The following is a 55,515-nucleotide window of genomic DNA, read 5'->3' as shown; positions in this document are numbered from 1 at the left end:
GCGCACCATCCGTCCGCCGCAGGTGTTCTCCACCGCGCGCTACCAGTTCTGAGAGGAGCACCATGCTCACCCGCCCCACCCCCTTCGCCGCGTTCCGGCCGCCGTCGGAGGAGCGCTGGATCGAGACCGCGACGGCGCTCGCCGACTCCTTCCGCGCGACCGTCGCCGCCGACGACGCCTCCGGTGAGCTCCCGATCGGGAATCTCCGCGCGATCTCGGAGAGCGGTCTCGACGTCGCCTTCCTCCCCGTCGAGCACGGAGGGGAGGCCCTGTCGTACTCCGCTCTCGTCGACGTGGTGCGCGTGTTCGCGGCCGCGCATCCGGCCGTCGCCGCCGTGTGGCTCATGCACATCGGGGCGGCCCATGCGCTCGTCACGATGTCGGCGCCGGCCGAGGCCGAGCACTTCGCCGAGGCGCTCCGTGCGGGCGCTCGATTCTCGAACGCTCTGTCGGAGCCCGCGGGCGGCAACCACTTCCTCTCGTCGCAGCAGGACGTCGACGGGGTGCAGGGCGGCTGGTCGCTCACGGGCTCCAAGCTCTTCGTGTCGGGGGTCGAGGCGGCCGATCACCTCTTGCTCAACGTGCGGATCGACGGACAGCCCGCGTTCTTCGGCATCGACCGTGACGACACCATGTCGCTCCCGCCGATCGAGCAGACCATCGGCATGCGGGCCACCCGCAGTCGCACGATCGTCTTCGACGGCACCCTCCTGCCGGCGGAACGCCGCTGCGGCCCGCCGCCGGTCGGCTACGCGAGCCTCATCACGATCGGCTTCTCCGCGCTCTCGATCGGCATCGCGGAGTCGGCGATCGATGCGCTCGTGGCCTCGGCGACGCGGCAGAAGCACCCGGCCGCTCTGCGCCTCGCCGACGCCCCGTGGGTGAAGTCGGAGACCGCGATGGTCTGGGCGGAGCTCTCGGCCGCGAGGCTCGTGGCTGAGCAGACCGGATGGCTCGCCGACCGGCGCGATCCGGTGGCGATGGCCCTGGCCACAGAGGGCAAGATGCTCACCAACGAGGTCGCCAAGAAGGCCGCGGCGACCGCCCTCAAGGTGGGCGGCGGCGGGGCCTACCTCGCCAGGTCGCCCATCCAGCGCATCTTCCGCGATGCGCAGGCGGGCGCCCTCATGGCCTACTCCGTGCCGTTCAGCCAGGAGCTCGTGGGCGAGTGGGTGCTCGCCGAGCCGAGCACCCCCGCCACCGGCGACCCGGCCACCGGAGGCCCGGCCACCGGAGGCTAGGCCCCGAGCGCCGCGTCGACGATCTTCTTGGCCTCGGCCTGCACCTCGGCGAGGTGCTCGGGGCCCACGAAGCTCTCGGCGTAGATCTTGTAGACGTCCTCCGTGCCGGAGGGCCGGGCGGCGAACCAGGCGCGTTCGGTCACGACCTTCACGCCGCCGACGGCCGCATCGTTCCCCGGAGCGTGCGAGAGCTTCGCGATGATCGGATCCCCGGCGAGCGTCTCGGCCGCGATGGCCGACCCGTCGAGCTTCGCGAGCACCGCCTTCTGCGCCTTCGAGGCGGGGGCGTCGATCCGCTCGTAGACCGGCGAACCGAACTCCTCGGTGAGCTCGGCATAGAGCTGCGAGGGCGTCTTGCCGGTCACGGCCAGGATCTCCGAGGCGAGGAGTGCCAGCAGGATGCCGTCCTTGTCGGTCGTCCACACGGTGCCGTCGAAGCGCAGGAACGACGCGCCGGCCGACTCCTCGCCGCCGAAGCCGACGGAGCCGTCGACGAGCCCGGGCACGAACCACTTGAAGCCCACCGGCACCTCCCAGAGGGTGCGACCGATGGCGGAGGCGACGCGGTCGATCATCGACGACGACACGAGGGTCTTGCCGATCGCCGCCTCCGGCGACCAGCCCTCGCGGCGCGAGTACAGGTACTGGATCGCGACGGCCAGGTAGTGGTTCGGGTTCATGATGCCGGCGTCCGGGGTGACCACGCCGTGCCGGTCGGCATCCGCGTCGTTGCCGGTGGAGATGTCGAAGTCGTGCCGGCGCTCCACGAGCGACGCCATGGCGTAGGGGCTCGAGCAGTCCATCCGGATCTTGCCGTCCCAGTCGAGCGTCATGAACGCCCAGCGCGGGTCGACGCTCTCGTTGACGACCTCCATGTTGAGCCCGTACCGGTCGCGGATGAGCTCCCAGTACTCCACGCTCGCCCCGCCCAGCGGGTCGGCACCGATGTGGATGCCGGACTTCTGGATGGCGTCGAGGTCGATGACGTTCACGAGGTCGGCCACGTAGTGCTCGCGGAAGTCGTAGCGGTCGCTCGGCACGCCCTCGCCGCGGCCCACGCGCTTCACGTCGGCGAGGCCGCCCGCGATGAGCTCGTTGGCGCGGTTCGCGATCCAGCCCGTCGCATCCGAGTCGGCCGGCCCGCCGTGGGGCGGGTTGTACTTGAAGCCGCCGTCGGCGGGCGGGTTGTGAGAGGGGGTCACGACGATGCCGTCGGCCTGGTCGGGGTGCCCGGCGCGGTTGTAGGCGAGGATGGCGTGCGAGACCGCGGGCGTGGGCGTCCAGCTGTCGCGCGCATCCGACCACACGGTCACGCCGTTGGCGTTCAGCACCTCGAGCGCGGTGTCCTCGGCGGGCTTGGAGAGCCCGTGGGTGTCGCGGCCGATGAAGAGCGGGCCGGTGATGCCCTGCGCGGCCCGGTACTCCACGATGGCCTGCGTGACGGCGGCGATGTGGTCCTCGTTGAACGCGGTGTTGAAGGAGGAGCCGCGGTGGCCGCTCGTGCCGAAGATCACCTTCTGCTCGGGATCCTCGACATCGGGGTGCAGGTCGTAATAGGCCGCCACCAGGGCGTCGACGTCGATCAGGTCTTCGGGAAGGGCGACTGTGCCTGCGCGCTCATGCATGCCCCAAGTCTGGCACCTTCTGCCCGCCATCGATCGGCACCGGATGGCGGCGTGCGACTCGATAGGCTCGGACCATGTCGGAGACCTACAGCTACCTGGGCCCCTCGGGCACGTTCACCGAGGCGGCGCTCGCCCAGGTGCCGGAGGCGGCGGGCAAGCCCTGGCGCTCGGTCAACAACGTGGGCGAGGCGCTCGACGACGTGGTGTCCGGCCGGAGCGTCGCCGCCATGATCGCCATCGAGAACTCCATCGAGGGCGGCGTCTCGGCCACTCAGGACGCCCTCGCGAGCATCCCGAACCTGCGCATCGTGGGGGAGTACCTCGTGCACGTGCAGTTCGTGCTCGTGGCGCGGCCAGGCACGAGGCTCGAGGATGTGCGGGTGGTCAACGCGCATCCGGTCGCCTATGCGCAGACCCGCACCTGGCTCGACACGCACCTGCCCACCCACGGGCACATCCCGGCCACCTCGAACGTGGCGGCGGCGCTCAACCTCTTCGAGAACGACCTCGCGGATGCGGCGGTGGCGCCCCCGCAGATCGTGCAGCACCACGACTTCGAGGTGCTCGCCTCGGGCATCGCCGACAACGCGCACGCCGTGACGCGCTTCGTGCTCGTCTCCCGGGGCGGCGCGATGCCCGGGCCCACGGGCGCCGACAAGACGAGCATCATCGCCGAGCTGCCGGAGGACCGCTCCGGTGCGCTGCTGGAGCTGCTCGAGCAGTTCTCCACCCGGGGCGTCAACCTCTCGCTGCTGCAGTCGCGGCCTATCGGCGACGCGCTCGGGCGGTACCGCTTCGTGATCGACGCCGACGGCCACATCACCGACGAGCGGGTGGCGGATGCGCTGCTCGGCGTGCGGCGGTTCAGCCCGAAGATCGTCTTCCTCGGCTCGTATCCGCGCGCCGACAAGGCCCAGGTGCAGTATGTGCCGCGCTACGACAACGAGGTCTTCATCGAGGCGCGCGACTGGCTCCGCGGCCTCATCACGGGCGAGCCAGAGGCCTGACCGCGGGTCAGCGCGGGCGGTGGGCGAGGTGGGCGATCGCGTTCGCCGGGATGGAGACCCAGTCGGGGCGGTTGCGCACCTCGTAGCTGACCTCGTAGAGGGCCTTGTCGAGCTCGAACGCGTCGAGCAGCACGCGCTGGGCGCGGAGGTCGATGCCCGAGCGTGAGGAGTAACCGTCGATGAACGCCTCGCGCGCCTCGTGCGCCCACGCGCGCACGGCGTCGGCGCCTTGCGCGGCCGCCAGCGTGCCGGCCACGTAGTCGAACGAGCGCAGCATGCCCGCCACGTCGCGAAGAGGCGCATCCGGTTCGCTGCGCTCGGCGAGGGGCCGGAGCGGCTCGCCCTCGAAGTCGAGCAGCACCCAGCCACGGCCGGGGACACCGAGCACCTGGCCGAGGTGGTAGTCGCCGTGGATGCGCTGGAAGGTGGGCCACTCGGCCTCCGCGGCTGCGGCGAACACACGCTCGATGGCGTCCCGCTCCGACTCGAGCGCCGGGTACTCGGCCACCGCCTGGGCGGCGCGCGAGCGCATGCTGGCGAGGATGGTGCCGATCTCGGCCTGGCCGGCGGGCTGCACCGGGAACAGGCGTGCGAGCTCGGAGTGCACCTGGGCCGTGGCCTCGCCGAGGGCGGTGGCGAGCGGCTGGAACGACTCGCCCGTCTCGGCGCAGCGGAGCGCGACGCGCCAGGCGTCTTCGACCTCGGGGATGAACTCCTGGGCGAACGCGAGGTGCCCGGCGGCTCGGCCACCGATGCCCGTGGGGCTGGTCGTGTCGCTGACGCGCGGATCGTTCCAGGCGCCCGTGACGAAGCCGATCGAGCGCGGCACGAGCCGTGAGCCGGCGTCGCTGAGCGCCGACTGCACCACGACATCCGGATTCGGACCGTCGCTCAGCGTGCGGAAGACCTTGCAGATCACGGGCGGGGCGGGCTTGCCGTTGGGGTGCACGAGGTCGAAGACGATCGAGGTGTTCGACTGCTCACCGCGCAGCACGTGCGAGTCGGTCACCCGCACGTCGGAGTTGGTGAGGGCGTGATGGCCTTCGACCTCGGTGTCGTCGAAGGCGTCGCCCGGCTCCGTCTCGTCGTCGAGCATGAGGCTGAGCAGGGCCCGCGTGAAGGCGGGGTCGTGCGGGGCGTCGTAGACCCAGACATGGGATCCGTCGTGCTCGACGTGCTCGATGAGCGCGCGGTCGCCGCCGAGCAGGCTCGACCCGCGGAACGACAGCGGCACCTGGTAGAGCACGGGCTCGGCCGCCGACTCGTCGAGGATGAGGTGCGTCTCGAGGCTCACCTGGTGGCGGTGGTCGACGAGCGACCACATGCCGATCCGGGTGAGGACGGGGGTCTCGGCGGAGGAGGCGAACCAGCGCTGCTGCCGGATCCACTCCGCCAGCGCCGGGCGGACCTCCCGGGTCGGGGGGAAGCTCACCATGGCTGGGCTCATGTCTCGGACCCTACGCCGTGGGCGCACGATGTGCCAGCGTTTCGCGCCTGGGCATGTGCCCGGAGTAACCGCCCCGCTACTCCGACTCGCGCTCCTCGCGGGCGGCGGCCTTGCCGGCCTTGACGTCCTTCACGCGGCGGTTCTCCTCGCGCACGGCGGCCTGGGTGGCGCGCTCGGTCACGAGCCACTCCGGCGGCGACTGCAGCAGTGCCGTGATCTCGTCGGTCGTGAGCGCCTCGGTCACACCACCACGGGCGAGGCCCGAGATGGAGACGCCGAGCTTGCGGGCCACCACGTCGCGCGGATGCGGCCCCTGCAGGCGCAGCTCGACGAGCCACTCCGGCGGCGACTGCAGCAGCTCGTTGAGCGCGCCGCGGGTGACGGGCTGCTCCTGGAACTCGGCGGGAGCTGCGGGCAGGTAGATTCCGAGCTTCTTCGCGGCCGTCGCCGGCTTCATGGTCTGCGGTGTCTTCTCGGGGCTCATTCCCCCAGAGTAGCCGGGCGGCGCGGGTATCCTTGGGCGCATGCCCCTTCGCGTCGCGTTCGCCCCCGGGGTCACGCCCTCGAAGTGGTTCGGCGTGTGGAACGAGCGGATGCCGGAGACCCCGCTCGGCATCCTCCCCCTCGAGTCCTACCCCACCGCCACCGCCGATGCGCTGGCGCTGCTCGAGACGGATGCGGCCGACGTGGCGCTCGTGCGGCTCCCGGTGCCGGCCGACGGCTACCGCGCCATCCCGCTCTACACCGAGCTGCCGGTCGTGGTGCTGCCGAAGGAGCACGAGCTCGGCCTGCTCGAGCAGGTCACGGCCGCCGACATCGCCGAGATCGCGGAGCAGGAGGTGGCGGCGGGGCGGCCGCCGCTGCAGCGGCTCGAGATCGCGGCGGGCCCCACGGGCGGTGCGGATGCCACGGAGCTCGTGGCCGCGGGCGTCGGCTACCTCGTGGTGCCGAAGTCGGTGGCACGGCTGCACTCGCGACGCGACGTGGTGGCGCGCGACTTCGCGGGGTCGCAGGGGTCGGGAGACGAGGTGCGGGTCGCCCTCGTCTGGCGCGCCGACGTGCAGAGCCCCGAGGTGCTCGAGGCGGAGCCCGAGCGCTGGCGCCTGATCGACGAGTTCGTCGGTGTCGTGCGCGGCCGCACGGCCAACAGCACGCGAGGTGCGGAGACGGTCGAGGCCATCGAGGCGGCCAAGAAGCTCAAGCCCACGGCGGTCGCCAAGGCCAAGGCGGCCGAGGCTCGTGCGGCCAAGGCGAAGTCGTCGGGCACTCGCGGCAAGAAGAAGCCCGCCGCCCCGGGCCGCACCCGTCCCCGCCGCGCGCGCTGAGCATCCGCCCGCCCTACCCCGGCCCGTGACTTGACACTAGTTGCGCGAACAAGGCGTGACTTGGCACATCTTGTGTCAAGTCACGCCGGATGAGCGCACCTACTGTCAAGTCGCTCGCGGCACGCGCACGAGCAGGGCGCCCGGGTCGACGCGGCAGTGCACGGCGCGAGCGGTGCCCCACGCGTCGCCGTCGAGCTGGATCTCCTCCGTCACGTCGAGGGTCAGCTCGAAGTCGCGCCCGGTGGAGTACGACACCGAGCGCACGTCGTTGTTGAGGTCGATCAGCCTGCGCCCGGCCGCCGACCGCCGCAGCACCCCGTTCTCGAACGCGAGCTTGTTCCACACCTTCAGCCACCCGAGCGGACCCTCCGGCCGCAGCGCCACGATGTCGAGCACCCCGTCGTCGGGCCGGGCATCCGGGATCAGCAGCAGCCCGCCGGGCAGGAGCCCGCAGTTGCCCACGATCACGGTGTGCGCGCTCGTCGACCTCCACGGCCCGCCGTCGAGCCGGAACCTGAGCTTCACGGGCTTCAGCACGGGCAGCGCCCGCCCGATGCCGTCGACGTAGGCGAGCCAGCCCACCCTCTTCTTGAGCTTGACGTTCGTCTTCGCGATCATCTGCGCATCCAGCCCGAGCCCCGCCATCACGAGGAACGCGTGCTCCTCCACGCTCCCGTCGCCCCGCTTGGCCGTGACCAGCCCGAGGTCGATCGCGCGATCCGAACCCGTGAACGCGACCGTGACCGCGAGCTCGACGTCCGAGAGGTTGACCGCGAGGTTGCGGGCGAGGAGGTTGCCCGTGCCCACGGGCAGCAGCCCGAGCGGCACCCCCGTGCCGCGCAGACCCTCGGCCACCGCGCGCACCGTGCCGTCTCCGCCCGCGGCCATCACGACCGAGGCTCCCTGCGTGAGCGCCTCGCGCGTCACCAGCTGCCCCGAGTCGTCGACGGTCGATTCGAACCACATCGTCTCGCCCCAGCCGGCCGCCTTCTCGGCGGCGGCCACGAGCCCGCGGAGCTTCGTCGCGTCGACCTTGACGGGGTTCACCACGATGGCGGCGCGGAGCGACCCCCGTGCCCCCGTGCCCCCGCCGTCCGTCGTCACGCGTTCACCGTAGCGGCTCAGCCCGGCAAACCCCGCGAAGCTAGGATGGATGCCGTGATCGATCCAGTGCTCCTGCGGGACAAGCCCGATGTCGTCCGCGAATCGCAAGCCGCCCGCGGGGCGTCCGTCGACCTCGTCGACGCGGCCCTCGCCGCCGACACCGAGCGCCGCGCCGCCATCCTCGAGTTCGAGAACCTCCGCGCCGAGCAGAACGCCTTCGGCAAGCAGGTCGCCGCCGCCTCCAAGGAGGAGAAGAAGGCGCTCGTGGCCCAGGCGCAGGAGCTCGCGGCCCGGGTCAAGGCCGCCAGCCAGCGGGCGACGGATGCGGAGGGCCTGTTCACCGAGACCGCCCGCAAGATCCAGAACATCGTCGTCGACGGTGTGCCGGCGGGTGGCGAGGAGAACTTCGTGACCCTCCGCGAGGTCGGCACCAAGCCGAGCTTCGACTTCACGCCCCGCGACCACGTCGAGCTCGGCGAGTCGCTGAAGATGTTCGACCTCGCGCGCGGTGCGAAGGTCTCGGGCGCCCGCTTCTACTTCCTCACCGGCATGGGCGCGCGGCTCGAGCTCGCGCTCATGAACCTCGCGCTGGACCGCGCGCTCGCCGCGGGCTTCACTCCGCTGATCACCCCCACCCTCGTGCGACCCGAGACGATGGACGGCACGGGCTTCCTCGGCGAACACGCCGACGAGGTCTACTACCTCCCGGCCGACGACCTCTTCCTCACCGGCACGAGCGAGGTGGCGCTCGCCGGATTCCACATGGGCGAGATCCTCGATGTGCCCGACGGCGGCCTCCGCTACGCCGGATGGTCGACCTGCTACCGGCGGGAGGCCGGCTCGCACGGCAAGGACACCCGCGGCATCCTGCGCGTGCACCAGTTCAACAAGCTCGAGATGTTCAGCTACGTGCTGCCCGAGAACGCCGAGACCGAGCACGAGGCGCTGCTGTCGTACCAGGAGGGAATGCTCACCGACCTCGGCCTGTCGTACCGCGTGATCGACGTGGCGGCCGGCGACCTCGGATCGAGTGCCGCGCGCAAGTTCGACACCGAGGCCTGGGTGCCCTCGCAGGAGACCTACCGCGAGCTCACCTCGACCTCGAACTGCACCACCTACCAGGCGCGCCGGCTCGACACCCGCTACCGCACCGAGTCGGGCAAGACCGCTCCCGTGGCGACCCTCAACGGAACGCTCGCCACGACGCGATGGATCGTGGCGCTGCTCGAGACGCACCAGCAGGAGGACGGCACGGTCGTCATCCCCGAGGTGCTGCGCCCCTACCTCGGCGGCCTGTCGCTGATCGAGGCGCCGTGAGCGCTGTCGGCGGCGCTGCGGCACCGTGGCTCGTGGCGCTCGACATCGACGGCACGGTGCTGCACGAGGACGGCACGCTGAGCGGCATCGTCGGCGCCGAGGTGCGCCGGGTCGCCGCCGAGGGCAACGAGGTGATGCTCGCCACCGGCCGCTCGGTCGCGCACACCCTCCCCGTGCTGCAGCAGCTCGACATCGTGCCCGAGTACGTGGTCTGCGCGAACGGCGCGATCACGATGATCCGGGATGCCACGGCCCCGCTCGGCTACCGTCAGCACCACGTCGAGACCTTCGATCCGTCGGGTGTGCTCTCGCGCATCCGGACCCACCTGGCCGAGGCGGTCTACGCGGTCGAGGATGCGGACGGCCGCTTCCTCTACACGGAGTCGTTCCCCGACACGGTGCTCGGGGCGTCGAGCGAGCAGGTGCCGTTCGAGCAGCTGCTCGAGACGGAGGCGACGCGCGTGGTCGTGGTCTCGCCCGACCACGACATGGAGGACTTCCTCGCGATCGTGGAGCGGATGGGACTGCACCGCGTCTCGTACTCGATCGGCTGGACCGCGTGGCTCGATATCGCGCCGGACGGCGTCAACAAGGCCACGGGGCTCGAGCGCGTGCGCGAGGCGCTCGGCATCCCGCGCTCCCGCGTGATGGTGGTGGGCGACGGCCGCAACGACGTCGACATGTTCCGCTGGGCGGGCGCCGAGGGCGGCCGGGCCGTGGCCATGGCGCAGGCCCCGGAGGACGTGATCGCCGAAGCCACCGAGGTCACCGCCTCGGTGCACGACGACGGCGTGGCGGCGGTGCTCGCCACCCTCTGACCGGCCGGCCGCGCGACCGGCCGCCCCGCGCCGACGTGGTGCCGCTAAACTCGACACGATCGCCCCGGCGATCGGGAGGGCTGTCCGAGCGGCCGATGGAGCCAGTCTTGAAAACTGGTGGGGTGTAATAGCCCTCAAGAGTTCGAATCTCTTGCCCTCCGCACAAAAAGACCCGGTTAGCCCAATGTTTTGATTTCGGGCTACCGGGTCTTTCCTATGAATACTCTGCGTCTGGTGCCATTGAATTTGCTATAGAGCTTCTGGATCCGAGTGCTGATATCGCCAAAGCTGCGGCAGATGTTCGATGCCCGCCCCTGTCCATCAGTTGCTTTCCATGAAGATTCGAGAGCGTGCCGGGTGTGATGGTGTCCATTGGGTCTTACGAATTGCCATGGCTCGCAATCTGTATGGCTCTCGATCATTGACACGAGGCGTTCCACGAGGCTTGCCGGGATCGTAGGGTGCCGGGTCACGTGAGTCTTGGTTTTTGTAATCTGGATGCCTCCACGCACGTCGATTCCATGACGCTCAATGGTGAGCCTCCGTGTCTTACGGTCTAGGTCAGCCTTCTTTAGGGCTACAAGTTCACCCGGTAGCAGATGGGCGTAGTAAGCCGTGTCAAGTGCAAGCTTCAGGTGCTCCTGGTGGGCATCACGAATCTTCTCGAACGACTCCACAGACATGTACGGGCGCGTGGGGGATTGAGGAGTTGCGGCACCGCGAATTTGGCAGGGATTCTCAGCAATAAGTTCGTCTTCCTCAGCCTGGCGGAAGATGCCGTGGAGGATTGTGTACGTCTGCCGATGTTCTGTGTCAGAAGCTACCCGCGTAGCTCCACCCTTCAGCAGGTCGGTATCGAACCACTTCTTAATCCGGGGTGCCGTGATCTTGGAAAGCAGCGGGTCGCCTAGGTGCGGCTCTACAAAACTCTTGAACTTGTTCCGGTACAGCGAGAGGGTACCGAAGGCGTAACCTCCATGCTCGAAATAGTCTGCCGCGTACACGGATAGCGGGACTGCGCCCGATTTAGGGCCTGCGTAGGACCCTGAAGCCATCGAGGTCTGGACTTTGGCTATCGCGGCAGTTGCTTCTTTCCTCTTGGCGAACGTACCCAAGAGGCAATCTTGCCGTCAGGCTTGGTATATCGAGCTCGGTATCTGCCGCTCGATAGCACGCGCACGTTGCCCCAGTCGGCTCGCCCAGCTTTACCCGCCATGTCATCCCCGCCTCGCCAGTTTTTCTATGGCAAGGAGTTTGACCTAGTTGAAGGTTGGGGAGATTCCGGCACCCATGATGACGCTCACGACACCCAGCGCGGTCCCGACTAGGAACAAGGTGATAGCTACGATCAAGCCCGCCAAAGCGCGATTGTTCTTGAATCCGGCATCGTGGGATTGCGAGAGCGCAATGGCGCAGAGCACTACGGCTACGGGTGTGAAGAAGAATGCAAGAATCATCCCCACAGTGCCGAGCTTCTTGCCCGGAAAAGTCTGACCCGGCTCTGCGTAGACCGGTTTCCTGGTGACTGTCGTCATGATTACCCCCGCGCTCACAATATCGACGTGTCAGAGGGACCCGCTACTGTCTTGGCATGCGTCGATGGGTCCTTATACGCTCGGTGCACTCTGGCACGCACTCGATCCTGGAAGAGGTCGATGGTGACCTTCGAGTCACACCCTTCGTTGTGCGGGAATCGGCATCGGTAGGATTATTCTTCTTGAATCGCGAGACGGACTCAGATATTGATCTTGACCTGAGCCTGCTCGGCAACGCGGAGAGTCCTGAGGGAGCCATACGGCGCCTCTCACGGTGGCTCTAGTCACGGAACTGACAATGACGATTTTCGACGCCATCATCGGCATAGTTATGATCATTACTGGAATTCTTGCGATCATCTTCCGGGTGCCGTGGTCCCGCGCGCAAGCGAAGATTCGAGGGAGCCACTGGGACGGAACTCCGAGAGAAAAGAGTGGTGCCCAGTACGAGACACCGGGCAAGTTCGTAGGACTAGGCTGCGGGTTCATCGTCATTGGTTTGCTCTTCCTGCAAGCGGTATTTATATAAACCCCCATGGCTGAAGTCGAAGTTCGGAAGCTGCGTCTGGTAAAGCGCGGGGACCAAACAGAGCGCTGGGAAGTGCGCGTAGGGGGTGCTGTCGTCGGCACCATCACGATGCTGCGAATAGGTCACACATCACGGCCTTTTTATGATGCAGAGGCGACTGCGCCGGATGGGCAGATCGTCCCAGATCGGTGGCGGGATCTAGCCTGCCGGGTCGACCATCCTCATCAACTTTAAAACTGGTGAGGTGTCAAAGCCTTCGTGGGTTCGAATCCCACGCCCTCCCCCCAGGACGTGTAAAAAATTCCGCCAGAATTTTACACGTGGCACGGATGTGGCAATACTCTTTACACGTGACCTGGCAGCCAGATGTCCCGTACGACGTTCCTCCGGTTCCCCCTGCACTCGACGTCGAGTCCAGAACGGTGCTGAAGGCGGCTGTCGAGGCGCGCGCGGCCCTGGCGGGGTTGGAGCAGGCGTCGCTACGCATCCCGAACCCGAGCGTGCTGATCAACGCGATCCCCCTGCTCGAGGCCCAGGCGAGCTCCGAGATCGAGAACATCGTCACGACGACCGACGAGCTGTTCCGGGTCGCGCGCGACGAGTCGACCTCGGCGACGCCCGAGACGAAGGAGACGCTGCGCTACCGCCAGGCGCTGTTCCTGGGGTTCGAGCGGGTGAGGCGACGACCCCTCACGGCGGTGACGGCCGCCGAGATCTGTTCGGAGATCAAGGGCCGCGAGATGGAGGTGCGGAGCCAGCCCGGCACGTTCGTCGGCAACCCGGTCACGAACGAAGCGGTGTACACGCCTCCGGTGGGGGCCGATGTCATCCATCGCCTGCTGGCGCAATGGGAGCAGTTCATCCACGCCGATCACGGGCTCGATCCGCTCGTCGTGATGGCGATCGCCCATTACCAGTTCGAGGCGATCCACCCGTTCGAAGACGGCAACGGTCGCACCGGACGAATCCTGAACGTGCTGCTCCTCGTGGAAGCGGGGCTGCTCAGCCAGCCCATCCTCTACCTGTCGCGCTTCATCATCGAGAACAAGTCGGCCTACTACGAGCTGCTGCTGGCGGTCACGGCCGAGGGGGATTGGGAGTCCTGGATTCTCTTCGTCCTCGAGGGACTGCGCCGCACCGCTTTGTCGACGGTGCGCAAGATCGATGCCATCTCCGTGCTGGAGCACCGGGTCAGGGAGACCATCCGATCGGTGACGACGGCGGGCTCGAATTCCGATCTGCTGACCGTGCTCTTCGAGCAGCCCTACTGCCGGATCGCCACGGTCGTCGGCGCATGCGGTGTCTCGCGACCCACCGCGACCGCCTGGCTCAACGCACTCGTCGCGGCCGGGGTGCTGATCGACAGCCGCGTCGGTCGTGATCGGCTGTTCGTCAACGCGGCGTTCCTCGAGGTGCTCACCCGCGACGAGGGCGTGGGGCCCGCCCGCACGGGCGAGCCCAAGCTCTTCTGACGCGGATCAGGTGAGAAGCCCGTCCAGGCGGGCGTAGCCCTCCACGACGCCGTGCTCCATGCCGTTGGCGATCATGCCGTCACGGCCCTCGACAGAGGGGAAAGTGCTCCAGGCGGTGGTGCGCGTGCGATCGCCCGGCAGGGGCTCGAAGCGCAGCGACTCGAGCGAGACGTGATGAGGCAGGCCCTCCCATTCGAAGGTCTGGATGACGAGCTCGCCCGGCTCGACCGTGTGGAAGACGCCGTGGAATGCGTAGACGTTGCCCTCCTGGTCGGTGTTCAAGTAGCGCCAGCTCCCGCCCGGCACGAAGTCGTAGGTCTCGATCTCCATGCCGTAGCCGTCGGGGCCCAGCCACTTCGCTGCGAGCGACGGATCGGCCCAGGCGTTGTAGACGGCGGCGACCGGGGCGTCGAACTCCCGCACGATCTCGATGAAGGGCAGGCCTTCGGGGGCGGTGATGGTGGTGGGGTTGGTCATGATGACTCCTGGTCGTGGTCAGGCCCGGCGGCGAGTTCAGGATCGGGCCCGGCGGCGAGCAGCGCATCCAGTGTCCGGAATCGCTGCTCATGGATGAGGCGGTAGCGGTCGATCCACGCGGTGAGCGGTTCGAGGGCCGCCGGCGCGAGGTGCACGGGGCGCCGCTGGCCGTCGCGCGTGCGGGTCACGAGACCCGCCTCCTCGAGCACGCGGATGTGTCGGGAGACCGCCTGGAGGGTGATGGCGAACGGCTCGGCGAGCTCGTTCACGGTGGCCGAGCCCCGGCTGAGGCGCGCGACGATGCGGCGCCTCACGGGGTCGGCAAGGGCGAGGAAGGCGCGATCGAGCAGGGTGTCGTCGGCGTCTGCACGAACATCGCCCACCATCCCGCCTCCTTTATTCAATCATTTGGTTGAATATACGGCGGATGCTCGTGGGCGTCAAGAGATCGGTCTTGGGCAGCGCGGACAGCGCGGCCTGTTCGACCCCGAGGGTGAGGTAGACCGTGTGGAGCGCCGACACCACGCCCCCCGCGGCGCCGGAGAAATCGCCCAGCTCCGCGCTCGTGAGCGTGGGTGCGATGCGGATGGTCTGCTCGAGCCGCTCCTGGTAGCGGCCGAGATCGCCGACCAGCGACTTCGCGATGCCGCCGCCGAGCACGATCGTCTCCGGCTCGCTCGAGACGGCGATGGCGGTGAGCACGGTGACGAGCGCGCGGTCGAAGTCGGCCCGCAGCTGGGTGGTCGGGCTGTCGGCCGAGCCGCCTCCCTCGCCACCGCTCGCCTCGAACAACCGCGCCGGCGACTCCAGCGGCACCCCCGCCGCCGCGGCCCGCGCCATCAGCCCCGGCCCCGTCGTGAAGCTCTCCAGCCGCTCCCCGAGCGCCCCCACAGGGATCTGCCCGAACTCACCCACGAGACCGTGGCGACCGCGCAGGATCGCCCCGTCGATCGCGATCCCCACCCCGAGACCGGCTCCGAGGCTGAGCATCGCGGCGTAGGGGGTGTGCCGGGCGGCGCCGAAGCGCAGCTCGCCGAGGAGGGCCAGGTTGGCGTCGTTGTCGGCGAGCAGCGGGACTCCGAGTGCGAGCTCGCAGACCGCGAGGAACGCGGGATCCTCCACCTGCTTGAGGTTCGGCGCGTTCGACACCGAGCGCTCCACCTGGTCGACCGCTCCGGGAAGCCCGAGACTCACGGCGGCGACGGCGCTCCACCTGGCCCCCACCGCCGACTTCGCCTGCTGTGCGAGCCACAGGGCCAGCTCCGCCGCCCCGAGCTCCGAGGGCGTCGGGAGCTCGACCGCCACCACGGGGTTCGCGAGCAGGTCGCCGCCGATGATCCGGGTGCTCGACGCTCCGAGATCCACCCCGACCACGAGCGATCTCTCCGCCACGAGATCGAGCAGGATGGCTCGCCGCCCCCGCTTCTCCACGACGACCTCGGAGACCTCGCACACGATGCCGTCGGCGATGAGCTGATCGATCGCCCGCGTGACGGTGGCCGCCGAGATGCCCGTCGACTCCGCGATCTGCTTGCGGGTGGCGGGCCGCAGGCTCATCAGCTCGGTGAGCACGGCCGACCGGTTCAGCTCCCGGATGTCCTGGACCATGCTGCCCCCTCGATGCTCGCGTCGTCAGTATTTCAGTTCACGGTGAGATCTATCTCCAGGCGCCGTCATGACCGTCGAAACACAACCGTAACAACCGCGGCTTGACTTTGATTGCGTAATGAAATCAAAATGAATGCACGAGGTCGATGACGACGGCGCCCAGCTTCCACGGGCACTCCAGTCGGACCGCACGCTCACGTGGATAGGACACCCCAATGAAACGCACCACCTCGCACGGCGCCCGGCTGATGGTCATCGGCGCCGCAGCCGCTCTCGTTCTCTCCGGCTGCTCGGCCGGCACCGACTCCGGCGACGGCTCCGGATCCGGCGCCGACGGCGCTCCCTCGACGCCGGCCGCCGAGCCCAGCCTCGAGTTCGTCGGCCCCGGCGGGGAGACCCCCGGTGCCCTCTCCGAGCTGTCGCTCACCGACGAGGAGACCACCACGGTGAAGGACGGCAAGTACACCGCCGCCTTCGTCTGGCACACCTCCTCGGAGTTCGTCTCCGCGGTCGAGGACGGCGCGACGGCAGAGTTCGACGAGCTCGGCATCGAGGTCGTCGCGAGCACCCAGGCGAGCTTCGACTCCGCCACCCAGGCGAACAACCTGCAGACCGTGCTGGCCCTGAACCCCGACATCATCGTCACGACGGCCGTCGACGCCGTCTCGGCCGCCGCCACCTTCCAGCCCGCGGTCGACGCCGGCGTGAAGCTCGTGATCATGACGACCCCGCCGGCCGACTACACGGCGGGCGACCAGTACGTCTCGATCGTCACCGAGGATCTCGCCGCAGCGGGCAAGACCAACGCCGAGCTCCTCGGCGACGCGCTCGGCGGCAGCGGCAAGATCGCCTACATGTTCCATGACGCCGACTTCTGGTTCACCAACCAGCGCGACGAGTCCTTCAAGGCGTGGATGGCGTTCCTCTACCCCGACATCGAGATCGTGGCCGAGGAGGGCTTCGCCGACGAGGCCAAGACCCAGGAGATCGCCGCGGCCCTCATCGCCCGCAACCCCGACATCACCGGCATCTACGTGCCGTGGGCGACGGCCGCCCAGGGTGTGCTCTCCGCCCTCCGCGACGCGGGCCGCAGCGACGTCAAGGTCGTCACGAACGACCTCGACGCCACCCTCGCCGCCGACATGGTGGCCGACGGCCCCGTGATCGGCATGGTCGGCAACGGTGCGATCGGCATCGGCAAGGGTCTCGCGATCGCCGCGGCCTACGGCGTGCTCGACAAGGAGGCGCCCGAGCTCGTGGCCTCAGAGCCCATCGCGGTGACCAAGGCCAACCTCGATGAGGGCTGGATGCTCGACTACGGCACCGAAGCGCCCGCCAGCGTCACCGAGTAGTCCGGTATGACGAGCACCACCCAGCACAGCGGCCGTCGCGAAGGCGCCGGCCGCGGCGCGCCACCCGTGCGCGACCACGTGATCGGCGTCGATCTCGGCGGCACGAAGATCCGGGCCGGCATCGCGACGGCGACGGGCGATCTGCTCGCCGAGAAGCGGATCGAGACCAGTGCAGACGGTTCCGAGGCGGTCGAGCAGATCCACGCGCTCGCGGTCGAGCTCTGCGAGACCGCCGGCATCACCCTCGACCGCGTGCTCGCCACCGGCGTGGGCGGCGCGGGCGTTCCGGATGCCGAGGGCACGTCGTTCGACCTGGCGCCCAACCTCACGGCGCTCGGCGGCGTCCCGTTCAGCACGCGCCTCGCAACCCTGCTCGGCCACCCCGTCGTGATCGAGAACGACGTCAACGTGTCGGCCGTGGGCGAGCTGGTCGCGGGGCTCGGGCGGGGGCTCACGGACTTCGTGTTCATCTCGGTCGGCACCGGCATCGGCATGGGGGTCATCGCCAACGGCGTGCTCCTGCGCGGTGCGAGGGGTGCCGCGGGCGAGATCGGCTTCCTCCCTCTCGGAGCCGATCCGCTCGACCCCGCCAGCCACGTGCGCGGTGCGCTCGAGGAGGTGACCGCCGGAGATGCCGTCTCGGGGCGGTTCCTCCTCGCGCCCAACCCCAGCCCCCGCTCCAACGCAGGGGCCGGGATCTCCGCCGAGGAGGTCTTCGCCCTCGCCGCGTCAGGCGACGCCCAGGCCGTCGACGCGGTCGACGAGGAGGCCAGGTGGCTCGCCGCCGGCATCGCAGCCGTCACCGCCGTGCTCGACCCCGAACTCGTCATCCTCGGCGGCGGCATCGGCGCGAGGCCCGACCTCGTCCCTCGCGTCACCTCCTGGCTCGCCCGCTACGGCCAGCCGCACGTCCCCGTCCGCATCAGTCAGCTCGGCCCCCTCGCTCCCGTGATCGGGGCGGCCGAGATCGCTCGCCACGCCGCCGCGGCCGCGGCAGAGAGAGGTCTTTCCCGATGAGCACTCCCACCCAGACCGACCCGGGCCTCGTCGCCCGCCTCGGCACGGTGAAATGGAGCAACTACGTCGTCTACATCGGCTTCGTGCTGGTGTTCGTGTTCTTCGCGGTCACCCAGACGCAGTACTTCCTGAACGCCACCAACCTCACGAACATCGTCATCCAGGCCGCGCCGATCACGATCATGGCCATCGGCATGGTCTTCGTGCTGAGCACGGGCGAGATCGATCTCTCCATCGGCTCCACGGTGGCCCTCTCCGGGCTCACCGCCGGAGTCGTGCTGCAGGCGACCGACCAGTGGTGGCTCGCCGCCCTCTGCGGTCTCGCCATCGGCGCCGCGGTCGGCCTCGTCAACGGCATCTTCATCACCTGGGTGCGCCTGCCCTCGTTCCTCGTGACCCTCGCGACGATGGGGCTCGTGGCCGGACTCGCCCGCCAGCTCACCGATCTGCAGTCGGTGCCCGTGACCGACAAGGCCTTCGTCTGGATCTTCGGCGGCGGCAACCTCCTCGGCCTCCCGATCATGGTGTGGTGGACGGCGGCAGCGGTGCTCGTCGGCTGGCATCTCCTCCGCCAGCGCCGGTACGGTGCGCACGTGCTCGCCGTGGGCAACAGCGCCGCCGCCTCCCGGGTGAGCGGCATCAAGGTCAACCGGGTGCGGCTCATGGTGTTCGTGGGGAGCGCGATGACCGCGGCGCTGGCTGGGCTGCTCTACGCCGGGCGTCTGCAGGGTGCGAGGTACACGCTCGGCGAGACCGACCTCATGACCGTGATCGCTGCGTCGATCGTGGGCGGCACGAGCCTGTTCGGCGGCAAGGGCACCGTGATCGGAGCCCTCATCGGCAGCCTGCTCATGAGCATGATCAACAACGGCCTCATCCTGTCGGGCCTCAACGTCTCGCAGCAGATGATCGTGCGTGGTGCCATCATCCTCATCGCGGTGTCGTTCTCGCTCCGCGGCAAGAAGAACAGCTAGAAAGGGCGGCCCCGATGTTCCTCGACCTCCTCCGCCGGCGCAATCCCGCCTTCCTCGACGCGATCGCCGAGCTCCACCGCGAGGGCGCGCTCCCCGCCAACACCTATGCGATCGACCTCGACGCCGTGGGCCGCAACGCCACAGCCTTCGCTCGGGAGACGGGCAGGCTCGGCCTCACACCGTTCGCGATGACCAAGCAGCTCGGCCGCAATCCCGACGTGTCCCGGGTGCTCGCCGCATCCGGCATCACCCACGCCGTGGGCGTCGACCTGCAGTGCGCCCTCGCCGCCGCCTCGGGCGGCTTGCGGATCGGGCACCTCGGGCATCTCGTGCAGATCCCGCGCCACGAGGCCGACACGGCGGCTGCCCTCGAGCCCCTCTACTGGACGGTCTTCAACGAGACCAAAGCCAGGGAGGCGGGGGCGGCGGCGCTCCGCCGGGGCCGGGTGCAGGATGTCCTCCTCCGCGTGGTGCAGGAGGGCGACCGCTTCTACACGGGGCACGAGGGCGGCTTCCCGCTCGAGGGCATCGCGGCGGCGGCCGACCTCGTCGACACCATCCCCGGGGTGCGGTTCGCCGGCATCACGACCTTCCCCGCCACCCTCTTCGACGCCGAGCGCGGCACCGCGGCGGCCACACCCAACCGCTCGACCCTCACCGCTGCGGTCGAGCTGCTCGAGGCCGCCGGCCGCACCGGCATCGAGGTCAACGCCCCCGGCACGACCTCCATCTCGGTGCTGGAGGCGCTCGCCGAGGCCGGGGCCACCCAGGTGGAGCCGGGGCACGGGCTGACCGGAACCACTCCCGCGCACGCGGTCTCGGATCTGGAGGAGGAGCCGGCCATCGCGTACGTCACCGAGGTCTCGCACCTCTGGAACGATCGCGCCTACGTCTTCGGCGGCGGCCTCTACGTCGATCCGGTGCTGGGCGGGGTGGCCACCTCGGCCATCGTCGTGGCCACCGGCGACGGCGGACCCGCCGGGCGCACGACCGGCCGGATGACGGGATCCGTTGCCGACCTCGACGCCCTGCCGGTCGAGATGCCGGCGCCCGAGGCCATCGACTACTACGCGACGATCCCGCTGAACGGCCGCACCGACATCCGGGTCGGCGACACCGTGATCTTCGGATTCCGCCCGCAGGTGTTCGTGACCCGGGCGTCGACCGCCGCGGTGTCGGGCATCGGCACGGGCGAGCACCGGGTCGAGGGGGTGTGGGCCGCCGACGGCTCCGCTCCGCTCACCCTCCCCGCATCCTGATCGACCCCTGAGATTGGAACCCACCATGCCGAGCGAAACCGCTCTCCCCGGCCAGAAGGCGTCCGGGGCGCCCACCGAGACCCCCTTGCGTCTGGTCGGCATCCACAAGAACTTCGGCGGCGTCGTCGCCATCAAGACGTTCGACCTCGACGTGCAGGCGGGCGAGATCGTGGCCCTCGTCGGCGACAACGGCGCCGGCAAGTCGACCCTGATCAAGATCATCTCGGGCCTCTACCAGCCGAGCGACGGCGAGATCTGGCTCGACGGCCGCCCCGCGAACTTCCGGGACGCCTCGGATGCGCGGGCGAAGGGTGTGGAGGTCGTCTACCAGGACCTCGCACTCGTGGTCGATCAGCCCGTCTACATGAACATGTTCCTCGGCCGCGAGCTCACGACCGGCCCGTTCAAGATCCTCGACCGCAAGCGGATGGCGACCGAGACCCAGAAGCTCGTCGACTCGCTCGACGTGCGGATCCCCTCGGCCAAAGCCACGCTGAGCGACCTCTCGGGCGGTCAGCGCCAGGGCGTCGCGATCTGCCGGGCCACCCACTGGGCCTCGAGCCTCGTGCTGCTCGACGAGCCGACGGCCGCCCTCGGCGTGGCCGAGACGGCGAAGGTCGAGGAGCTCATCCTGAAGCTCAAGGCCAGGGGTGCGGCCATCCTGATCGTGAGCCACAACATGGATCAGGTGTTCCGCATCGCCGACCGCGTCTCGGTGCTGCGCCGCGGCACCCAGGTGGGCACGCGCGTGCTCGCCGACACCACCCACAACGAACTCGTCGCCATGATCACAGGACTCACCTCATGACCGAACTCTCGCCCGCCATCGCCGTCCCTCCTGCCGAGTCCGTCGCACCCGGCGCCCACCTGCGCGCCGAGATCGCGGAGCAGCCCGCGCGCTGGCGCGATCTCATCCCCTTCCAGCGAGAGGTCCTCGATGCCGCGGCCGAGCTCATCCGGAGCATCGAACCCGAGCTGATCGTGTTCGCGGCGAGGGGGTCGAGCGACCACGCCGCCCAGTACGGCCAGTACCTCGCGCACAATCTGCTGCGGACGCCCGCGATGCTCGCGACGCCCGCCACCGCGAGCGCGTTCGGCGTGACGCTGAAGTACCCGCGGTCGGTGATGCTCGCCGTCTCCCAGTCAGGCGAGTCGCCCGATCTGCTCGAGACCGTGCGGTCGGCGCAGGGAGCCGGAGTGGCCGTGATCGCGTTCACGAACGACGCTTCGAGCACGCTCGCGCGCCTCGGCGAGGTGCACGTGCCGCTCTCGGCGGGACCCGAGCTCTCGGTCGCCGCGACGAAAACCTACACGGCCGAGCTCCTCGCTCTGCACCTCGTGCTCTCGCGTGCCGCAGGATCCGACTGGAGCTCGCTCGAAGCCGCGGTCGAGGCCGTGGCGGCGGCCGGTGAGGGCACCATCCGCGCTGCGGCCGACGCGTCGCCCGCCCTCGCCGCCGACCTCCGCGACCAGCAGCGCATCCTCGTGGTGGGTCGCGGCTACTCGATGGCGACAGCCAAGGAGGGCGCGCTCAAGCTCATGGAGACCAACGCCATCGCGGCGTCGGGCTGGAGCGTGGCGGATGCGACGCACGGCCCGCTCGGTCAGGTCGTCGCCGGCACTCCCGTCATCGTGCTCGCGGCGAGCCCCGGAGGGCACGCCTCGGTGGCGACCTTCGCCGGGGCCGCCGCCGACCTCGGCGCCGAGCTCATGGTGGTGGGTGCCCAGGAGCTCGACGCCTCGACACCCGTGCGCTGGAGGATCGCGCTGCCGGGCCTCGACACGTCCGGGGTGCCGGATGAGCTCATCCCGCTGATCGAGATCCTCCCGCTGCAGCAGCTCGCCCTCGAGCTCGCCCTCGAGCGCGGGCTGAACCCGGATCAGCCTGCGGGCCTCAACAAGGTCACGAGGACGCACTAGGTTGACGGGCATGCCGAATCAGCAGGCCGCATCCGCCCCGCCCGTCGCATCCGCCCCTCAGGTGCAGACCGTGCTCGGCCCGGTGCCCGCCGACTCGCTCGGCCGCGTGATGATGCACGAGCACCTGCTGTCGCTCGTGCCCGGCCCCTGGCAGAGCGGTGGGGCGGCCGACGACCGGGTCGACCTCGCGGTGCGCGCGCTGTCGTCGCTTGCCGCTGTGGGCGTGGGCACGGTGGTCGACATCAGCCCCTACGGCGTCGTGGGGCGCGACGACGACGGCGAGAACGCCGTGCTGCTCCGCGCGATCGCCGAGCTCACGGGGCTCAACATCGTTTCGGGCACCGCCGTCTACCTCGAGGCGTACTCGCCCCGCTGGGCGCTCGAGGCCTCCCTCGACGAGCTCACGGCGCGGTTCGTGGCGGATGCGACGACGGGGATCGGCGAGACGGGCGTGGTGGCGGGGGTGCTGGGAGAGCAGGCGACGAGCCTCGGCGTGATCACCCCGCACGAGGAGAAGTGCCTGCGGGCGAGTGCTCGGGCCTCGAACGAGACCGGCCTCGGCATCATGACGCACACGACCCACGGCACGATGGCGCACGAGCAGATCGACATCCTCCGCTCCGAGGGCGCCGACCTCGGCGGCGTGGTGATCGGGCACATGGACACGCAGCTGAGTGTCGACTTCGTGCGGTCGGTGAACGACCGCGGCGTCAACGTGGCGATCGACACCATCGGCAAGGAGACGTGGGAGTTCTTCGTGGGCCCGCCGGAGCAGGATCCGCCGGACGGAGAGTTCGTGAAGAACGCCTTCCACCGCGCCGACGCCCACCGGGCAGACCTGGTGGCGGCCCTCGTGGCCGACGGCCGCACCGACTCCGTGTTCCTCGCCTCCGACCTCACGGGGGCCGAGGTCTGGATGAACCCGGGCACCCACGGCCGGCAGGGCTACAACTACCTCATCGACTCCTTCCTCCCGCTGCTGCACGCGCGCGGCGTGACTCCCGAGCAGTGCGACACGATGCTCGTGGCGAACCCCGCTCGGCTCCTCGGGGGCTGTCTCCGTGGTTCTCAGCTTCATCGGAGATGATGAGAGGTCCCGACTCCTCCCGACCCTGAGATCCGCATCCACCCATGACCCACCCGATCGCCCGTCACGGTCGGCAGAAGACCCCGAAGCCGATCGCCCTGATCGCACGCTTCGTCGGGGTCGCCGCTGCCGTGGTCGCCGTCAGCGGCGCCGCCTTCGCCGGCTACGCCACCTGGAGCGTCTCCAGCGAGGTGCAGACCGTCGCGCTCGCCGGCGAGACCGAGGGCGTCGTGCCGCAGATCGATGCGATCGACGGCGGGGTCAACCTCCTGCTGGTCGGCAGCGACTCGAGGGCCGGCCAGGGCGACGCCTACGGTGACACCGAGGGCAACCTCAATGACGTCACGATGCTCATGCACATCGCCGAGGACCACTCGAGCGCCACGGTCGTGAGCTTCCCCCGCGACCTCGTGGTGCCCATCCCCTCCTGCCCCGACCCCGCGGGCGGCTCCTTCGACGCCATGAGCGCCCAGCCCATCAACGTCACCCTCAGCTACGGCGGCCTCCCCTGCACGGTGCTCACGGTCGAGGCGCTCACGGGGCTGAGCATCCCGTTCGCCGCCGAGATCCAGTTCAACGGGGTCATCGAGATGTCGAACGCCGTGGGCGGCGTGCCCGTGTGCGTGGTCGATCCGATCGACGACGAGTACACGGGGGTCTACCTCGAGACCGGCACCCACACGCTGCAGGGTGCGGATGCGCTCGGCTTCCTGCGCACGAGGCACGGTGTCGGCGACGGCAGCGACCTCGGCCGCATCTCGTCGCAGCAGGTCTTCCTCTCCTCTCTGGTGCGCACCGTGAAGTCGGGGGAGACCCTCTCGGACTTCGGGCGGCTCTACGGCCTCGCGCGCGCGGCCTCGGGCAACATGGTGCTCTCGCAGAGCCTCGCCTCGCCCGACACCCTCGTGTCGATCGCGCTCGCGCTGAAGGACATCGACCTGGAGAAGGTGACCTTCGTGGCCTACCCGGGCAGCACCGACGGCGACGGCGACTACGCAGGCAAGGTGCAGCCGCTCTACGACGACGCCGACGTGCTGTTCGCGGCGATCGCGGCCGATCAGCCCGTGGTCACGGCCGACCCGGCGAACACGGGGGTGGGGGCGATGGTCGACCCGAACGCGCCCGCGGCTACGGCAGAGTCCGAGCCGGCCGCCGCCGATGTGGCCGCCTCGGCTGCGGAGGCCGCCACTGACCCCAGTTCTGGGGCGGCGGATGCCACACCCGACACGAGCGGGAATGCGGCGGCGGCGGCCACGGCCCTGCCACAATCGATCACAGGTCAGACAGCAGCGGAGTACACCTGCTCGAAGGGGAACGACTATTAGCCGCAAGACGTCCGGGCCGGAGCGCACGGCCCCGAAGCCGATCGCGCGACACGGGCGCCTGTCGTCCCCGCATCCGCTGCGCGCCATCGGCACGGTCGCGCTCACCTGTCTCGCGGTCGTGCTCGTGAGCGGCGCCTCGATCGCGGCCTACGCGGCGTGGGACGTGACGGCCTCCATCAGCACCGTCTCGCTCGCCTCGGATCTCGAGTCGGGGGAGGAGGGTGCAGCACCCCCGCCCTCGATCGACGCGATCGACGGCGGCGTGAACCTCCTGCTCGTGGGCAGCGACTCCCGCACGAACCAGGGCGACGCCTACGGGGAGGACGAAGGCGGTGAGCTCAACGACGTCACGATGCTCCTGCACATCGCCGAGGACCACTCCAACGCCACCGTCGTGAGCTTTCCGCGCGACCTCGTGGTCGACCTCCCGGAGTGCCCGGAGGGCGGGGGCTACACCGCACCCATCAACACGGCGCTCTCGCAGGGCGGGCTCGCCTGCGTGGCGCTCACGGTCGAGTCGCTCACGGGCCTCAGCGTGCCGTTCGCGGCCGAGATCCAGTTCAACGGCGTGATCGAGATGTCGAACGCGGTGGGTGGCGTGCCCGTCTGCGTCACCGACGTGATCGACGACCCGTACACGGGCGTGTACCTCGAGCCGGGCACCCACCCCCTGGCCGGGGCGGATGCGCTCGGTTTCCTGCGCACGAGGCACGGTGTCGGCGACGGCAGCGACCTCGGCCGCATCTCGTCGCAGCAGGTGTTCCTCTCCTCGCTCGTGCGCACCGTCAAGAGCGACTCGACGCTCACCGACTTCGGCAAGCTCTACGGGCTCGCGAAGGCCGCGGCGAGCAACATGATCCTCTCCGACCGGCTGGCCTCGCCCGACACGATGGTGTCGATCGCGCTCGCCTTGAAGGACATGGATCTGTCGAAGGTCACGTTCGTGGCGTTCCCGTCGTACTCGGCCGACTGGGTGCCCGAGGGCAAGGTGGCGCCGGACACCGAGGCGGCCGAGATCCTGTTCGCCGCGATCCGGGCCGATCAGCCCGTGGCGGTGGAGGCTCCGGGTGGGATCGCGTCGGTCGTCGACCCGAATGCTCCGGCCGAGGCGGCGCCGGCTGATCCTGCGCCCGCGGAGCCTGCGCCTGTCGATCCAGCGCCTGTCGATCCCGAGGCGCCGGTGGATCCGGAGGCACCGGTCGACCCTGAGGCGCCCGTCGAGCCCGAGCCCGGCTCGGTCAACGCCGACGGCTCGACCGTGCTGCCCTCGAACGTCAAGGGACAGACGGCTGCCGACTACACCTGTTCGGTGGGCAACGAGTAGCGTCGTCGGCATGGTCGATCCTGCTGCCGCCGCGCCCGACCTCCTCTGGGGTGGCCCGGAGGGGGCGCCGGTGCTCGTTCTCGCACACGGGGCGGGAGCGGCGATGGACTCCGACTGGATGAACCGGATGTGCGCGCTGCTGGCCGAGCGAGGCATCCGCACGGCGCGGTTCGAGTTCGCCTACATGGCGGCCAGACGGCTGGGGTCGCGGAAGCCTCCTCCCCGGGCCGAGACGCTCGCGGGTGAGTACCGGGCGGCGGTCGACGCGGTGCGTGCCGCCTCCGGGGCCTCGGCGGTGGCGATCGGCGGCAAGTCGATGGGCGGCCGGGTGGCGAGCCTCGTGGCCGACGACCTGCACGCCTCCGGAAGCGTCGCCGCACTGGCGTGCCTCGGCTATCCTTTCCATCCGCCCGGGTCTCCGGAGAAGCTCCGCACCGCCCACCTCGAGCGCCTCGACACCCCCACGCTCATCGTGCAGGGCTCACGCGATCCGTTCGGCGCCCGCGAGGAGGTGCCCGGCTACCCGCTCGATCCGCGCATCCGGGTGCACTGGCTCGACGACGGCGAGCACGAGTTCAAGCCGCGCGTGAAGATCTCGGGCCACACCCATGCCGAGCACCTGCAGGCGGCTGCCGACGAGGTCGCGGCCTTCCTGCACGAGACCATGCGCTCGCATGTCGTATGATGGCGGAGGCGAAAGCCAAGGAGACGTCGCATAGTTCGGCCTAGTGCACCACCCTGCTAAGGTGGAGTACCCGTCAAGGGTACCGTGGGTTCAAATCCCACCGTCTCCGCACGTCCCACCCCGTGATCCGCTTCTGCACCGGGCTGGGTTCGACGTGATGTGGGCTTCCACGTGATGTGGGCTTCGACGTGATGTGGTGGCCACCCAGCCTCGGTCGATGGTACCTAACCGTTCGCCGTCGCAGGCTGGGTGGCCGGTCTCGTAGACCCGCTACACGCGGGAGTTCCTGGTTCCGTTCACAGTCCCTCGAGGACACTCACGTAATTCGCCACCGCCAAGCCGCCCATGTTGTGCACGGCGGCCATCCGAGCGCTCGGGAGCTGCATCGCACCGGCGGTGCCGGTGAGCTGCATGGCGGCGAGCACGTGCTGCGAGACCCCGGTGGCACCCACCGGATGGCCCTTCGACTTGAGGCCGCCCGAGAGGTTGACCGGGAGCAGGCCGTCGCGGTGCACCCAGCCCTCGTCGAGTGCCCTCGAGCCCTGCCCCGCGGGGGTGAGGCCCATCACCTCGTACATGATCAGCTCAGCTATGGTGAAGCAGTCGTGCAGCTCCACCAGGTCGAGGTCGTCGAGCGTGATGCCGGCCATGGCGAGGGCCCGGTGCCAGGCGGCGGCGCTTCCGGCGAAGGCGGTGGGGTCGCGCTTGGCGGCGGGCAGGAAGTCGTTCGCCTGTGCGAACGCGCGGAGTCGCACCGGCGGTGTCAGCGCGCCGCCCACCGGCCGGGTCGAGAGCACGACGGCAGCGGCCCCGTCCGAGATGGGCGAGCAGTCGGTGCGCTTGAGCGGATAAGCCACCATCGGGTTCTGCGCCGATTCCGTCTGGCAGAACTCGACGCTCAGCTCCTTGTGCAGCTGGGCATACGGATTCGCCGTGCCGTTGTGGTGGTTCTTCGACGCGATCTGCCCGAGCGCGCCGACGACATCGCCGTACCGGTCAGCGTAGGCCAGCGCCGTGCCCGCGAAGAGGCCGGCGAAGCCGGTGGCCGACTCGTGGCCCGCCAGCTCGTAGTCGGCGCCGAGCAGGGCCGAGCCGACTACGGATGCGGGCGCGTGGGTCATCTTCTCGGCGCCGATCACGAGCACGGTCGTCGCAGTGCCCGCCAGAAGCGACTTGACCCCCTGATGCACGGCGGCGGATCCGGAGGCACACGCGTTCTCCACCCGGGTGGCGGGCACGTTCGCGAGATCGTCGGACACCTGGAGCGCCAGCGACGAGGCGAACCCCAGCGGCAGCAGGCCCGAGTTGAACTGCCCGAGGTAGATCTCATCGATGTCGGATGCCTCGAGGCCCGCGCCGGCGATCGCCTCGCGGGCCACACCCACGATCAACGACTCCAGGGTCTCCTCGGGGAGCTTGCCGAACGGCGAGTGCCCCCATCCCGTGAGCAGCACGTCCGTGCCGAAGCGGCTCATGACGGTCATGCGCGGAACCCCGATCCCGGTTCGAACGGTGCGGCGGTGAGTTCGCGCAGCTGTTCCACCGACACACCGGGGGCGACCCGGCGCAGCACGAGGCCGGTCGCGGTGACGTCGAAGTCGGCCAGGTTGGTGACGATGCGCTGCACCACCCCCACCCCGGTGAGGGGAAGGGTGCAGTGCTCGACGATCTTCGGCTCACCCGCCTTCGTGGTGTGTTCGGTCAGCACCACGATCCTCCGGGTGCCGGCGGCGAGGTCCATCGCCCCGCCCATGCCCTTGACGAGGGCGCCGGGGATCGCCCAGTTCGCCAGGTCGCCGGTGGAGGAGACCTGCATGGCCCCGAGGAACGCGATGTCGATGTGCCCGCCCCGGATCATGGCGAACGATTCCGGCGAGCCGAAGATGCTCGCGCCAGGTAATGCGGTCACCGTCTGCTTGCCCGCATTGATCAGGTCGGCATCCTCGTCGCCCTCGTAGGGGAAAGGCCCCATGCCGAGCAGCCCGTTCTCGCTCTGCAGGGTCACCGTGACCCCCTCGGGCAGGGTGTTCGCGATGAGGGTAGGGATGCCGATCCCGAGGTTCACGTAGTCGCCGTCCCGCAGCTCCTCGGCTGCGATCGTGGCCATCTCGGTTCTGGTCCACACGGTCAGGCCTCCTGCATCACGCGTCCGGCAGCGTCAGCCTCGAGAGGCCGCTGACGCACCGTTCGCTGCTCGATGTGCTTCACCCGGTCGGGCGCCAGCACGATCCGCTGCACGTATACCCCGGGGGTGACCACGTGATCCGGGTCTATCTCGCCCACCTCGACGATGCGCTCGACCTCGGCGATCGTGACGCGCCCAGCCGTCGCGACGACCGGGTTGAAGTTGCGGGCGGTGTAGCGGTAGACCAGGTTGCCCGCGCCGTCGGCGAGATGCGCCCGCACCAGGGAGAGGTCGGCGACGATGGCCCGTTCCCGGATGAACGACTGGCCATCGAAGATCTCGACCGGCTTGCCCGCGGCCACTTCGGTGCCCACTCCCGTCTTCGTGTAGAACGCCGGGATGCCCGCCCCACCGGCGCGCAGCCGTTCGGCCAGCGTGCCCTGCGGCACGAACTCCACCTCCACCTCGCCGGCCAGGAAGCGGCGGGCGAAGAGCTTGTTCTCTCCGATGTAGGAGGCCACCACCTTCGCGACCTGGTCGTTCTCGAGCAGCAGCCCTAGGCCCGAGCCGTCGATCCCCATGTTGTTCGACACGATCGTCAGGTTGCGCACGGCGGAGTCCCTGACGGCCTCGATCAGCCCGACCGGCACCCCGCTCACCCCGAATCCGCCGACCGCGATGGTCATCCCATCGGACACGACGCCGGCCACCAGCTCGCGCACCGACTCGGGCGAGCCCGATCCGATCCTCGACCTCGTGCCGCTCATCGTGCCCTCGCGAAGGTGGCGTCGAGCTCGACGGCGCGCGACGGTCCCTCGCCCTTTCGTCCCACCTGGTTGCGCAGGATGCCGATGCCCTCCGCCTCGAGCTCGACCACGCTGCCCTCGTTGATCCAGCGGCCGATCTCGACGCCGCAGCCCCTCGCGATGGTGCCGCTGCCCAGCAGGTCTCCGGGCCGGAGCGTCTGCTCCTGGCTGGTCCACTCCACGATCTCCTCGAACGAGAACTGCATCGTGCCCACCGTTCCCGCCGACCACACCTCGCCGTCCACTCGCGCCTCCAGAGCGGCGGTGCGCCAGTCGAACTCGTCTGGCGTGGCGATGCAGGGCCCGATCGAGCTGCCGAAGTCCTTGCAGATGCCCGGCCCGATGCCGATGCTCATCTCCCGCGCCTGGATGTCTCGGGCGCTCCAGTCGTTGTAGAGCGTGTAGCCGACGATGTGCTCGCTCGCGTCATTGGCCGCGATCCTCCGTCCCGGTGCTCCGATCACGGCGCAGATCTCCAGTTCGTAGTCGAGCTTGTCAGTGAAGGCGGGCCACGGGATGGTGTCGTCCGGCCCGTAGATCTCGTCGACGTTCCCCTTGTAGTGCGCCGGGATGCGATACCACTCGTCGGGCACCTCCTGGATGACTCCAGCGGCCACAGAGCCGCGCATGTGCTCCTCGATCGCGAGGAAGTCCCGCAGGCTGTTCGGGCGCGGCAGCGGTGCGACGAGCTGCACCTCGGTGGCGGGGTGCGTGACCGGGCCCTCCCGCCCGGCGGTCATCGCGGCATCGCAGACATCTTGCACCTCGTCGAGGGCGCGCTCCCCGCCGCCGATGATCCGGATCAATTCGGATGGCCCGCCGGGCTCCCGGCCGCCGCGCGCCGGGAGCCCGGCGGCGGCCAGGGCGAGGTCGATGTCGACGACACGGTCGCCGTGCAGAATGCCGGCCCGCAGCACGACGGCCTGCAGCTCCGCTCCGTCGAGCATCCGCCTCGCGAAGGTGACCAGTCTCACCGCGGCACTCCGGCTGCCTCAGCGGGAACGGGGAGGGGCTCGAGGGCCGCGCGGAGCCGCGCGATCAGCGCCTCCACACCCTCCGGCTCATCGACCGCACCGAAGAGGTAGCGATCCGGGCGCACGATCGCGGCGGCAGCACCGAGTTCGTTCAGCCACTCTCCCACCGGCCCAGGAACCGCCTCGACCGTCGCCACGTCGAGCGCCGCCAGCAGCTCGAGGGCGGCCGGGCTCGTGCGAGCCGTGGCCTCGGGCGTGGCGATGAGGGAGAACCTGTAGCCCACGAGGTCGTCGAGCAGTTCGCCCTCTCCCGTGCGCGGCTGGGCGCTGAGCGTTCCGGCCCGTCCCTCCTCGATGTCGCGCACACCCGGGCCGAGTGGAGGCCGGAGCACGGGAGCTTCGAACACCTCGGGCTCCTCCTCCGGCGCATCGAGGATCTCGATCCGGTTCGCCATCTCGGCGGCGATGGTGGTGAAGGTCACGACGTGCGGACGGCGCTCGCTCTGATAGGTGTCGAGCAGGGCGGGCGCCGACTCTCCCCGCACCACCCGGCCGAGCTTCCAGCCCAGGTTGGTGGCGTCCCGGATTCCGGAGCACATCCCCTGACCGAGATGCGGGGGCATGGTGTGCGCGGCATCCCCGGCGAGGAGCACGCGGCCCACCCGCCACTGGTCGGCGGTGAGCGACCGCCACTCGTAGACGTCGCTCCGGAGCAGGCGGTACTCGTGCGGCTGAAGCCACGGGGCGATCATCTCGTAGGCCTTCTCCGCCCGCTCGAACTCCTTCGAGTCGTCGTCGGGGCGCAGCATGAGCTCGAACCGGAGGCGCGGCGCCGCGGTGGGCAGCGCGGTGAGCGGATTCGGGGCGACGGCGTGGATCCAGGAGTCCCGGCCCGGCAACCCCTTTCCCTCTCCGAGCTCAACCAGCGGCATGATGTCGGTGATCAGCGACCGGTGGGTGGCGTGGTGATCGGTCTGCGTGGCTCCGATGAACTTCCGGACGCGGGAATTGGCGCCGTCGGCGCCCACCACGTAGGACGCGGTGATGTTCGACACCTGGTCGGTCGCGATCTCGCGCACGCTCAGCACCACCTCGTCACCGGAGTCCTCCAGCGCGGTGAGGTCCCAGCCGAACCAGGTGCTCGCCCCCGCGTAGTTCTCGGCGTGGCCCCGCAGCACGGCCTCGAAGTCGGGCTGGTGGAACATGTAGTCCGACTGCCAGCCCTGCTCGGTGATGCCCCGGTTCATGTCCATCGCCACCACCGTGCGCCACTTCGCGTCGTAGTGCCGGTAGGTGCCCACGAGGGAGAATGTCTCCTCGAGCTCGTGCAGGCCGAGGGTCTGGAAGGCACGCATCGTCTCGTCGTCGAGATGCGTGGCGCGCGGGAACGGAATCGGCAGCCGCCCCCGGTCGACCAGGGCCACGGTGAGCCCCTCGAGTTCGAGGAGGCGGGCCAGGGCCAGTCCCGTCGTGCCACAACCGATGACGGCCACGTCCACTCTGACGTCGGCGCGTTCGCTCATGTCGATCACCTTTCGTTCGTTACTGCGGGTTGTCTGTTGTCGGATTGACTGTTGTCGGATGGTGCAGAGCGCTCACCCGCGCACGGGTGCGCTGGCGGTGAGCGGCATCGGTGACGGAGAGCTCCGGATCCCGGCTGGTGGCGCTGGTGAGGATGAGATCGTCGCCCGCACCCAGGCAGCACGCGATCGCGAAGCCGTCGACGTCGATGCGGTCGACGAGAGCGCCGTCCGCGACGCGGATGAAGGCATTGCCGCTGGTGGTGGCCACCCAGACCGATCCGTCGGCCGCCACGCAGGCGCCGTCGGGTCGGAAGTCATCTCCCAGCTCGGCCCGCAGGTCGAACCAGAGGCGCCGGTCGGTGAGCTCGCCGTTCGGCCCGAGGGTGAAGGCGGTGAGCCGGTGGGCGTAGGTCTCTGCCACGACGAGGGTGCGCCCCTCGTCCACGACGACGAGCCCGTTCGGGAACACCAGGTCGTCGGCCGCCACCGACACGATCGGTGTGGCGCCGTCAGGAGCGATGCGGAGCAGCCGGCCCGGCCGATCCGGCCCGCGCACCTCGTCGACGAGCACGGTGCCGTCCGGCAGCACGATCAGGTCGCCGAGCGTGCCCGTGACCCAGCCGCTCAGCTCGGCGTGCAGCGACCACCGCTCCCCGTCGAAGCTGTCGAGGCGCGCCCCGGTCATCCGTGCCCCGACGAGCTCGCCCGAGGGCAGGATGCCGGTGCCGTTGATCGGGCTGTCGAGGGTGTGGATGACGGTGTCGTCACCGGTGAGAAGGAACAGCCGCGAACCCTGCGTGTCGGAGACCCAGAGCCGGCCGTCGTCCCAACAGGGTGACTCCGCCCAGACGAGGTCGTCTGCCAGCAGACGGAGGCCCGCTGTGGTCGCGGCCATCTCAGGCCCTCCTCACACCGGGTGGGAGCCCGAGCTCGGAGAAGCCCTCCGGGGTGAGGTGCGGACCCCAGAGGCTCACCCACTTGTGCCCGTCGAACGACCACTCGCCCGGCACGTGCCGGGCATCGTCGTAGATGCGCTCCATGTCGCAGTAGAACTCCTGCACCAGGCCGCTCGGCTCCTGCAGGTAGGTGGCGATGTTCCGTCCCATGCCGTGCCGCAGCGGGCCCCACAGAACCGACCCGCCGCGGGCGTCGACGAGGTCGGCGATGGCGCCGATCTCGAGGATGGTCGGATACTCCCAGGCCACGTGGTGGATGCGCCCGGCGCCCGGGAAGACACCGATCCCGTGGTGGTCGACGTTGCACCGCAGGAACACCCCGCCCTCCATGCCGTCGACGCGGTCGGACACCCGGAAGTCGAACAGCTCGGTGAGCATGCGCTCCATCCGGCGGGGGTCGGGCACGAAGAAGTTGAAGTGCCCCAGTCGGGTCGGCCTCAGTGCCCCGGTCGGCGCCGGGGCCGGTACCTGCGTCATCCGGCTGTAGAGCTGGAAGACGAAGCCGAACTCGTCGACGAAGGCGAAGCCATCCTCGATGCCGACACCGAGCGGCACATCGCTCACGATCTGGAGACCGGCCGCCTCCACCCGTCGGCGGGCTTCGGCGAGTCCCTCCTCATCGGATGCGACGAGGCCGACGTGATCGAGCGCATCCTCATCCGCCCGGATGTAGTGGATGCTGTGATGCGCCGTTCCGAGGGTGAACCAGACCTGGCCCTCCTCGCGCCGGCTGGCGTGCAGGCCGAGCATGACCGTGGCGAACTCCTCCGCAGCGGCGAGGTCGCGCACCCGGATCGACACGTGGCCGATCTCGCTGATGACGGGTGCGAGCATCAGGCGACCACCGCCTCGCGGGCGGCGACGCAGCGGGTGGTCTGCGTTCCGAGGCCCTCGATGGAGCAGGTCACGCTGCTGCCCGGGGTGAGGTACGCCGGCGGGTCGGCGACGTGCCCGACGCCTGCGGGCGTGCCGGTGGCGATCAGATCGCCGGGCACGAGCGTGATGATGGTGCTGATGTAGGAGATGATCTGCGGCACGGTGAAGACGAGGTCGTCGGTGGCGGAGGACTGCTTCACCTCCCCGTCGACAGAGAGCTCCATCCGCAGCGAACGTGCGTGGTCGATCTCGTCGGGCGTCACGAGGAACGGGCCCACCGGGGTGGAGTGCTCGAAGGTCTTGCCGGCGAGGAACTGCGACGTGCGCAGCTGCCAGTCGCGCATCGAGACGTCGTTGACGATGGTGTAACCGGCGACGTGGTCGAGGGCGTCGGCTTCGCTGACGTGGCGGGCCGGCTTGCCGATGACGACGCCCAGCTCGATCTCCCAGTCGACCTTGTCCGACGCCGAGGGGATCTCGAGGTCGTCGTTCGCACCGATCAGGCTGCGTGCGAACTTGGCGAACAGGGTCGGGTGCTGCGGGATGTCGAGGTGGGCCTCCGCGGCGTGCGAGGCGTAGTTGAGCCCGACGCAGAACACCTTCTCGGGTGCCGGAGTGAGGGGCGCGAAGTCGGCTTCGGCGAGCGGGATGCGGGCGCCGTCGCCTGCCGAGGCCGCTCGCTCGGCCCAGTCCTCACCCGATGCGATCAGCGCTCCGACATCGGTGAAGGGCAGGAGCGCGAGCTCGTCACCGTCCACGCGCGCCGCGCGCAGTCCTTCAGTCGTTCGTATGGTTGCCAGTTTCATGGTCTTCTCCTTCTCAGATCCATCGAAGTCAGTGCTCGGTCAGATCGGCGTCGAGCGGCAGCAGCTCGCTCAGCAGCATCTGCGTGGTGAAGGCGATGTGCTCCCGCAGGAGCCGCACACCGCGGTCGAGGTCGCGATCGAGCGCCGCGTCGGCGAGCGCCTTGTGCTCGGCCACCGGGTCGCGATCGTTCTCGGCCAGGAGCGGTGCGGCCCACCGGCGGTACAGCTCGGTCTCGGCCCGCAGGCCCCGGGCGATCTCGATCAGTCGGTGGTTGCCGCATCCGGCGAGCAGGGCGGCGTGAAAGGCCTCGTGGGCGAGGTACCAGTCGTCGCCTCGGCCCTTCGCTGCGATGTCCCGATCGCGAAGGTTCAGCAGGTGGTGCGCGGCCACGACCTCGGACTCCCAGCCGTCGCCGCCCTCCTGGATGGCGTGACCGAACGCGAGCCCCTCGATGTCGACCCGCGCGGTGGTCAGCTCCGTGAGTTCACCGGCGGAGAGCGAGGCCACCGCATACCCGAGGTGGGGCTGAAGGGTCACCAGTCGTTCGGCGGTCAGCTTCGTCAGGGCCTCCCGCACCGGACCGACGCTCGTTCCGTAGGCCTCGGAGAGCTCCGGGAACTTCAACCGCTTTCCAGGTTCGAGCCGGCCGAGGAAGATCTCGGAGCGGAGCAGTTCGTAGAGCTCATCCGCTCGGGTTCCTGTGGTCGTGCTTCTCTGCACGCTGCGCTTCATCACAGGGGAAAGCTAGCTGACATCTGAAACCAGTGCAAACATTTTAAACAAAATAGTAATTCTGATTCTGCTTGACTTCGACAGGGATGGTCTGACACGCTCCCTGCAAGGTACGACGACGTAGCGACAGGCAGGACGATTGTGAAGATCAGTGTGGATCGAACCCGGTGCGAGGGGTACGGCTTCTGCGAGGAGAAGGCCCCGACGCTCCTCCGACTCGACAGCGACGACGAACTGGAGATCCTCTCCGAGGAGGTCGGCGACGACCAGCAGGACCGCGCTCGCCTCGCCGTCCGGAGCTGCCCGGTGGCCGCACTGAGGCTCGAGGAGTGACCGTGCTCCCACCGGACGGAACCGTGGTGGTGGTCGGTGCCTCCATTGCGGGCATCACCGCAGTGGAGGAGCTGACGGCGCGCGGCCACACCGGCCCGATCGTGCTGGTCGAGGCTGAGGTGTCGGCGCCCTACGCGAAGCCTCCGCTGTCGAAGGCCGTTCTCTCCGGGGCCGCCGAGCCGGAATCCGCTTCGATCCCTCTTGCCGAGAGCGCCCGCATCCGGCGCGTGCGAGGTGATGCCGCGGTGCGTCTCGACGTCGCGGGGAGCACGGTCGGACTGGCCAGCGGCGAGCCGCTCCCCTTCGACGGCCTGGTGATCGCCACAGGCGCGAGAGCCCGGACAGTGGCTGACCTGGGCGGTAACACCTCCGGGCTCGAGGAGCGGGTGCTCCGCACTCTGGATGATGCCCGCCGTCTGCGCGATGAGCTGCGCACGGCCTCCGCGATCGTGATCGTCGGGGCCGGAGTGCTCGGCATGGAGCTGGCCTCCGTTGCGGCATCGATGGGGATCGCGGTCACCGTCCTGTCGAACGAGGCGCCGCTGCTGTCCCAGTGCGGGCCGTTCGTGTCGGCCCTGGTGGAGCGGGAGGCGCGCGCCCACGGGGTCGAGCTGGTCACCGACCCCTCGGGGGTGACCCTGGTGGAGCGCGGGGGCCGGCTGGCCGCCCGGCTGGGGTCGACGGTGTACGAGGGCGACCTCGTCGTGTCTGCCGTCGGCGACCGCCCGAACATCGAGTGGCTGGCCGGCTCGGGACTGGTGTGCCTGCCGGGAGTGGTGGTCGACTCCCGTTGCCGGGTCACCGATCGCATCGTCGCCGCGGGTGACGTGGCGGCCTTCGGCAGCCCGCCGCGCCGCAATCCGCACTGGTCGAACGCGCTCGACCAGGCGCGCACCGCCGTCGCCGCCCTGCTGAACGGCGATGAGGCACCCGAGTATCTCGCCCGCCCCTACTTCTGGTCGGACCAGTTCTCACTCGCGCTGAAGATGGGGGGCCACACTCCGTTCCTGGGCGAGCCCGACGTTCTGGCCGGATCCCTCGACGACCTCGACGCGCTGGTGCAGTGGCGGCGTGACGGCGTGCCGTACGGCGCCCTCGCCGTGAACCGGCGCATCGCCATCTCGAAGCTGCACCTCGCTGCGGGAAACCCCACCGCGAACATCATCTAGGAGTCATCATGACAACCATCACCACCCCTTCCGACCTCGACCTGTTCTCGGACGAGAACCTCACCGACCCGTATCCGGCCTATCGCGCCCTCCGTGATGAGGCACCCGCCGTCTGGTTGGACCGCGTCGGCTGCTGGGCCGTCACCCGCTACGACGGGGTGCGGGAGGTTCTCGGCGACTGGGAGCGCTTCAGTGCAGCCCAGGGCGTGGGCATGAACGACGAGGTGAACACCGCGACGCAGGGCACGATCCTCGCCTCCGATCCGCCCCTCCATGACACGCTCCGCGGAGTGCTGGCCGAGAGCCTCAGCCCGCGGGCGATCAAATCCCTCTCGGGGAGCATCAGCGAGCAGGCGCATCGGCTCGTGGACTCCCTCGTGGAGGACGGCGGCTTCGACGCCATCGGGCAGCTGGCCCGCGTGTTCCCGCCCTCCATCGTCGCCGACCTGATCGGGTTCCCTCAGGACGTGCGGCCTCGCCTGCTCCCCTGGGGCGATGGCGTGTTCAACGCGTTGGGTCCGGTGAACGAGCGGATGACCTCCGCCATGCCACTCCTGCAGGAATTGTACGGCTGGGTGTACGGCATCCAGGGCTCGGATCTCACGGAGGGCAGCATGGGCCGAGCCGTCTACGACGCCGCCGACCGGGGCGTGATCGACCACGCCTCGGCGCCGCAGCTTCTCGTGGCCTACACGGCAGCGGCCATGGACACCACGATCAACGCGATCGGTTCGGCGGTGTGGCTGTTCTCCACCCATCCGGAGCAGTGGGACGCCGTGCGCGCCGACCGGTCGCTGATCCCCGCCGCCTTCAACGAGGTGCTGCGGTTCGAGAGCCCCGTGCACGTGTTCACCCGGGTGGCCACGCGCGATCTGGCCATCGATGGAACGCCCATCGGCGAGGGCGATCGCCTGATGGTTCTGTATGCATCGGCGAACCGCGACGAGCGCCACTTCGGCGACAGCGCCGACGAGTTCGACGTCACCCGCGACGCCTCCGACCAGTTGGCCTTCGGCTACGGCCTGCACGGCTGCGCCGGCCAGGGCTTCGCCCGCATGGAGGCACACGCCCTGTTCGAGGCGATGGCCGATCGAATCGAGCGCTTCGAGCCTGCGGGCACGCCGAAGCGGCACCTGAACAACTTCGTGCGGGGGCTCGAGACCCTGCCGGTGACCATCCGAAAGGCATGACGGCTGTGCAGTTCGAGCTGGTCTGGGGCGTCAAGGAGAGCCTGATCCGGTACGTGCTGCAGCTCGGTGACGGGCGGGTCCAGGCGGGCGCGGGAGGGTCGTTCGCCGACGGAGTGTTCCGTCTCCCCTTCCGGGATCAGCAGGTGACGGATGCCGGGCGCACCGTGGCATTCGACGGCACGATCCTGATCGAGGGCCATGGCGGTCTGCTGCGCATCCGTCTCGCGGAACTCCGGGTGGAGTGCGCTCGCGACACCGTCCTGCTCACGGCGGAGACGGTCGACCCCTCTTCAGAGCTGATGGAGCGACGGCCGATCGCCGTTCTGGCGGCCACGCCGCCGCCGAGCCCGAGCGAGCGGGGGGTCTGGAGCCCTGTCGAGGCGCGGTTGACGCAGGCGGGGGCCGAGACGCTCGGGATGCTGCAGTACTACCCGACCCAGCGGGTGGACGACGTGAGCTGGTCGGCGCCGGCGGAGCTGCAGCATCCGCGTCCGGTTCCGCATCCGCTCGGCTCGGCCGCCCCGGGCAGCGCCTAGTCTGGGGCTATGGAACCGAAGACCGTTCTGCTCAACACGCCCCAGCAGGCACGGTCGCGGGACTCGTGGAACCGCGTGCTCGAGGCCGGCGAACGCATCCTGGAGACATCCGGATATAAGGGCTTCACCATCGGTGCAGTGTGCCGCGAGGCGAGTGTCTCGGTGGACGCCATCTACGCCCGGGTCTCCGGCAAGGACGCGCTCTTCCTCGCCGTCTACGAGAACGCCCTGGCCGAGATGGCCGTGGGGCAGGATGCACTCGACGATTCCATGACCCTCGACGCGCTGCCCATCGACGAGCTGGTGCGCCGGGCCGTCACCGTGGTGGCCGACATCTTCTTGGAGCGGGCGGGATTCGTGCGGTCGATCGTGCTGCTCTCGGGCTCTCACGAGGCGGTGCGTCAGCACGGATCGGAGTGGACGAGAGAGCTCGGCCACCGGTTCGCGCGCTTGCTGGAGCGCCGGTCGACCGAGATCCCGCACGCCGACGCCCGCTTCGTCGTGGATGCATGCTTCCGCACCGTGTTCTCGTCGATCGCGATCCACATCGCCTACGGATCAGACTTCGTCTCCGAGCACGGCCAGACCGATGCGCAGTTCGTGCACGAGCTGTGCGAAACCGCGGTGCGGTATCTGCTGTGCGAGTACCGGGCGCCGGAGCCGGCGTCGGATTCGCCCTGACCTGAATCGGCGGAACCTCACCTCTCCTCGCCCCTGGCCGCGCGGCTTCAGCAGCACGGCTGGCAGGTCCGCCGCATCCGGGGCGTGCGCCACGACATGCAGCCCGAAGACCCCGACGGCACCTTCGCTGTGGTCGAGGACGTGCTGTAGTCGGTGACGACATCTCGCCGACGACGAGCCGGGGGTCCAGGATGGGAACGATGACCACCACCACGCGAGACTCCCTCCTCACCGAGGCCGACCTCGAGCGCCGCGCCGGGCTCCGGCGCATGAAGCTGATCGCGACCTCGCTCCTCGTGCTCTCGGCGATCGTGTTCGCGGTCGCCTTCGCTCTCCAGGATCGGTACCCGTGGCTGGCCTTCGTGCGGGCCGCGGCCGAGGGCGCGATGGTGGGCGCCCTCGCGGACTGGTTCGCGGTGACTGCGCTGTTCCGGCATCCGCTCGGCTTGCGCATCCCGCACACGGCGATCATCCCGAACCGCAAAGACGAGATCGGCGAGAGCCTCGGCGAATTCGTGGAGCAGAACTTCCTCTCCGACGAGGTGGTGCGCAGCAAGCTCGCCACCTTCAGCGTGGCCGACCGGCTGGGGGCCTGGCTCTCCGATCCGGTGAACGCGGAGCGCGCGAGCTCCGAGGGCGCCGTGATGGCGCAGGGCCTGCTCCGCTTCCTCGGCGACGACGACGTCGAGACCCTCATCGAGCGGCTCGCCCGCGAGCACCTGTTCGACCGCGAGTGGGCGCCCGCGCTCGGCCGGGTGGGGGCCGAGCTCGTGGCCGCCGACCAGCAGCGCGCCATCGTCGACGCCCTCGTCGATGCGGCGGAGACCTGGCTGACGGCGCATCCGGATGCGCTCGGCGAGGCCGTCTCCGGCCGCCTGCCGCGCTGGGTTCCCGGTTTCGCGCGCGACCTCGCCGACGAGCGCGCCCACCGGGAGCTGATCGGCGTGCTGAACGCGGTGCGCGAGGATCCCGAGCATCCGCTGCGGGTGGCGATCGACGGCTACCTGGTCGACCTCACGGATCGGCTGCAGCACGACCCCGAGATGGGCGAGCGGGTCGAGGAGATGAAGGCCGAGTTCCTCGAGAGTCCACGGCTGCGCTCCTTTGCCGGTCAGCTCTGGGAGGCGGTCAAGACGACCCTCGGGGAGTCGCTGGCCGACCCTGCGAGCCCGCTGCGGTCGTCGGTGACCTCGACGCTGGTCGACCTCGGCGTGCGGCTCTCGGGCGATCGCACGCTCGCGGCCAAGATCGACGCCTGGATCGCCGATGCGGCGGGGTACGCGGTGCAGAAGTACCGGCACGATCTCGCCTCGGTGATCAGCGACACGGTGAAGCGCTGGGACGCCCGCGAGACCACCGAGAAGATCGAGCTGCAGGTGGGCCGCGACCTGCAGTTCATCCGCATCAACGGCACCGTGGTCGGCGCCATCGCCGGCGTCGGCATCTTCGCGATCGCGACGGCCGTGCACGCCCTTCTCGCCTGAGCGCGCTGCTGCAGGCGGCGACTGCCGAACAGGGTCGTCGTGTGGCTGGCGCGGGGATTGGACCGATGGCGCTACCCGGGCGCCGGGATTCGTGACCACTCTTGATTTTTGTTGCAACGTGTATAACTATGTTGTCAACATGCGTACGAGTGTTCGCATGACGAACACTTCGAGGTGGCTGTGATCTCAAAGCTGAGAGCCGATGCGAGCGAGGCGATCGCCGACGTGGGCGACGGCGCGACCGTCATGATCGGCGGCTTCGGCGCCGCCGGCCAGCCTGTGGAGCTCATCGACGCCCTCATCGCCCAGGGCGCCTCGGATCTCACGATCGTGAGCAACAACGCCGGCAACGGCGACACCGGCATCGCGGCCCTCATCACCGCCGGCCGGGTGCGCCGCGTCGTGTGCTCCTTCCCCCGCCAGGCCGATTCGCACGCCTTCGACGCCGCCTACCGCGCCGGCGAGGTGGAGCTCGAACTCGTGCCGCAGGGGAACCTCGCCGAGCGCATCCGTGCCGCCGGAGCCGGGATCGGCGCGTTCTTCACGCCCACCGGCGTCGGCACCACCGTGTCCGAAGGCAAGGAGGCCCGCACCATCGACGGGCGCGACTACATCCTCGAGTACCCGCTGCGGGCCGACGTCGCGCTCATCTCGGCCTATCGGGCCGACCGGTGGGGCAACCTCGTCTACCGCCGCACCGCGCGCAACTTCGGCCCGCTGATGGCCGCGGCGGCGCGCACCACCGTCGTGCAGGTCGACGAGGTCGTGGAACTCGGCGCCCTCGACCCCGAGGCCGTCGTGACTCCGGGCATCTTCGTCGACCGCGTCGTCGAGGTGGGGGAGCGGCCCTGGCTCCGCGCCGGCGAGTTCGTGGGAGCACCCGCATGAGCGGCCTCGACCCCAGCGCCCCGAACCCCAGCGCCCCGAACCGCGGCGCCCTCGACCGTCGCGCCCTTGCGGCCCGGATCGCGCAGGACATCCCCGAGGGCGCGATCGTGAACCTCGGCATCGGAGCACCGACTCTCATCGCCGACGCGCTGCCCGCGGGGCTCGAGGTCATCCTGCACACCGAGAACGGGATGCTCGGCATGGGGCCGGCTCCCGAGCCCGGCCTCGTCGACCCCGACCTCATGAACGCGGGCAAGCAGCCCGTGACCGAGCTGCCGGGCGCCTCGTACTTCCACCACGCCGATTCGTTCGGCATGATGCGCGGCGGACACCTCGACATCTGCGTGCTCGGCGCCTTCCAGGTCTCCGAGCGCGGCGACCTCGCGAACTGGCACACCGGTGCACCCGGGGCGATCCCCGCGGTCGGCGGCGCGATGGACCTCGCGATCGGCGCGAAGAGCGTGTGGGTGATGACGGATCTGCTCACTCGGGACGGTGCGTCCAAGCTCGTGGCAGCGTGCACCTATCCGCTGACCGGCGTCGCGTGCGTCAGCCGGGTCTACACCGACCGCGCGGTGTTCGATGTGATCGCCGACGGGTTCGCCGTGAGCGAGCTCTTCGGCGACACCACCCTCGATGAGCTGCAGGAGCTCACGGGGCTGTGGCTGCGGGATGCGACGGGCAGCGACGAGACCGAGGGGATGCGATCATGACCGCGAGTTTCGTCTACGACGCCGTGCGCACGCCGTTCGGCCGGTTCGGCAAGGCTCTCGCGGGCGTGCGGCCCGACGACCTGCTGGCGACGGTGGTGCGCGGTGTGCTCGACCGGCATCCGGAGCTCGACCCCGCGCTCATCGACGACGTCGTGGCGGGAGCCGCCAACCAGGCCGGTGAGGACAACCGCGACGTGGCGCGCATGGCCGTGCTGCTCGCCGGGCTCCCCACCTCGGTGCCCGGCGTGACCGTCAACCGGCTCTGCGGTTCGAGCGTGCAGGCCGTCATGGATGCCAGCCGTGCCATCGAGTCCGGCGACGCGCGCCTCGTGCTCGCGGGCGGCGTGGAGTCGATGAGCCGGGCGCCGTGGGTGCTGCAGAAGCCCGAGCGCGCCTACCCCGCCGGCAACGAGACCCTGCACTCCACGACCCTCGGCTGGCGGCTCGTCAACAGGCGGATGCCGAAGGAGTGGACGATCTCCCTCGGCGAGTCGAACGAGCTCCTGGCCGAGAAGCACGGCATCACCCGCGAGGAGCAGGACGAGTTCGCTGCGGCGAGCCACGTGGCGGCCGCGGCCGCCTGGGACGCCGGGATGTACGACGGCGAGATCGTCGCCGTGCCCGGAGTCGACCTCACCCGCGACGAGGGCATCCGCCCCGACTCGACCGTGGAGTCGCTCGCCGGGTTGAAGCCGGCGTTCCGGCCCGAGGGCACCATCACCGCCGGCAACGCGTCGCCGCTGAACGACGGCGCCTCGATGGTGATCGTGGGGGCGGAGGCTGCGCCCATCGACGCCGAGCCGCTCGCCCGCATCATCGGGCGCGGGATGGCGGCGGTCGATCCGGACATGTTCGGCATCGGGCCCGTCGAGGCCGCGAACCGAGCGCTCGCGAACGCGGGGAAGACCTGGGCCGACGTCGACGTGGTGGAGCTCAACGAGGCCTTCGCCGCGCAGTCGCTCGCGTGTCTGAAGCTGTGGCCCGAGCTCGATCCCGCGAAGGTCAACATCCACGGCGGTGCGATCGCCATCGGTCACCCGCTCGGCGCATCCGGCGGCCGGATCATCGGCCACGCCGCCCACGAGCTCACGCGGCGCGGCGGCGGGGTCGCCGTGGCCGCCATCTGCATCGGCGTGGGCCAGGGCCTCGCCGTGGTGCTCGAGCGATGAGCGCCGTGGAGGCGGCGGCCGGTGCCGACCGCGCCACTGCCGCTGCGGCTGAGGCGGCGGGTGACGGGAGCGCGCGCGTGCCGGGGGAGCAGTTCGTGCAGTCGCTGGCGCGCGGCCTCGAGGTGATCAAGGCGTTCACCGCCGAGCTGCCCGTGCAGACGCTCAGCGACGTCGCTCGGGGCACCGGACTCACGCGGGCCACCGCCCGCCGGTTCCTCCTCACCCTCGTGGAGCTCGGCTACGTGCGCACCGACGGCAAGCAGTTCTCGCTCACTCCCCGCGTGCTCGAGCTCGGCTTCGGCTACCTCAGCGCGCTCACCCTGCCCGAGGTCGCGCAGCCGCACCTCGAGCAGCTCGCCCACGAGCTCGGCGAGTCGACCTCGGCCTCGGTGCTCGACGGCGGCGACATCGTCTACGTGGCCCGCGTGCCCGTCCGGCGCATCATGGCGGTGGCCATCACCGTCGGCACGCGCTTTCCCGCCTACGCGACCTCCATGGGCCGCGTGCTGCTCGCGAGCCTTCCCGAGCCCGAGCTCGACCGACTGCTCGACGCCGTGCAGCCCGTGGGCCTCACGCCGAGGACGCTCACGGATCGCGAGGTGCTGCGCACCGAGATCGCTGTGGTTCGCGAGCGCGGCTGGGCCGCCGTCGACCAGGAGCTCGAGGTGGGGCTCCGCTCGATCGCCGCGCCGGTGCGCCGGAACGGCCGCGTGGTCGCCGCCATCAACGTCTCGACCACGGTCGGCGCGGCCACGATCGAGCGGATCGAAGCCGACTTCGCGCCCGCCCTCGTGGCGGCGGCCGACGCCATCGGGGCCGACCTCGAGCTCACGCGTCTGGGGAGGCGACGGTGACCGCGCAGGACAGCCGGCCCGGCCTGCCCGGGGAGGGTGGTGCCCCTGCGCCCGGGGCTCTCGACGGCATCCTGGTCGCCGACTTCTCCCGCGTGCTCGCGGGCCCCTACGCCACCCAGCTGCTCGCCGACCTCGGCGCGCACGTGGTGAAGGTCGAGAGTCCGGCCGGCGACGAGACCCGATCCTGGGCCCCGCCCGAGCGCGACGGCGTCTCCACCTACTACCTCGGCGTCAACCGCGGCAAGAGCAGCGTGGTGCTCGACTTCGGCGACGACTCCGATCGCGCCCTCGCCCAAGAGCTCGCGCGGAGGGCCGACGTGGTGATCGAGAACTTCAGGCCGGGCGGCCTCGCCCGCTTCGGCCTCGACTACGACTCCGTGGCCGCCACCAACCCGGGAGTCGTCTACGCCTCCATCAGCGGCTTCGGCACCGAGGGCGGCGCCGCCCTCCCCGGCTACGACCTCATCGTGCAGGCCGCCTCGGGCCTCATGAGTCTCACGGGCGACGCCGACGGCCCCGCCTACCGCAGCGGCGTCTCGGTGTTCGACGTGATGACCGGCATGAACGCGGTCGTCGGCATCCTCGCCGCCCTCCGCCATCGCGACAGCACCGGCGGTCGCGAGCACGGCGACGGGCGGCACGGCGAGGGCCAGCACGGCGAGGGCCAGCATGTCGAGGTCAACCTGCTCTCCACGGCTCTCGCGGCCATGGCGAACCACAGTTCGACCGTGGTGGCGGCCGGCACCGTGCCGTTCCGCATGGGCAACGCGCATCCGAGCCTGTTCCCCTACGAGCCGCTGCCGGCCCAGGATGGCGAGCTCATCGTCGTGGCCGCCAACGATGGCCAGTTCGGCCGGCTCGCCACCGCCCTCGGTCTTCCCGCGCTCGCCGACGACCCTCGTTTCGCCCGCACCGAGGACCGCAACCGCAACCGTGCCGAGCTCCGGCCGCTGCTCGTCGGGGCCCTCGCCGAGCGCACCGTCGCCGACTGGTTCGAGCGGCTCACCGCGGCCGGTGTGCCGTGCGGGCCCATCAACACGATCGACGGCGGGATCGCCCTCGCCGAGCGCCTCGGTCTCGATCCGGTCGTGACCGTGGGCGACGGCGAGCGGGCCGTGCCCGTCATCCGCAACCCCATCGCGTTCTCGCGCACCCCGGCGCGCCACGCGGCTGCGCCACCCGCCCTCGGCGAGCACGACGACGCCGTGCGCGCCTGGCTGACCGAGGAGGTGGCCCCTCATGCCTGAACGCCCCGACCGCGACCAGCCCGACCACGACCGCCCCGACCGGCCCGAGTACCCCACGAGCATCGGCACGAGCGACGCCGACTCCATCTCGCTCCTCGGCCACGACCTGGCCGGCGACCTCATCGGGCAGATCGGCTTCGGCGAGCTCGCCTACCTCCTGGTGGCCCGCCGTCGTCCCACGCCCGGTCAGCTCCGCGTGTTCGAGGCGGTGCTCGTCTCGCTCGCCGACCACGGCTTCACCCCCACCGCGATCGCCGCGCGCCTGACCTACTACAGCGCTCCCGACTCGCTGCAGGGCGCCCTCGCGGCGGGCCTCCTGGGCGGCGGATCCCGCTTCCTCGGCGTGACCGAGGACACGGGGCTCTACCTCCAAGGCGTGCTGTCGACCCTCGGCGACACGAGCGCCTTCACCAGCGCCGACTGGGACGACGCGGCTCGTGCCGCGATCACCGCGACGGCTGCGACCGGCGGCAAGGTGCCAGGGCTCGGTCATCCGGTGCACAAGCAGGGCGACCCCCGCACCCCCGTGATCATCGGGATCGCCGCCGAGGCCGGGGTCAAGGGCCCCTATCTGGAGCTGTTCGAGGCCGTCGGCCGTGTGCACCCCGACGTCCTCGGCCGCACCCTCCCGCTGAACGGAGCCGGCGTCGCCGGCGCCGCCCTCGCCGACGCCGGTCTGCCGGTCGAGCTCCTGCGCGGCTTCGCGCTGCTCGCTCGCACCGCCGGCCTCCTCGGTCACCTCGCCGAGGAGATCGAGCACCCCGTCGCGCCGACGGTCTACCGCGAGGTCGACCGGAACGCGGTCTACAGAGAACCCTCCGCCCCGACGGAGTAAAGCATCGGGCATCCGCAGTAGACGACCAACAAGGAGATAACAATGACGTATGTCGCCGGTTCCCACCACGTGACCCTCTCGGTAGGGCATGCGCAGGAGGATGTCGACTTCCACACGCGGGTCCTCGGCCTGCGTTTCATCAAGAAGACGGTGCTCTACGACGGCGGCACGCCGGTGTACCACCTCTACTACTCGAACGCCAACGGCGATCCGTCCGCCGTGATCACCACCTTCCCGTGGGCGCAGGCCGGCCTCTACGGCATCCGCGGCACCAACCAGGCCCGCGAGGTGCTGCTCTCGGTGCCCACCGGTTCGCTCGAGTTCTGGTCGAAGCGGCTCAAGGAGCACGACGTGGAGAGCACGTTCGAGGACGTGTTCGGCGGCCGTCGGCTCAACCTCCGGCACCCCTCCGGCATCGAGTACGTGCTGATCGAGGTGGAGGGCGACCCCCGCGAGGGCTTCACCGGCAACGGTGTGGGCATCGAGAACGCCATCCACGGCATCTACGGCGTCGGCATCCACGTGTTCGACCAGGACCGCATGGTGGAGTTCGGCCAGGAGGCCTTCTTCGCCGAGGGTTCCGTGGAGGAGGAGGGCGACCGCGCCCGTTACCGCGTGGGCACCGCCGACGTGGGCAACTTCATCGAGCTCACCGGCAACCGCACCGACGAGCAGGGCACCTGGCGCTACGGCTCCGGCGCCTACCACCACTTCGCCTGGAACCTCGACAACCTCGAGAACCAGAACGAGGTGAAGTTCGACATCGAGGGCGCCGGCTACACCGACATCTCGGAGCTCAAGGACCGCACCTACTTCAAGTCGCACTACGTGCGCACCCCGGGTGGCGCGCTGTTCGAGCTCGCCGTGACGCACAACGAGGGCGGCTGGGACTGCGACGAGTCGCCCGAGGAGCTCGGCCGCGCCTTCATGCTGCCGCCGTTCTTCGAGCACGAGCGCGAGTCGATCATGGCCCGCCTCGAGCCGCTGCGCGACGAGGACTGAGCACGACGAGCACTGAGCACGACGAGCACTGAGCACGACGAGCACCGTGCGGGTCGGGTGACGAGGAAGGGATGATCGGATGACAGGGACGACTGTGGAACCGCAGGTCTGGGGCGACGCCGAGGCGAGTGACCCTCAGGCGCTCGCCGTGGTGGGGCTGCACGGCCGCACCCAGGACGTGCCGTTCGTGCGCGGGCTGTCGGAGCGGCTCGGTGTGCAGGGCCTCCGCTGGTTCGCACCGGAGGCCGCGGGCAACTCCTGGTATCCGCATCCCTTCCTCGACCCCTCGCCCGAGAACGCCGAGCACCTCGAGCGGGCGCTCGACGTGGTCGAGGCGAGCGTGGCTGCGGCGCACGCCGCCGGTTTCGACCGGGTGGCGCTGCTCGGCTTCTCGCAGGGGGCCTGCACCCTGTCGCACTTCCTGCTCACGCGGAACGTGCCCATCGTCGGTGCCGTGCTCTTCACGGGCGGCTACGTCGGCGCCGATCCGCTCACCCCCGAGACCGTCGCCGAGCGCGTGGGCACCCTCCGGCGGGGCGTGCCCGTGCTGCTGCGCTCGATCGACCACGACCCGTGGGTGCCCGCCTTCCGGGTCGCCGACACGACCAGGCTGCTCGCGCTCGCCGGAGCGCAGGCCGACGTCCTCGTCGAGCCGGGCGACGAGCACGGCATCACCGAGCGGGCGGCCGCCGACGCCCGTGTGTTCCTGAACCGGCTGCGCGACCACGAGGAGACACCATGAAGTTCGACCACCGCACTCTGCCCCAGCGCGTGCGCTTCGGTTCCGCAGGCGCCGCCGCGGCGCTCGCCGCCGAGGTCGCCGAGAGGGGTGCGCAGGCCGTCATGGTGATCGGGGCACCCTCCGAGGCCGAGCTCGCCCGCAGCATCGCCGCCGGCATCGAGGTGGCGCTGCTCTGGGACGACGTGGCGCCGCACGTGCCCATCGCCCACGCCGAGCGCGCGCGGGCCGCCGCGCGCGACGCCGGGATCGACCTCGTGGTGTCGGTGGGCGGTGGCTCGACCACGGGGCTCGCGAAGGCCATCGCGCTCACCGAGCGGCTGCCGATCGTGGCCGTGCCCACCACCTACGCCGGATCCGAGGCCACGAACGTCTGGGGCCTCACGACCGATTCACGGAAGACCACGGGGGTCGACGACGTCGTGCTCCCGGCTGTCGTGATCTACGACGCCGCGCTCACGCTGAGCCTTCCCGTCGAGCTCTCGGTGGCCTCGGGCCTCAACGCCATCGCGCACTGCATCGACTCGATGTGGGCGCCGAACTCCGATCCGCTCAACCGGGCACTCGCCGAGGAGGGCATCCGCGAGGTCGCCGCGGCGCTCCCGGCCATCGTCGCCGACGTCGGAGACGTGCCGGCCCGTGAGCGCATGCTCTACGGGGCATACGTCTCGGCGGTCGCCTTCGCCTCGGCGGGCTCGGGCCTCCACCACAAGATCTGCCACGTGCTCGGCGGCGCCTACGACCTGCCTCACGCACAGACGCACTCGGCGGTGCTGCCGCAGGTGCTCGCCTTCAACGTGGGGGCCTCGGCCGAGGCCGAGGAGCGGATCGCCCGGGCGCTCGGCGCCTCGAGCGCGGTGAGGGGCCTCGACTCCCTCTACGCCTCGATCCCCGCCACGCGCGCGCTCGCCGACGTGGGCTACCGCGCCGAGAGCATCCCCGAGAGCGCCGGGCTCATCCTTCCACTCGTGCCGCCGAGCAACCCGCGGCCGGTGCACGAACGCGACCTCGAGGGCATCCTGCAGGCTGCTCTGGAGGGGCGCCGGATCGGCTGAGGTGTCGGCAGGCCCCGCACAGGGCGAGCGGTGCCGGGCGAAACAGCCCATGCTGGCAGAGGGCCCGCTTCGGGCCCGCAGCCCGAGGAGCAGAATGCCGGAACGACGACAGCCCCCCACGACGCTCGAACGCAGCGTGACGGTGGGCGAGATGGAGTTCCGGGCATTCAGCACGGCACCACCGCCCACGAGGGGCGACCAGGTGGGCGCCGCGGCGCATCCCGTGCACGTGCTCGTGCACGGCATCGGGGCCTCGCACCGCTATCTCTCCCGGCTGCACGCCGAGCTCGCGCTGCACGGTGAGGTGCACTCCATCGACCTCCCCGGGTTCGGTGGCCTCCCGAAGCCCGGCCATTCGCCCTCCGTGGCCGAGATGGCGAAGGCGCTCGGGGCGGCGCTCGACCTCCTCGGGGTTCCGGCCGGCGTGCTGCTCGGTCACTCCATGGGGGCTCAGTGGGTGGTCGAGCTCGCCGTGCAGCGACCGGATCGCGCCACCGGGGTGGTGATCATCGGCCCCGTCGCCGACGACCGGCATCGGAGCCTCCCGGCGCAGGCCCTCGCCCTCGGCATCGACATCCTCGTGGAACCGCCCGACGTCGACGTCGTGGTGCTCCTCGACTACCTGCGCTGCGGTCCCGCGTGGTTCCTCCGGCAGTCCCGGCCCATGCTGACCTACCCGATCGAGCGCCGGGTGGCCGACCTGGCGGTCCCGCTGCTGGTGATGCGCGGTGGCCTCGATCCGATCGCCGGGATCGCGTGGTGCCGGCGCCTCCGCGACCGCGCCGCCGACGGCAGGCTCGCGGTCGTGCCCGGCCATCACCACGTCGTGCAGCACACCGCTCCGCGCGCGGTCGCCTCCGCGGTGCTGTCGCTCGGTGCGGGAGCCGCCGCGAGGGCGACCGGCACATGACCGAGACCGCGCGCTGGCACCCGCACGGTCTCGCCGACCGGTTGCGGATCGCGGGTTGGTGGGCGCGCGACTACGCCTACGCCGTGCACTGGCAGGTGCGTGCCGTGCTCAGCCGATCCGATCCGGACTCGTTCCACGACGGCGACCGCACCCCCATCGTGGTCGTGCCAGGGGTCTATGAGACCTGGCGCTTCCTGCAGCCGCTCATCGCCGCCCTGCACGACCGCGGACATCCGGTGCACGTGATCGGGCCGCTCCGCTGGAACAACCGCCCCGTTCCGGATGCCGCCGGGCACGTGGCCGACTACCTCGACGAGCACGACCTCTCGGGCGTCGTGCTCGTGGCGCACAGCAAGGGCGGGCTCGTGGGCAAGTACGCGATGTCGCTCGGGTCGTCGGCGGAGCGCATCGAGTCGATGCTCGCGGTCGCGACCCCCTTCGGCGGTTCGGTCTACGCGCGCTTCATGCTCGCGCCGAGCCTGCGCATCTTCCGCCCGGGCGACGCCACTCTCGTGGAGCTGTCGCACCGGCAGTCGGTCAACTCGCGGATCGTCTCGGTCTACGGCCGCTTCGATCCGCACATCCCGGGTGGCAGCGCCCTGCCGGGGGCCAAGAACGTGGAGCTGGCGACGGGGGGTCACTTCCGTGTGCTGGCCGACCCGAGGGTGCTCGCCGAGCTCGCAGTGCTCGCGAGCTGACGGTCGTCGCACTGCAGCACATCCGGGGCCGCGATGCAATATGGGGCCGACCCGTTGCCGGATCGCACGGATCGGGCCAGGCTCCAACCCGCACCCTACAGAAACGGACACACAGCAATGAGCTTCATCGCCTTCCTCATCCTCGGCCTGATCGCCGGCGCCATCGCCAAGCTGATCATCCCCGGCAAGCAGGCCGGAGGGTGGTTCATCACCCTCATCCTCGGCGTCATCGGAGCGCTCCTCGGCGGCTGGCTCGGCGGCCTGCTCTTCAACGCGAACCTCGAGGAGTTCTGGTCGATCCAGACCTGGCTCCTCGCCATCGGCGGCTCGATCATCGTGCTGCTGATCTACGGCCTCATCTTCGGCCGCAAGGGCCGTCGCGCCTGATCCTGCGGGCCCGATAGTGCGGGCCTGATCCTGCACCTGGATGCCCCGTCCGGTCTCGTACCGGGCGGGGCATCCGTCGTCCAGGGCCGCACCCGCACCGGCATCGCCGTCAGCGGTAGCGGCGAGGCACCGTCCAGGGCCGGCCGAACTCGGCGTCGAAGCTCGCGGGCTCGAACGGGCTGTCGCCGCCGGCGGGGTAGCTCGTGAGCTCACCGAAGACGATGCGGTCGGGCAGCAGGTAGAGGTCGACCCGCACGAAGTCGGTGCCCTCCCCGAGCCGCTCGGCGAGGGCGACCATCTCGTCGAGCCGGTCGGGGCGGGGCCGCGGCGGATCGATCCACGGCGGGCCACCGCTGAGCGGGAGGTGCTCCCAGTCGGGCCGGTGGAAGTCCTGCGTGCGCCCCTCGAAGCGGCCGGCATCGACCTGGATGAAGTGGCACCGGCCGTGGAAGACGAAGAACTTGACGTCATCGGGGATGCCGCCGTCCGCACCCTCGAGCATCTCCTCCACGATCACCCTCGGCCGCACACGGCCGTAGGCCCACTCGCGGTTGGGGCCCTGACCGTAGAGCTGGGTCGCCCAGTGCTCGGCGATCCCGACGAGCAGCTCGGGGCGCGCCGCCTCCGGACGCACGTGCCGGTAGACCCAGCTCCACCGCGCGGGCGGCAGCTCGGCGTCGGCGGGTGCCTCCGGACTCACCACGATGGCCGCCCCACTGCCGTGGGTGGGCTTCACGACGTAGCGCTCCGGGAGCTCGAGCCGCAGCAGCGCGGCCGGGTCGTCGATCACCGCGAATGCCCGCGGGAGGTGCTCCGCCCCGATCCGCTCGGCCACGTGATCGCGCACCGCGGCCTTGTCGGCGAAGGTCACGAGCAGAGGCCGGTGGTCACGCAGCATCTTGTAGCGCACCTTCTCGGTGAAGGTCTGCGGGTTCCGGGTGCGCCACAGCCGGAGCGCCCGCACGAGCACGCTGCGCTCCCGCCGGCCCGCACGGCTGCTCACCGCGCGGCCACCAGGTAGCGCACGAGCTCGCGGAGGGCGCCGGCCACGTCGGGGCGCCGGGTGAGGCTCTGCACGATGATGGTGCCGAGCACGGCGTGACCGAGCAGCTCGACGGGGGCGTCGGCGGCGAGCTGGCCGTCGCGGATGCCGGCGGCCAGGCGCTCAGCCAGGTGGCGATCGACGCCGAGGCTCGCGCTGAGGTGGTCACCCACCTCCGCGTCCTCCGCCGCGGCCGCGACGAGGGAGCGCAGCAGCATGGCGCCGTGCGGAGTCTCGAGGATGGCGAGCACCGAGCCCAGCCACTCCTCGACATCGCGCAGCAGGTCGCCGGAGTACGGCACGTCGAAGTCGATCGGGATGAGTCGGCCGTCGGTGAGGCACTCGGCGATGAGGGCTCCCCGGCTCGGCCACCAACGGTAGATGGTCTGCTTGCCGACCCCCGCCTCCTTGGCGATGCCCTCGATCGTGAGGTGATCGTAGCCCTGGCCCTGGAAGAGCCGAGCGGTGGCGGCGAGGATGGCGTCGCGAGCGGCAGCGCTTCGCACCGGCCCCGCGCGGTGCCCTGATGCCTGCTCGTTCACCCCCTCAGGCTACCCCCAGTCTCTAGACGAGACGTCGCGTATGCTCAAGCAGGTCTGAAGGAGATCCCGTGGCTTCCCTGCTGTACCGTCTTGGTTCGTTCGCCGCCCGCCGGGCCTGGCCCGTGATCGTCGCCTGGGTCGTGATCCTCGGGATCTCCGTGGGGGCGTTCTTCGCCGTCGGCGGCACCCTCAGCAACAGCTTCGACATCCCGGGCACGGCCTCCGGCGCGGTCACCGACGCGCTCGCCGAGAAGCTCCCTGACACCGCGGGCGGGACCGGAACGGTCGTCTACCGCACGATCGACGGCGAGCCCTTCACCGACGAGCAGAAAGAGGCCATCACCGACGCGGCCACGAGCGCGCGCGACCTCGACGGGGTCGCCGCGGTCATCGATCCCTTCGACGCCGAGGCCCAGCAGGCCGCCCAGGCCGCACAGCTCGACGCCGGCCGCGCCCAGGCCGATGCCGGTCGCGCGCAGCTCGACGCCGGGCAGGCGCAGCTCGACGCGGGTCGTGCCCAGCTCGACGCCGCGGTGGCGGAGGCGGCAGCAGCGGGGGCCCCGGCAGAGCAGCAGGCCGCCCTCGCGGCCCAGCTCGCGACCCTCGACGAGCAGCAGGCCACCCTCGACGCCTCGCGCGCCGAGCTCGCGGCGGGCGACGAGCAGCTCGAGCTCGGCACCACCCTCCTCGGCCTCGCCGACGGCATCGGCGTGGTGTCGGACGACGGGACGACCGCCATCGTCAACGTCTCGTTCGTCGACCCCCGGCTGGAGCTCTCCGAGGAGGTCAAGCAGGCCACCATCGCGCACTTCGAGGAGAACCCGGTCGAGGGCACGACGGTCGACTTCGGCACCGACATCGCCCAGGGCGTGCCCGAGATCTTCGGGGTGGGTGAGGTCGTGGGCCTCGTCTTCGCAGCGATCGTGCTCATCGTCATGCTCGGCTCGCTCATCGCGGCGTCGCTGCCGATCGTGACCGCCATCGTGGGGGTGGGAGTCGGTGTCACGGCGTCGCTCGCCTTCTCCGGCGTCGTCGACATGGCATCCGTGACCCCGGTGCTCGGCGTGATGCTGGGGCTCGCGGTGGGCATCGACTACTCGCTCTTCATCGTCAACCGGCACCGCAAGCAGCTCATCGAGGGCGTGCCCGTGCGCGAGTCGATCGGGCTCGCGACCGGCACCTCGGGCACCGCCGTGGTGTTCGCGGGGTCGACCGTGATCGTGGCACTGCTCGCCCTCAATGTCACGGGCGTGCCGTTCCTCGGCCTCATGGGAACGGTCGGCGCGGTGTGCGTGGCGGTGGCCGTGCTCGTGGCGATCACGTTCGCGCCCGCCCTCCTCAGCCTCATCGGCGAGCGGCTGCTGCGCCGGAGGACCCGCGGCATCATCGGCCACAAGCACGCCGGCGAGAAGCCCGTGAAGACCATGTCGACCGTGCGCGCCGTGGTCACCGTGCTCGTGTCGGTTGTGGCGCTGCTCATCGTCGCCATCCCCGCCCTCTCGATGCGGCTCGGGCTGCCGGACGGCTCGAGCGAGCCGAGCGACTCCACGAGCTACCGTGCGTTCCAGATCGTCGACGAGACCTTCGGCGCGGGAGCCAACGGACCGCTGCTCGTGACCGCCACCCTGCCCGCCGCCATCGACGACGACGAGCTGCTGGCCACCCAGGCCGCCGTCGCCTCGGCCATCGCCGAGCAGCCCGACGTGGCGGCCGTCGCCCCGATCGCCGCCTCAGACGACGGCACGCTGCTCGCATTCCAGGTGCTGCCCGAGGAGGGGCCCAACAGCGTCACGACCGAGAAGCTCGTGCAGGACCTCCGCGCCATGGAGCCCGTGAACGGCGACATCGTGCTCGGAGTCGCGGGCCAGGCGGCCATCAACATCGACATCTCCGAGGCGCTCGCCGACGTGCTGCCGATCTACCTCGTGGTGGTGGTGGGGCTCTCGCTCATCATCATGGTGGTGGTGTTCCGCTCTCTCCTCGTGCCGCTCATCGCCACCGGTGGCTTCGTGCTCTCGCTGTTCGCGACCTACGGACTCATCGTGTCGGTGTTCCAGTTCGGTTGGGGGGCGTCGATCATCGGACTGCACAGCACCGGGCCCATCCTGAGCTTCCTGCCGGTCATCCTCGTCGGCATCCTGTTCGGGCTCGCGATGGACTACCAGCTGTTCCTCGCCTCCGGCATGCGCGAGGCGTACGTGCACGGATCACCCGCCCGGCTCGCCGTGGCGCAGGGCTTCCGGGCCGGACGCTCGGTCGTGATCGCGGCGGCGCTCATCATGGTGTCGGTGTTCGGCGGCTTCATCTTCTCCGAGTCGACCATCATCCGCTCGATCGGCTTCGGCCTCGCGTTCGGCGTGCTGCTGGATGCGTTCGTGGTGCGGATGCTGCTCATGCCGGCCCTCATGCACCTGCTCGGCCGATCCGCCTGGTGGCTGCCGCGGTGGCTCGACCGGGTGCTGCCGAACGTCGATATGGAGGGCGCGGCGCTCGAGCGCGAGCACCCCGGCGTGCAGACCGGTGGGGTGCGGCTGACGTCGTAGACCAAACCGATTCCCTCCCGGTGCCGAAGCATCAGTGTCTGCAATCACGGACACGACTCACAGGGAAGAAGGCATCATCATGCGACACATCACGAAGGCCACGATCGGGCTCGCTGCCGCCGGCCTCCTCACGTTCTCGCTCGCCGCCTGCTCGGCCTCGAGCACGACTGACACGTCGAGCCCGGCTGCGTCGTCGTCGTCGGCGAACGAGACTCCCGAGCCGCTGGCCTCGATCCCCGCACTGACCGGTG

Annotated in this window: 58 protein-coding genes and 2 tRNA genes (1 of these 60 only partly in view); 38 read left to right on the top strand and 22 right to left on the bottom strand. The window is 70.1% G+C overall.

Features of this window, described 5'->3' with window-relative positions:
- Together N1028_RS03405 and N1028_RS03400 are read left to right on the top strand one after the other, a co-directional pair.
- Window positions 1-52, top strand: partial view of a GntR family transcriptional regulator gene (locus N1028_RS03405; RefSeq protein ID WP_259525412.1) — the 3' portion only. It extends 689 nt beyond the left edge of the window; 52 of the gene's 741 nt are visible here — the last part of the coding sequence; its start codon lies off the left edge, out of view; its stop codon occupies window positions 50-52.
- 10 nt (window positions 53-62) lie between these two features.
- Entirely contained in the window at window positions 63-1,241 is a 1,179-nt protein-coding gene (locus N1028_RS03400) for an acyl-CoA dehydrogenase family protein (RefSeq protein WP_259525411.1), read from the top strand.
- Here N1028_RS03400 and pgm read toward each other — a convergent pair.
- A complete protein-coding gene (gene pgm, locus N1028_RS03395) occupies window positions 1,238-2,866 on the bottom strand; it encodes a phosphoglucomutase (alpha-D-glucose-1,6-bisphosphate-dependent) (protein WP_259525410.1) in 1,629 nt (542 codons plus the stop codon). The genes N1028_RS03400 and pgm overlap by 4 nt on opposite strands.
- A 74-nt stretch (window positions 2,867-2,940) precedes the next feature.
- On the opposite strand from pgm, the gene pheA reads away from it, so the two are divergent.
- Window positions 2,941-3,873, top strand: a complete 933-nt coding sequence (gene pheA / locus N1028_RS03390; RefSeq protein ID WP_259525409.1) for a prephenate dehydratase — start codon at window positions 2,941-2,943, stop codon at window positions 3,871-3,873.
- 7 nt (window positions 3,874-3,880) lie between these two features.
- Here the strand turns inward: pheA and N1028_RS03385 are convergent, their stop codons facing one another.
- Window positions 3,881-5,320 carry a maltokinase N-terminal cap-like domain-containing protein gene (locus N1028_RS03385; RefSeq protein ID WP_259525408.1) on the bottom strand — a complete coding sequence of 480 codons (1,440 nt, stop codon included), beginning with the start codon at window positions 5,318-5,320 and terminating at the stop codon, window positions 3,881-3,883.
- 76 nt (window positions 5,321-5,396) lie between these two features.
- Window positions 5,397-5,804 (bottom strand): DUF5997 family protein, encoded by a 408-nt coding sequence (locus tag N1028_RS03380; RefSeq protein WP_259525407.1) that lies wholly within the window; start codon window positions 5,802-5,804, stop codon window positions 5,397-5,399.
- Window positions 5,805-5,844: 40 nt separating this feature from the next.
- Between N1028_RS03380 and N1028_RS03375 the strand changes: the two genes are divergently transcribed.
- The gene (locus tag N1028_RS03375; RefSeq protein ID WP_259525406.1) at window positions 5,845-6,645 is read left to right on the top strand and encodes a LysR family transcriptional regulator substrate-binding protein; all 801 of its coding nucleotides are present in this window, start codon (window positions 5,845-5,847) and stop codon (window positions 6,643-6,645) included.
- 105 nt (window positions 6,646-6,750) lie between these two features.
- Here the strand turns inward: N1028_RS03375 and N1028_RS03370 are convergent, their stop codons facing one another.
- Window positions 6,751-7,749: a diacylglycerol/lipid kinase family protein gene (locus N1028_RS03370; protein ID WP_259525405.1), complete on the bottom strand. Its 999-nt coding sequence runs from the start codon at window positions 7,747-7,749 to the stop codon at window positions 6,751-6,753.
- 54 nt (window positions 7,750-7,803) lie between these two features.
- On the opposite strand from N1028_RS03370, the gene serS reads away from it, so the two are divergent.
- The 3 genes from serS (at window position 7,804) to N1028_RS03355 (ending at window position 10,045) form a co-directional block, all read left to right on the top strand.
- Window positions 7,804-9,066: a serine--tRNA ligase gene (gene serS / locus N1028_RS03365; protein WP_259525404.1), complete on the top strand. Its 1,263-nt coding sequence runs from the start codon at window positions 7,804-7,806 to the stop codon at window positions 9,064-9,066.
- On the top strand, window positions 9,063-9,884 hold the full coding sequence (locus N1028_RS03360; RefSeq protein ID WP_259525403.1) for an HAD family hydrolase: 822 nt from the start codon (window positions 9,063-9,065) through the stop codon (window positions 9,882-9,884). The genes serS and N1028_RS03360 overlap by 4 nt, the downstream gene beginning before the upstream one ends.
- A 74-nt stretch (window positions 9,885-9,958) precedes the next feature.
- Window positions 9,959-10,045: transfer RNA gene (locus N1028_RS03355), tRNA-Ser, on the top strand.
- Window positions 10,046-10,084: 39 nt separating this feature from the next.
- Here N1028_RS03355 and N1028_RS03350 read toward each other — a convergent pair.
- The 4 genes from N1028_RS03350 to N1028_RS03340 form a co-directional block, all read right to left on the bottom strand.
- Window positions 10,085-10,999, bottom strand: a complete 915-nt coding sequence (locus N1028_RS03350) for a site-specific integrase (RefSeq protein WP_259525402.1) — start codon at window positions 10,997-10,999, stop codon at window positions 10,085-10,087.
- On the bottom strand, window positions 10,957-11,100 hold the full coding sequence (locus N1028_RS19820) for a hypothetical protein (protein ID WP_510727678.1): 144 nt from the start codon (window positions 11,098-11,100) through the stop codon (window positions 10,957-10,959). The genes N1028_RS03350 and N1028_RS19820 overlap by 43 nt, the downstream gene beginning before the upstream one ends.
- Window positions 11,101-11,143: 43 nt before the next feature.
- Window positions 11,144-11,419, bottom strand: a complete 276-nt coding sequence (locus N1028_RS03345; protein ID WP_259525401.1) for a hypothetical protein — start codon at window positions 11,417-11,419, stop codon at window positions 11,144-11,146.
- Window positions 11,420-11,891: 472 nt separating this feature from the next.
- Window positions 11,892-12,074 (bottom strand): hypothetical protein, encoded by a 183-nt coding sequence (locus N1028_RS03340; RefSeq protein WP_259525400.1) that lies wholly within the window; start codon window positions 12,072-12,074, stop codon window positions 11,892-11,894.
- Between the two features lie 224 nt (window positions 12,075-12,298).
- On the opposite strand from N1028_RS03340, the gene N1028_RS03335 reads away from it, so the two are divergent.
- Window positions 12,299-13,420, top strand: coding sequence for a Fic family protein (locus N1028_RS03335; RefSeq protein WP_259525399.1), 1,122 nt, complete (start codon window positions 12,299-12,301; stop codon window positions 13,418-13,420).
- 6 nt (window positions 13,421-13,426) lie between these two features.
- Here the strand turns inward: N1028_RS03335 and N1028_RS03330 are convergent, their stop codons facing one another.
- Genes N1028_RS03330 through N1028_RS03320 form a run of 3 tightly spaced genes read right to left on the bottom strand, consistent with a single transcriptional unit; the run spans window position 13,427 to window position 15,505 of the window.
- Window positions 13,427-13,897, bottom strand: a complete 471-nt coding sequence (locus N1028_RS03330; RefSeq protein WP_259525398.1) for an SRPBCC family protein — start codon at window positions 13,895-13,897, stop codon at window positions 13,427-13,429.
- A complete protein-coding gene (locus N1028_RS03325; protein WP_259525397.1) occupies window positions 13,894-14,283 on the bottom strand; it encodes an ArsR/SmtB family transcription factor in 390 nt (129 codons plus the stop codon). The genes N1028_RS03330 and N1028_RS03325 overlap by 4 nt, the downstream gene beginning before the upstream one ends.
- 10 nt (window positions 14,284-14,293) lie before the next feature.
- Window positions 14,294-15,505, bottom strand: coding sequence for an ROK family transcriptional regulator (locus N1028_RS03320; RefSeq protein ID WP_259525395.1), 1,212 nt, complete (start codon window positions 15,503-15,505; stop codon window positions 14,294-14,296).
- 215 nt (window positions 15,506-15,720) lie between these two features.
- Here N1028_RS03320 and N1028_RS03315 point away from each other — a divergent pair, with 215 nt between their 5' ends.
- The 11 genes from N1028_RS03315 to N1028_RS03265 all read left to right on the top strand — a co-directional run bounded on the left by N1028_RS03315 (window position 15,721) and on the right by N1028_RS03265 (window position 26,557).
- Complete coding sequence (locus tag N1028_RS03315; protein ID WP_259525393.1) at window positions 15,721-16,857, top strand: substrate-binding domain-containing protein; 1,137 nt, start codon at window positions 15,721-15,723, stop codon at window positions 16,855-16,857.
- Window positions 16,858-16,863: 6 nt separating this feature from the next.
- A complete protein-coding gene (locus tag N1028_RS03310) occupies window positions 16,864-17,874 on the top strand; it encodes an ROK family protein (RefSeq protein WP_259525392.1) in 1,011 nt (336 codons plus the stop codon).
- The gene (locus N1028_RS03305) at window positions 17,871-18,848 is read left to right on the top strand and encodes an ABC transporter permease (RefSeq protein ID WP_259525391.1); all 978 of its coding nucleotides are present in this window, start codon (window positions 17,871-17,873) and stop codon (window positions 18,846-18,848) included. The genes N1028_RS03310 and N1028_RS03305 overlap by 4 nt, the downstream gene beginning before the upstream one ends.
- A 14-nt stretch (window positions 18,849-18,862) precedes the next feature.
- Entirely contained in the window at window positions 18,863-20,107 is a 1,245-nt protein-coding gene (locus N1028_RS03300) for an alanine racemase (RefSeq protein ID WP_259525390.1), read from the top strand.
- Window positions 20,108-20,132: 25 nt separating this feature from the next.
- Window positions 20,133-20,915: an ATP-binding cassette domain-containing protein gene (locus N1028_RS03295; RefSeq protein WP_259525389.1), complete on the top strand. Its 783-nt coding sequence runs from the start codon at window positions 20,133-20,135 to the stop codon at window positions 20,913-20,915.
- Window positions 20,912-22,027 carry an SIS domain-containing protein gene (locus N1028_RS03290; protein ID WP_259525388.1) on the top strand — a complete coding sequence of 372 codons (1,116 nt, stop codon included), beginning with the start codon at window positions 20,912-20,914 and terminating at the stop codon, window positions 22,025-22,027. The genes N1028_RS03295 and N1028_RS03290 overlap by 4 nt, the downstream gene beginning before the upstream one ends.
- A gap of 10 nt (window positions 22,028-22,037) precedes the next feature.
- Window positions 22,038-23,114, top strand: coding sequence for a phosphotriesterase family protein (locus N1028_RS03285; RefSeq protein WP_259525387.1), 1,077 nt, complete (start codon window positions 22,038-22,040; stop codon window positions 23,112-23,114).
- A gap of 44 nt (window positions 23,115-23,158) precedes the next feature.
- Window positions 23,159-24,439 carry an LCP family protein gene (locus N1028_RS03280; protein WP_259525386.1) on the top strand — a complete coding sequence of 427 codons (1,281 nt, stop codon included), beginning with the start codon at window positions 23,159-23,161 and terminating at the stop codon, window positions 24,437-24,439.
- A gap of 124 nt (window positions 24,440-24,563) precedes the next feature.
- On the top strand, window positions 24,564-25,763 hold the full coding sequence (locus N1028_RS03275; protein WP_259525385.1) for an LCP family protein: 1,200 nt from the start codon (window positions 24,564-24,566) through the stop codon (window positions 25,761-25,763).
- 10 nt (window positions 25,764-25,773) lie between these two features.
- Entirely contained in the window at window positions 25,774-26,448 is a 675-nt protein-coding gene (locus N1028_RS03270; RefSeq protein WP_259525384.1) for an alpha/beta family hydrolase, read from the top strand.
- Window positions 26,449-26,467: 19 nt separating this feature from the next.
- Window positions 26,468-26,557, top strand: a tRNA-Ser gene (locus tag N1028_RS03265).
- A gap of 187 nt (window positions 26,558-26,744) precedes the next feature.
- Here N1028_RS03265 and N1028_RS03260 read toward each other — a convergent pair.
- The 9 genes from N1028_RS03260 to N1028_RS03220 are packed head-to-tail and all read right to left on the bottom strand — an operon-like array spanning window position 26,745 to window position 35,235.
- Window positions 26,745-27,932: an acetyl-CoA acetyltransferase gene (locus N1028_RS03260; protein ID WP_259525383.1), complete on the bottom strand. Its 1,188-nt coding sequence runs from the start codon at window positions 27,930-27,932 to the stop codon at window positions 26,745-26,747.
- Entirely contained in the window at window positions 27,929-28,573 is a 645-nt protein-coding gene (locus N1028_RS03255) for a 3-oxoacid CoA-transferase subunit B (protein WP_259525382.1), read from the bottom strand. The genes N1028_RS03260 and N1028_RS03255 overlap by 4 nt, the downstream gene beginning before the upstream one ends.
- A 2-nt stretch (window positions 28,574-28,575) precedes the next feature.
- Window positions 28,576-29,340, bottom strand: coding sequence for a CoA transferase subunit A (locus N1028_RS03250; protein WP_259525381.1), 765 nt, complete (start codon window positions 29,338-29,340; stop codon window positions 28,576-28,578).
- Window positions 29,337-30,353, bottom strand: coding sequence for a fumarylacetoacetate hydrolase family protein (locus N1028_RS03245; RefSeq protein ID WP_259525380.1), 1,017 nt, complete (start codon window positions 30,351-30,353; stop codon window positions 29,337-29,339). The genes N1028_RS03250 and N1028_RS03245 overlap by 4 nt, the downstream gene beginning before the upstream one ends.
- Complete coding sequence (locus tag N1028_RS03240) at window positions 30,350-31,876, bottom strand: bifunctional 3-(3-hydroxy-phenyl)propionate/3-hydroxycinnamic acid hydroxylase (RefSeq protein ID WP_259525379.1); 1,527 nt, start codon at window positions 31,874-31,876, stop codon at window positions 30,350-30,352. Before N1028_RS03240 ends, N1028_RS03245 begins: the two co-directional genes overlap by 4 nt.
- A 19-nt stretch (window positions 31,877-31,895) precedes the next feature.
- Entirely contained in the window at window positions 31,896-32,771 is an 876-nt protein-coding gene (locus N1028_RS03235) for an SMP-30/gluconolactonase/LRE family protein (RefSeq protein ID WP_259525378.1), read from the bottom strand.
- A 1-nt stretch (window position 32,772) separates the two neighbouring features.
- Complete coding sequence (locus N1028_RS03230; protein WP_259525377.1) at window positions 32,773-33,666, bottom strand: VOC family protein; 894 nt, start codon at window positions 33,664-33,666, stop codon at window positions 32,773-32,775.
- Window positions 33,666-34,514, bottom strand: a complete 849-nt coding sequence (locus N1028_RS03225; protein ID WP_259525375.1) for a fumarylacetoacetate hydrolase family protein — start codon at window positions 34,512-34,514, stop codon at window positions 33,666-33,668. The genes N1028_RS03230 and N1028_RS03225 overlap by 1 nt, the downstream gene beginning before the upstream one ends.
- 28 nt (window positions 34,515-34,542) lie before the next feature.
- Window positions 34,543-35,235: a GntR family transcriptional regulator gene (locus tag N1028_RS03220; protein WP_259525374.1), complete on the bottom strand. Its 693-nt coding sequence runs from the start codon at window positions 35,233-35,235 to the stop codon at window positions 34,543-34,545.
- A gap of 165 nt (window positions 35,236-35,400) precedes the next feature.
- Here N1028_RS03220 and N1028_RS03215 point away from each other — a divergent pair, with 165 nt between their 5' ends.
- The 18 genes from N1028_RS03215 to N1028_RS03130 all read left to right on the top strand — a co-directional run bounded on the left by N1028_RS03215 (window position 35,401) and on the right by N1028_RS03130 (window position 51,137).
- Window positions 35,401-35,580, top strand: a complete 180-nt coding sequence (locus N1028_RS03215) for a ferredoxin (protein WP_259525372.1) — start codon at window positions 35,401-35,403, stop codon at window positions 35,578-35,580.
- On the top strand, window positions 35,577-36,749 hold the full coding sequence (locus tag N1028_RS03210) for an NAD(P)/FAD-dependent oxidoreductase (protein ID WP_259525371.1): 1,173 nt from the start codon (window positions 35,577-35,579) through the stop codon (window positions 36,747-36,749). The genes N1028_RS03215 and N1028_RS03210 overlap by 4 nt, the downstream gene beginning before the upstream one ends.
- A gap of 8 nt (window positions 36,750-36,757) precedes the next feature.
- Entirely contained in the window at window positions 36,758-37,939 is a 1,182-nt protein-coding gene (locus N1028_RS03205; protein WP_259525370.1) for a cytochrome P450, read from the top strand.
- Window positions 37,936-38,475 (top strand): HtaA domain-containing protein, encoded by a 540-nt coding sequence (locus N1028_RS03200; RefSeq protein ID WP_259525369.1) that lies wholly within the window; start codon window positions 37,936-37,938, stop codon window positions 38,473-38,475. Before N1028_RS03205 ends, N1028_RS03200 begins: the two co-directional genes overlap by 4 nt.
- Window positions 38,476-38,484: 9 nt before the next feature.
- Window positions 38,485-39,156: a TetR/AcrR family transcriptional regulator gene (locus tag N1028_RS03195; RefSeq protein ID WP_259525368.1), complete on the top strand. Its 672-nt coding sequence runs from the start codon at window positions 38,485-38,487 to the stop codon at window positions 39,154-39,156.
- Between the two features lie 200 nt (window positions 39,157-39,356).
- Window positions 39,357-40,640: a DUF445 domain-containing protein gene (locus tag N1028_RS03190; RefSeq protein WP_259525367.1), complete on the top strand. Its 1,284-nt coding sequence runs from the start codon at window positions 39,357-39,359 to the stop codon at window positions 40,638-40,640.
- Window positions 40,641-40,820: 180 nt separating this feature from the next.
- Window positions 40,821-41,528, top strand: a complete 708-nt coding sequence (locus N1028_RS03185; protein ID WP_259525883.1) for a 3-oxoacid CoA-transferase subunit A — start codon at window positions 40,821-40,823, stop codon at window positions 41,526-41,528.
- Entirely contained in the window at window positions 41,525-42,241 is a 717-nt protein-coding gene (locus N1028_RS03180; RefSeq protein WP_259525366.1) for a 3-oxoacid CoA-transferase subunit B, read from the top strand. The genes N1028_RS03185 and N1028_RS03180 overlap by 4 nt, the downstream gene beginning before the upstream one ends.
- Window positions 42,238-43,410, top strand: coding sequence for a thiolase family protein (locus N1028_RS03175; protein ID WP_259525365.1), 1,173 nt, complete (start codon window positions 42,238-42,240; stop codon window positions 43,408-43,410). The genes N1028_RS03180 and N1028_RS03175 overlap by 4 nt, the downstream gene beginning before the upstream one ends.
- Window positions 43,407-44,264, top strand: coding sequence for an IclR family transcriptional regulator domain-containing protein (locus tag N1028_RS03170; protein WP_259525364.1), 858 nt, complete (start codon window positions 43,407-43,409; stop codon window positions 44,262-44,264). Before N1028_RS03175 ends, N1028_RS03170 begins: the two co-directional genes overlap by 4 nt.
- The gene (locus N1028_RS03165) at window positions 44,261-45,511 is read left to right on the top strand and encodes a CaiB/BaiF CoA transferase family protein (protein ID WP_259525363.1); all 1,251 of its coding nucleotides are present in this window, start codon (window positions 44,261-44,263) and stop codon (window positions 45,509-45,511) included. Before N1028_RS03170 ends, N1028_RS03165 begins: the two co-directional genes overlap by 4 nt.
- Complete coding sequence (locus tag N1028_RS03160) at window positions 45,504-46,346, top strand: citryl-CoA lyase (protein ID WP_259525362.1); 843 nt, start codon at window positions 45,504-45,506, stop codon at window positions 46,344-46,346. Before N1028_RS03165 ends, N1028_RS03160 begins: the two co-directional genes overlap by 8 nt.
- 42 nt (window positions 46,347-46,388) lie before the next feature.
- Complete coding sequence (locus tag N1028_RS03155) at window positions 46,389-47,348, top strand: VOC family protein (RefSeq protein WP_259525361.1); 960 nt, start codon at window positions 46,389-46,391, stop codon at window positions 47,346-47,348.
- A 79-nt stretch (window positions 47,349-47,427) separates the two neighbouring features.
- Entirely contained in the window at window positions 47,428-48,090 is a 663-nt protein-coding gene (locus N1028_RS03150) for an alpha/beta hydrolase (RefSeq protein ID WP_259525358.1), read from the top strand.
- A complete protein-coding gene (locus N1028_RS03145) occupies window positions 48,087-49,142 on the top strand; it encodes a maleylacetate reductase (RefSeq protein ID WP_259525357.1) in 1,056 nt (351 codons plus the stop codon). Before N1028_RS03150 ends, N1028_RS03145 begins: the two co-directional genes overlap by 4 nt.
- Window positions 49,143-49,236: 94 nt before the next feature.
- Entirely contained in the window at window positions 49,237-50,052 is an 816-nt protein-coding gene (locus N1028_RS03140; protein WP_259525355.1) for an alpha/beta fold hydrolase, read from the top strand.
- The gene (locus N1028_RS03135) at window positions 50,049-50,750 is read left to right on the top strand and encodes an esterase/lipase family protein (RefSeq protein ID WP_259525350.1); all 702 of its coding nucleotides are present in this window, start codon (window positions 50,049-50,051) and stop codon (window positions 50,748-50,750) included. Before N1028_RS03140 ends, N1028_RS03135 begins: the two co-directional genes overlap by 4 nt.
- Window positions 50,751-50,867: 117 nt before the next feature.
- Complete coding sequence (locus N1028_RS03130) at window positions 50,868-51,137, top strand: GlsB/YeaQ/YmgE family stress response membrane protein (protein WP_259525349.1); 270 nt, start codon at window positions 50,868-50,870, stop codon at window positions 51,135-51,137.
- Between the two features lie 109 nt (window positions 51,138-51,246).
- On the opposite strand, the gene N1028_RS03125 is transcribed toward N1028_RS03130, so the two are convergent.
- Together N1028_RS03125 and N1028_RS03120 are read right to left on the bottom strand one after the other, a co-directional pair.
- On the bottom strand, window positions 51,247-52,140 hold the full coding sequence (locus tag N1028_RS03125; protein ID WP_259525348.1) for an ATP-grasp fold amidoligase family protein: 894 nt from the start codon (window positions 52,138-52,140) through the stop codon (window positions 51,247-51,249).
- Window positions 52,137-52,721: a TetR/AcrR family transcriptional regulator gene (locus N1028_RS03120; RefSeq protein ID WP_259525347.1), complete on the bottom strand. Its 585-nt coding sequence runs from the start codon at window positions 52,719-52,721 to the stop codon at window positions 52,137-52,139. Before N1028_RS03120 ends, N1028_RS03125 begins: the two co-directional genes overlap by 4 nt.
- Window positions 52,722-52,789: 68 nt before the next feature.
- Here N1028_RS03120 and N1028_RS03115 point away from each other — a divergent pair, with 68 nt between their 5' ends.
- Complete coding sequence (locus tag N1028_RS03115) at window positions 52,790-55,264, top strand: MMPL family transporter (RefSeq protein ID WP_259525346.1); 2,475 nt, start codon at window positions 52,790-52,792, stop codon at window positions 55,262-55,264.
- Window positions 55,265-55,515 lie beyond the last annotated feature (251 nt).

The organism is Herbiconiux oxytropis (assembly GCF_024979315.1).
Lineage (GTDB): Bacteria > Actinomycetota > Actinomycetes > Actinomycetales > Microbacteriaceae > Herbiconiux > Herbiconiux oxytropis.
This window is presented reverse-complemented; position numbering and strand designations above follow the sequence as displayed.

What these genes read in the sequence shown, in the direction of transcription:
- N1028_RS03400 (WP_259525411.1), top strand. Translation starts at nt 63, where the DNA reads ATGCTCACCCGCCCCACCCCCTTCGCCGCGTTCCGGCCGCCGTCGGAG.
- pgm (WP_259525410.1), bottom strand. Translation starts at nt 2,866, where the DNA reads ATGCATGAGCGCGCAGGCACAGTCGCCCTTCCCGAAGACCTGATCGAC.
- pheA (WP_259525409.1), top strand. Translation starts at nt 2,941, where the DNA reads ATGTCGGAGACCTACAGCTACCTGGGCCCCTCGGGCACGTTCACCGAG.
- N1028_RS03385 (WP_259525408.1), bottom strand. Translation starts at nt 5,320, where the DNA reads ATGAGCCCAGCCATGGTGAGCTTCCCCCCGACCCGGGAGGTCCGCCCG.
- N1028_RS03380 (WP_259525407.1), bottom strand. Translation starts at nt 5,804, where the DNA reads ATGAGCCCCGAGAAGACACCGCAGACCATGAAGCCGGCGACGGCCGCG.
- N1028_RS03375 (WP_259525406.1), top strand. Translation starts at nt 5,845, where the DNA reads ATGCCCCTTCGCGTCGCGTTCGCCCCCGGGGTCACGCCCTCGAAGTGG.
- N1028_RS19820 (WP_510727678.1), bottom strand. Translation starts at nt 11,100, where the DNA reads ATGGCGGGTAAAGCTGGGCGAGCCGACTGGGGCAACGTGCGCGTGCTA.
- N1028_RS03345 (WP_259525401.1), bottom strand. Translation starts at nt 11,419, where the DNA reads ATGACGACAGTCACCAGGAAACCGGTCTACGCAGAGCCGGGTCAGACT.
- N1028_RS03330 (WP_259525398.1), bottom strand. Translation starts at nt 13,897, where the DNA reads ATGACCAACCCCACCACCATCACCGCCCCCGAAGGCCTGCCCTTCATC.
- N1028_RS03325 (WP_259525397.1), bottom strand. Translation starts at nt 14,283, where the DNA reads ATGGTGGGCGATGTTCGTGCAGACGCCGACGACACCCTGCTCGATCGC.
- N1028_RS03320 (WP_259525395.1), bottom strand. Translation starts at nt 15,505, where the DNA reads ATGGTCCAGGACATCCGGGAGCTGAACCGGTCGGCCGTGCTCACCGAG.
- N1028_RS03315 (WP_259525393.1), top strand. Translation starts at nt 15,721, where the DNA reads ATGAAACGCACCACCTCGCACGGCGCCCGGCTGATGGTCATCGGCGCC.
- N1028_RS03310 (WP_259525392.1), top strand. Translation starts at nt 16,864, where the DNA reads ATGACGAGCACCACCCAGCACAGCGGCCGTCGCGAAGGCGCCGGCCGC.
- N1028_RS03305 (WP_259525391.1), top strand. Translation starts at nt 17,871, where the DNA reads ATGAGCACTCCCACCCAGACCGACCCGGGCCTCGTCGCCCGCCTCGGC.
- N1028_RS03300 (WP_259525390.1), top strand. Translation starts at nt 18,863, where the DNA reads ATGTTCCTCGACCTCCTCCGCCGGCGCAATCCCGCCTTCCTCGACGCG.
- N1028_RS03295 (WP_259525389.1), top strand. Translation starts at nt 20,133, where the DNA reads ATGCCGAGCGAAACCGCTCTCCCCGGCCAGAAGGCGTCCGGGGCGCCC.
- N1028_RS03290 (WP_259525388.1), top strand. Translation starts at nt 20,912, where the DNA reads ATGACCGAACTCTCGCCCGCCATCGCCGTCCCTCCTGCCGAGTCCGTC.
- N1028_RS03285 (WP_259525387.1), top strand. Translation starts at nt 22,038, where the DNA reads ATGCCGAATCAGCAGGCCGCATCCGCCCCGCCCGTCGCATCCGCCCCT.
- N1028_RS03280 (WP_259525386.1), top strand. Translation starts at nt 23,159, where the DNA reads ATGACCCACCCGATCGCCCGTCACGGTCGGCAGAAGACCCCGAAGCCG.
- N1028_RS03270 (WP_259525384.1), top strand. Translation starts at nt 25,774, where the DNA reads ATGGTCGATCCTGCTGCCGCCGCGCCCGACCTCCTCTGGGGTGGCCCG.
- N1028_RS03260 (WP_259525383.1), bottom strand. Translation starts at nt 27,932, where the DNA reads ATGACCGTCATGAGCCGCTTCGGCACGGACGTGCTGCTCACGGGATGG.
- N1028_RS03250 (WP_259525381.1), bottom strand. Translation starts at nt 29,340, where the DNA reads ATGAGCGGCACGAGGTCGAGGATCGGATCGGGCTCGCCCGAGTCGGTG.
- N1028_RS03240 (WP_259525379.1), bottom strand. Translation starts at nt 31,876, where the DNA reads ATGAGCGAACGCGCCGACGTCAGAGTGGACGTGGCCGTCATCGGTTGT.
- N1028_RS03235 (WP_259525378.1), bottom strand. Translation starts at nt 32,771, where the DNA reads ATGGCCGCGACCACAGCGGGCCTCCGTCTGCTGGCAGACGACCTCGTC.
- N1028_RS03230 (WP_259525377.1), bottom strand. Translation starts at nt 33,666, where the DNA reads ATGCTCGCACCCGTCATCAGCGAGATCGGCCACGTGTCGATCCGGGTG.
- N1028_RS03225 (WP_259525375.1), bottom strand. Translation starts at nt 34,514, where the DNA reads ATGAAACTGGCAACCATACGAACGACTGAAGGACTGCGCGCGGCGCGC.
- N1028_RS03205 (WP_259525370.1), top strand. Translation starts at nt 36,758, where the DNA reads ATGACAACCATCACCACCCCTTCCGACCTCGACCTGTTCTCGGACGAG.
- N1028_RS03200 (WP_259525369.1), top strand. Translation starts at nt 37,936, where the DNA reads ATGACGGCTGTGCAGTTCGAGCTGGTCTGGGGCGTCAAGGAGAGCCTG.
- N1028_RS03195 (WP_259525368.1), top strand. Translation starts at nt 38,485, where the DNA reads ATGGAACCGAAGACCGTTCTGCTCAACACGCCCCAGCAGGCACGGTCG.
- N1028_RS03190 (WP_259525367.1), top strand. Translation starts at nt 39,357, where the DNA reads ATGACCACCACCACGCGAGACTCCCTCCTCACCGAGGCCGACCTCGAG.
- N1028_RS03180 (WP_259525366.1), top strand. Translation starts at nt 41,525, where the DNA reads ATGAGCGGCCTCGACCCCAGCGCCCCGAACCCCAGCGCCCCGAACCGC.
- N1028_RS03175 (WP_259525365.1), top strand. Translation starts at nt 42,238, where the DNA reads ATGACCGCGAGTTTCGTCTACGACGCCGTGCGCACGCCGTTCGGCCGG.
- N1028_RS03170 (WP_259525364.1), top strand. Translation starts at nt 43,407, where the DNA reads ATGAGCGCCGTGGAGGCGGCGGCCGGTGCCGACCGCGCCACTGCCGCT.
- N1028_RS03160 (WP_259525362.1), top strand. Translation starts at nt 45,504, where the DNA reads ATGCCTGAACGCCCCGACCGCGACCAGCCCGACCACGACCGCCCCGAC.
- N1028_RS03155 (WP_259525361.1), top strand. Translation starts at nt 46,389, where the DNA reads ATGACGTATGTCGCCGGTTCCCACCACGTGACCCTCTCGGTAGGGCAT.
- N1028_RS03150 (WP_259525358.1), top strand. Translation starts at nt 47,428, where the DNA reads ATGACAGGGACGACTGTGGAACCGCAGGTCTGGGGCGACGCCGAGGCG.
- N1028_RS03145 (WP_259525357.1), top strand. Translation starts at nt 48,087, where the DNA reads ATGAAGTTCGACCACCGCACTCTGCCCCAGCGCGTGCGCTTCGGTTCC.
- N1028_RS03140 (WP_259525355.1), top strand. Translation starts at nt 49,237, where the DNA reads ATGCCGGAACGACGACAGCCCCCCACGACGCTCGAACGCAGCGTGACG.
- N1028_RS03135 (WP_259525350.1), top strand. Translation starts at nt 50,049, where the DNA reads ATGACCGAGACCGCGCGCTGGCACCCGCACGGTCTCGCCGACCGGTTG.
- N1028_RS03130 (WP_259525349.1), top strand. Translation starts at nt 50,868, where the DNA reads ATGAGCTTCATCGCCTTCCTCATCCTCGGCCTGATCGCCGGCGCCATC.